This window comes from Bacillus marinisedimentorum (assembly GCF_001644195.2).
In the GTDB taxonomy this organism is placed as follows: domain Bacteria; phylum Bacillota; class Bacilli; order Bacillales; family Bacillaceae_O; genus Bacillus_BL; species Bacillus_BL marinisedimentorum.
Genome location: NZ_LWBL02000003.1, coordinates 1 through 48,143 on the forward strand (window position 1 = coordinate 1; position 48,143 = coordinate 48,143).

40 protein-coding genes and 1 pseudogene are annotated in these 48,143 nt (G+C 43.7%); 31 read left to right on the forward strand and 10 right to left on the reverse strand.

Going from position 1 to position 48,143, the window contains the following annotated elements; all coding sequences use genetic code 11:
• Positions 1–314 precede the first annotated feature (314 nt).
• From abc-f to A4U59_RS00220, 5 genes are all read left to right on the forward strand, one after another.
• Positions 315–1,916: a ribosomal protection-like ABC-F family protein gene (abc-f, locus tag A4U59_RS00205; protein WP_070119291.1), complete on the forward strand. Its 1,602-nt coding sequence runs from the start codon at positions 315–317 to the stop codon at positions 1,914–1,916.
• A 256-nt stretch (positions 1,917–2,172) separates the two neighbouring features.
• A complete protein-coding gene (locus A4U59_RS00210) occupies positions 2,173–5,025 on the forward strand; it encodes a 2-oxoglutarate dehydrogenase E1 component (RefSeq protein ID WP_070119292.1) in 2,853 nt (950 codons plus the stop codon).
• Positions 5,026–5,039: 14 nt separating this feature from the next.
• On the forward strand, positions 5,040–6,314 hold the full coding sequence (gene odhB, locus A4U59_RS00215) for a 2-oxoglutarate dehydrogenase complex dihydrolipoyllysine-residue succinyltransferase (RefSeq protein WP_070119293.1): 1,275 nt from the start codon (positions 5,040–5,042) through the stop codon (positions 6,312–6,314).
• 190 nt (positions 6,315–6,504) lie between these two features.
• A complete protein-coding gene (locus tag A4U59_RS21175) occupies positions 6,505–6,654 on the forward strand; it encodes a hypothetical protein (RefSeq protein WP_157888099.1) in 150 nt (49 codons plus the stop codon).
• Positions 6,655–6,876: 222 nt separating this feature from the next.
• Complete coding sequence (locus A4U59_RS00220) at positions 6,877–7,785, forward strand: nuclease-related domain-containing protein (RefSeq protein WP_070119294.1); 909 nt, start codon at positions 6,877–6,879, stop codon at positions 7,783–7,785.
• A gap of 578 nt (positions 7,786–8,363) precedes the next feature.
• On the opposite strand, the gene A4U59_RS00225 is transcribed toward A4U59_RS00220, so the two are convergent.
• Positions 8,364–9,980, reverse strand: a complete 1,617-nt coding sequence (locus A4U59_RS00225; protein WP_070119295.1) for an ABC-F family ATP-binding cassette domain-containing protein — start codon at positions 9,978–9,980, stop codon at positions 8,364–8,366.
• 319 nt (positions 9,981–10,299) lie between these two features.
• On the opposite strand from A4U59_RS00225, the gene A4U59_RS00230 reads away from it, so the two are divergent.
• The 3 genes from A4U59_RS00230 to A4U59_RS00240 all read left to right on the forward strand — a co-directional run bounded on the left by A4U59_RS00230 (position 10,300) and on the right by A4U59_RS00240 (position 12,190).
• On the forward strand, positions 10,300–10,500 hold the full coding sequence (locus tag A4U59_RS00230) for a cold-shock protein (RefSeq protein ID WP_211274884.1): 201 nt from the start codon (positions 10,300–10,302) through the stop codon (positions 10,498–10,500).
• A 154-nt stretch (positions 10,501–10,654) separates the two neighbouring features.
• Complete coding sequence (locus A4U59_RS00235; RefSeq protein ID WP_070119296.1) at positions 10,655–11,182, forward strand: superoxide dismutase family protein; 528 nt, start codon at positions 10,655–10,657, stop codon at positions 11,180–11,182.
• Positions 11,183–11,323: 141 nt separating this feature from the next.
• Positions 11,324–12,190, forward strand: coding sequence for a CvfB family protein (locus A4U59_RS00240; RefSeq protein ID WP_070119297.1), 867 nt, complete (start codon positions 11,324–11,326; stop codon positions 12,188–12,190).
• Positions 12,191–12,233: 43 nt separating this feature from the next.
• Here A4U59_RS00240 and A4U59_RS00245 read toward each other — a convergent pair whose 3' ends face one another.
• The gene (locus A4U59_RS00245; protein WP_070119298.1) at positions 12,234–13,145 is read right to left on the reverse strand and encodes a DMT family transporter; all 912 of its coding nucleotides are present in this window, start codon (positions 13,143–13,145) and stop codon (positions 12,234–12,236) included.
• Between the two features lie 148 nt (positions 13,146–13,293).
• Between A4U59_RS00245 and A4U59_RS00250 the strand changes: the two genes are divergently transcribed.
• The 4 genes from A4U59_RS00250 to A4U59_RS00265 all read left to right on the forward strand — a co-directional run bounded on the left by A4U59_RS00250 (position 13,294) and on the right by A4U59_RS00265 (position 17,470).
• On the forward strand, positions 13,294–15,462 hold the full coding sequence (locus A4U59_RS00250; RefSeq protein ID WP_070119299.1) for a PAS domain-containing protein: 2,169 nt from the start codon (positions 13,294–13,296) through the stop codon (positions 15,460–15,462).
• Positions 15,463–15,774: 312 nt separating this feature from the next.
• Complete coding sequence (locus A4U59_RS00255; RefSeq protein WP_070119300.1) at positions 15,775–16,239, forward strand: divergent PAP2 family protein; 465 nt, start codon at positions 15,775–15,777, stop codon at positions 16,237–16,239.
• 45 nt (positions 16,240–16,284) lie between these two features.
• On the forward strand, positions 16,285–17,121 hold the full coding sequence (locus A4U59_RS00260; protein ID WP_070119301.1) for a deoxyribonuclease IV: 837 nt from the start codon (positions 16,285–16,287) through the stop codon (positions 17,119–17,121).
• 70 nt (positions 17,122–17,191) lie between these two features.
• On the forward strand, positions 17,192–17,470 hold the full coding sequence (locus A4U59_RS00265; RefSeq protein WP_070119302.1) for a hypothetical protein: 279 nt from the start codon (positions 17,192–17,194) through the stop codon (positions 17,468–17,470).
• Between the two features lie 54 nt (positions 17,471–17,524).
• On the opposite strand, the pseudogene A4U59_RS00270 reads toward A4U59_RS00265, so the two are convergent.
• The 3 genes and pseudogenes from A4U59_RS00270 to A4U59_RS00280 all read right to left on the reverse strand — a co-directional run.
• A pseudogene (locus A4U59_RS00270) lies at positions 17,525–17,806 on the reverse strand (ectoine synthase); the annotation flags it as partial.
• A gap of 216 nt (positions 17,807–18,022) precedes the next feature.
• Positions 18,023–18,742, reverse strand: coding sequence for a SurA N-terminal domain-containing protein (locus tag A4U59_RS00275; protein ID WP_070119304.1), 720 nt, complete (start codon positions 18,740–18,742; stop codon positions 18,023–18,025).
• 246 nt (positions 18,743–18,988) lie between these two features.
• Positions 18,989–19,642: an MtnX-like HAD-IB family phosphatase gene (locus A4U59_RS00280; protein ID WP_070119305.1), complete on the reverse strand. Its 654-nt coding sequence runs from the start codon at positions 19,640–19,642 to the stop codon at positions 18,989–18,991.
• A 533-nt stretch (positions 19,643–20,175) separates the two neighbouring features.
• Here A4U59_RS00280 and A4U59_RS00285 point away from each other — a divergent pair.
• The 5 genes from A4U59_RS00285 to A4U59_RS00305 all read left to right on the forward strand — a co-directional run bounded on the left by A4U59_RS00285 (position 20,176) and on the right by A4U59_RS00305 (position 24,974).
• Positions 20,176–20,793, forward strand: a complete 618-nt coding sequence (locus A4U59_RS00285; protein WP_070119306.1) for a hypothetical protein — start codon at positions 20,176–20,178, stop codon at positions 20,791–20,793.
• Positions 20,794–21,537: 744 nt separating this feature from the next.
• Positions 21,538–22,365, forward strand: a complete 828-nt coding sequence (locus A4U59_RS00290; RefSeq protein WP_070119328.1) for an electron transfer flavoprotein subunit beta/FixA family protein — start codon at positions 21,538–21,540, stop codon at positions 22,363–22,365.
• Positions 22,365–23,390 (forward strand): electron transfer flavoprotein subunit alpha/FixB family protein, encoded by a 1,026-nt coding sequence (locus tag A4U59_RS00295; RefSeq protein ID WP_070119307.1) that lies wholly within the window; start codon positions 22,365–22,367, stop codon positions 23,388–23,390. The genes A4U59_RS00290 and A4U59_RS00295 overlap by 1 nt, the downstream gene beginning before the upstream one ends.
• The gene (locus A4U59_RS00300; protein WP_070119308.1) at positions 23,383–24,678 is read left to right on the forward strand and encodes an FAD-dependent oxidoreductase; all 1,296 of its coding nucleotides are present in this window, start codon (positions 23,383–23,385) and stop codon (positions 24,676–24,678) included. Before A4U59_RS00295 ends, A4U59_RS00300 begins: the two co-directional genes overlap by 8 nt.
• The gene (locus A4U59_RS00305) at positions 24,678–24,974 is read left to right on the forward strand and encodes a ferredoxin family protein (RefSeq protein WP_070119309.1); all 297 of its coding nucleotides are present in this window, start codon (positions 24,678–24,680) and stop codon (positions 24,972–24,974) included. Before A4U59_RS00300 ends, A4U59_RS00305 begins: the two co-directional genes overlap by 1 nt.
• 134 nt (positions 24,975–25,108) lie before the next feature.
• On the opposite strand, the gene A4U59_RS00310 is transcribed toward A4U59_RS00305, so the two are convergent.
• Entirely contained in the window at positions 25,109–26,785 is a 1,677-nt protein-coding gene (locus A4U59_RS00310) for a SulP family inorganic anion transporter (RefSeq protein ID WP_070119310.1), read from the reverse strand.
• A 305-nt stretch (positions 26,786–27,090) separates the two neighbouring features.
• On the reverse strand, positions 27,091–28,002 hold the full coding sequence (locus tag A4U59_RS00315; protein ID WP_070119311.1) for a LysR family transcriptional regulator: 912 nt from the start codon (positions 28,000–28,002) through the stop codon (positions 27,091–27,093).
• 276 nt (positions 28,003–28,278) lie between these two features.
• Here A4U59_RS00315 and A4U59_RS00320 point away from each other — a divergent pair, with 276 nt between their 5' ends.
• From A4U59_RS00320 to A4U59_RS00355, 8 genes are all read left to right on the forward strand, one after another.
• Positions 28,279–30,459, forward strand: a complete 2,181-nt coding sequence (locus A4U59_RS00320) for a malate synthase G (protein WP_070119312.1) — start codon at positions 28,279–28,281, stop codon at positions 30,457–30,459.
• 137 nt (positions 30,460–30,596) lie between these two features.
• The gene (gene speD, locus A4U59_RS00325; protein WP_070119329.1) at positions 30,597–31,436 is read left to right on the forward strand and encodes an adenosylmethionine decarboxylase; all 840 of its coding nucleotides are present in this window, start codon (positions 30,597–30,599) and stop codon (positions 31,434–31,436) included.
• Positions 31,437–31,623: 187 nt separating this feature from the next.
• Positions 31,624–32,457 (forward strand): trypsin-like peptidase domain-containing protein, encoded by an 834-nt coding sequence (locus tag A4U59_RS00330; protein ID WP_070119313.1) that lies wholly within the window; start codon positions 31,624–31,626, stop codon positions 32,455–32,457.
• A 472-nt stretch (positions 32,458–32,929) separates the two neighbouring features.
• Positions 32,930–33,265, forward strand: a complete 336-nt coding sequence (locus A4U59_RS00335) for a PadR family transcriptional regulator (protein WP_070119314.1) — start codon at positions 32,930–32,932, stop codon at positions 33,263–33,265.
• 2 nt (positions 33,266–33,267) lie between these two features.
• A complete protein-coding gene (locus A4U59_RS00340) occupies positions 33,268–34,137 on the forward strand; it encodes a permease prefix domain 1-containing protein (protein WP_070119315.1) in 870 nt (289 codons plus the stop codon).
• Positions 34,138–34,617: 480 nt separating this feature from the next.
• Positions 34,618–35,640 carry a processed acidic surface protein gene (locus A4U59_RS00345; RefSeq protein WP_070119316.1) on the forward strand — a complete coding sequence of 341 codons (1,023 nt, stop codon included), beginning with the start codon at positions 34,618–34,620 and terminating at the stop codon, positions 35,638–35,640.
• Positions 35,641–35,711: 71 nt separating this feature from the next.
• On the forward strand, positions 35,712–36,299 hold the full coding sequence (locus A4U59_RS00350; protein ID WP_083270562.1) for a class D sortase: 588 nt from the start codon (positions 35,712–35,714) through the stop codon (positions 36,297–36,299).
• Positions 36,300–36,434: 135 nt separating this feature from the next.
• Positions 36,435–36,830 (forward strand): hypothetical protein, encoded by a 396-nt coding sequence (locus tag A4U59_RS00355; RefSeq protein ID WP_070119318.1) that lies wholly within the window; start codon positions 36,435–36,437, stop codon positions 36,828–36,830.
• 244 nt (positions 36,831–37,074) lie between these two features.
• On the opposite strand, the gene A4U59_RS00360 is transcribed toward A4U59_RS00355, so the two are convergent.
• The 3 genes from A4U59_RS00360 to A4U59_RS00370 form a co-directional block, all read right to left on the reverse strand.
• Positions 37,075–37,848 (reverse strand): TerC family protein, encoded by a 774-nt coding sequence (locus A4U59_RS00360; RefSeq protein ID WP_070119319.1) that lies wholly within the window; start codon positions 37,846–37,848, stop codon positions 37,075–37,077.
• A gap of 658 nt (positions 37,849–38,506) precedes the next feature.
• Positions 38,507–38,932, reverse strand: a complete 426-nt coding sequence (locus A4U59_RS00365) for a universal stress protein (RefSeq protein WP_070119320.1) — start codon at positions 38,930–38,932, stop codon at positions 38,507–38,509.
• 595 nt (positions 38,933–39,527) lie between these two features.
• On the reverse strand, positions 39,528–40,355 hold the full coding sequence (locus A4U59_RS00370) for an STAS domain-containing protein (protein WP_070119321.1): 828 nt from the start codon (positions 40,353–40,355) through the stop codon (positions 39,528–39,530).
• Positions 40,356–40,626: 271 nt separating this feature from the next.
• On the opposite strand from A4U59_RS00370, the gene A4U59_RS00375 reads away from it, so the two are divergent.
• The 6 genes from A4U59_RS00375 to A4U59_RS00400 form a co-directional block, all read left to right on the forward strand.
• Positions 40,627–41,841, forward strand: coding sequence for a pyridoxal phosphate-dependent aminotransferase (locus tag A4U59_RS00375; RefSeq protein WP_070119322.1), 1,215 nt, complete (start codon positions 40,627–40,629; stop codon positions 41,839–41,841).
• Positions 41,842–42,213: 372 nt separating this feature from the next.
• On the forward strand, positions 42,214–43,074 hold the full coding sequence (locus A4U59_RS00380) for an NAD-dependent epimerase/dehydratase family protein (protein ID WP_070119323.1): 861 nt from the start codon (positions 42,214–42,216) through the stop codon (positions 43,072–43,074).
• Positions 43,075–43,403: 329 nt separating this feature from the next.
• Positions 43,404–45,173: a Rieske (2Fe-2S) protein gene (locus A4U59_RS00385; protein WP_070119324.1), complete on the forward strand. Its 1,770-nt coding sequence runs from the start codon at positions 43,404–43,406 to the stop codon at positions 45,171–45,173.
• A gap of 99 nt (positions 45,174–45,272) precedes the next feature.
• Positions 45,273–46,121, forward strand: coding sequence for an aldo/keto reductase (locus A4U59_RS00390; RefSeq protein ID WP_070119325.1), 849 nt, complete (start codon positions 45,273–45,275; stop codon positions 46,119–46,121).
• A 410-nt stretch (positions 46,122–46,531) separates the two neighbouring features.
• Complete coding sequence (locus A4U59_RS00395; protein WP_070119326.1) at positions 46,532–47,374, forward strand: ABC transporter ATP-binding protein; 843 nt, start codon at positions 46,532–46,534, stop codon at positions 47,372–47,374.
• A 33-nt stretch (positions 47,375–47,407) separates the two neighbouring features.
• On the forward strand, positions 47,408–48,143 hold a 736-nt coding region (locus A4U59_RS00400), incomplete at its 3' end, for an ABC transporter permease (protein ID WP_169823877.1).

The window sequence follows — 48,143 nt, forward strand, 5'->3', positions numbered from 1 at the left end:
AGGGCTCTCCGCATTTCAGTATTGCAAGCGGTTGCAGGGGTTGGTATACTTTAGGTAGATGAATAGGAAAGGGATGAATGTTTGAGCAATGAAGTACTAATTCTGTCTAGAAACTTTTTTCAATTTGAAACGAAAAAAGCATTTCAGATAGGATTAGTCTGTCCTTTTCAGGGACAGCAATTGCTCATAGAGGAAAAGAATGGTTCAGCATGCTCTTTTGGAACTGAATTAAGTTCAACAGGATGTGCTGCACTTTTTTACTTTATCCCTTTATGGACACGGTCCTCTCTGGAATGTATCAGGGAGGTTTTTTTATGCTTATCATGCAGGCCAAACACATCAACTATACAATTGGCGACAGGAACCTGCTGAATGTCGCGGAACTATCTGTCTTTCACGGTGAAAAAATCGGTCTTGTCGGCAGAAACGGGGCAGGAAAGACTACCCTGCTGAATATTCTATCAGGCAGTGAGGAAGCAGAGGGGGTTCATCTCGGCACATTCGGAAAGCTCGCATATGTAGAGCAGCTTTCTAATGGCAGTGAAATGGAAGAATGGGAAAAATTGAGCGGCGGAGAGAGAACAAAAGCAAAAATCCAGGAAGCTATAGGTGAAAAACCGGATCTCCTCCTTCTGGATGAACCGGCAAATAACCTTGATTGGAAAGCGATAGAAGAGCTTGAAGAAATGGTGAAAAAGTTTGACGGGGCTGTAATCATTGTTTCGCATGACAGGTCTCTGCTTGATTCCCTCTGTACGAAAATTTGGGAAGTGGAAAACGGCAGTTTGCGTACGTACAAAGGGAATTATTCCAGTTACAGAGCACAAAAAGAGCTTGAGCGAAAAGAACAGGAGTCCCGGTATGCAAAATATGTCCGGGAAAAGAAAAACCTGACGGAAATCCAGAAAAACAAAGAGCAGCAAGCCAAAGGGATGGATAAACCGCCATCACGGATGGGGAGATCGGAATGGACCTTGTATAAAAATAAAGCGGCGGGGAAGCGGAAGAAAATTGAACGGGTATCAAAAACACTGCAGGCACGGATTGAGCGTCTGGAAGAAAACAAGCCTGAACAGCCAGTTGACCTGGATGAGATGAAACTCGAAATGGAATTGGCCACTCCGGTTAACAGAAAAAACATTATAGAAGGGAAAGACCTGGTGAAAATGATTGGGAGCCGTATTTTATATACGATCCCTTCATTTAAATTAAGGACCGGTTCAAAAACAGCACTGATCGGTGACAACGGATCAGGTAAAACTACTTTTTTTGATCAGATATGTAAACAAGAAGGACTCGACATAGCGGATGCTGTGAAAATTGGCTATTTCCAGCAGGAGATAGAAAAACTGCCCCGGGAGCTGACGATACTCGAGGCTGTTAAAAAAACCAGCATTCATCCTGAACATATCGTAAGAACGATTCTTGCCAGACTGAGGTTTTTCCGGGAAGATGTCCATAAGAAAATAGAAGTGCTGAGCGGCGGGGAACGGTCAAAAGTTGCAATCGCAAGGCTGGCGGCCGGTGATTTTAACCTGTTGCTGCTCGATGAACCGACAAACCACCTTGATGCCGATGCGATTGAAGCACTTGAAGAACTGCTGATTCAATATCCAGGTACAGTTTTTTATATCTCCCATGACCGCTATTTCATTGAAAAGACAGCAACAAACCTGTATTTTCTTCAACAGGGTGAACTGACCGGTTTTGCAGGAGGCCTGAAGGAATGGAAACAAACGCAGCAAAGACGCCCGGCGGTTTCTTATGATGAACAGGAATATTTAAGGCTCGACAATAAAAAAGCAGAGCTGATCAGCAAGCTGAGCATGCCTGAACCCGGCGTTGACATAATCGCGCTCGAAGAACAGTATACCGAGGTTGTTAAGAAATTGAACAAATTAAAAGATGCCAAATAATGATTCCTCTGCCGTAATGGCAGGGGTTTTTGATTTGCTGAAATGAAATCAAGGATTGAACTGGTGCCGGCTGAGAATTTTATTCAAGAAAGCGGCTGTTTTGGTTACACTACACACAAGACATCCCTGATGCACTTTAGTTTACATAGGAACCGAAAGGGTATTACCATATTGATGAGCGTTAATTTGTTCACAAATCTTTCATTTTTAAGAAGCATTCGGCATATACAACCAACTTGATAGGAGGGAAATGCAAATGAGCCCCAACAGGAGCCGCACCAATCAGATATGGGAGCAATTTTTCGGCCCGAATCTTGGCTACGCGTATGAACTGTATGAGTCTTTCCAGGAAGATTCCGACTCAGTCGATCCGTCAGTAAAATCTTTTTTTGAAAAATGGGGACCACCCCCGTATGAAACAGAATATGAAACAAAGACAGTAAGTGAAGGCAATAAGGCACCCGCTGCAGCTGACTTGCATAAAGTGGCATCTGCAATGAAACTGATTGAAAACATCCGGACACACGGCCATCAGGCTGCGGATGTATACCCGCTTGGTGATGACAGAATAAACAACGAAACAGCCCACCTTACACCGGAACGATACGGCCTTAGTGAGGATGATTTGAAAGCGCTCCCGGCTGATGTTATCTGGGAACACGCCACACCTTCCACTAAAAACGGCCTCGAAGCGGTCAATAAACTTAAAGAGCTATATACACGGTCAATCGCTTTTCAATTCAGCCATGTCTATGATGAAGAAGAACGTGAATGGCTGAAGGAAATGGTTGAAAAAGAGAATACATATCCGGTTTTGACAGACGAGGATAAAAAGGAACTGCTTTTCAGGCTTCAGGAAGTGGAAGGGTTTGAGCAATTCCTGCATAAGACGTTTGTTGGACAGAAACGATTTTCAATTGAGGGCCTTGATATGCTTGTTCCCGTCCTCGATGGATTTGTGAAGAGCGGTTGTGAAGACGGAATTGAAAACATCATGATCGGAATGGCACACCGCGGCCGTCTAAATGTACTTGCCCATGTGCTTGGAAAGCCGTATGAATTGATACTATCCGAATTCAGAGAATCACCAAACAAAGATCTTGTACCATCGGAGGGGTCGACCGGCATTAATTATGGCTGGACAGGGGACGTGAAATACCATCTAGGTGCCAAACGGCAGATAAAAGATGGAGAGGCTGATGATACGGTCCAGACAAAAGTAATACTTGCAAACAATCCAAGCCACCTGGAATTCGTTAATCCTGTAGTGAACGGTTTTGCAAGGGCCGCTCAAGATGACCGGACACAAACGGGGTATCCTGCTCAGCACCTGAATAAAGCAGTCAGCATCCTCATTCATGGCGATGCAGCCTTTGCCGGTGAAGGCATTGTTGCGGAAACCTTGAATATGAGCCGCCTTCAAGGATACGAAACAGGCGGGACCATTCATATTATCGCCAATAACCTGATCGGTTTTACGACAGAGCGTTCCGAAGCGCGTTCAACAAGCTATGCGAGCGATCTGGCGAAAGGATATGAAATTCCGATCATCCGGGTCAATGCCGATGATCCGGAAGCATGCATGGCCGCCGTTCATCTTGCCCATGAATACCGGAACCTTTTCAAAAAAGATATCTTAATTGACCTTGTCGGCTACAGGAAGTATGGCCATAATGAGATGGATGATCCTTCTGTGACGCAGCCTGAAATGTATGACCGGGTGAAAAACCATTCTTCTGTTGCGACCCTTTACGGTGAAAAGCTCACAGGCGATGGAACCGTACCAAAGGATGAAATTGAAAAGCAATCAAAGGATTTTTTCCAAAAACTATCGGATATTTATGAAAACCTGGAACCAACAGATGAGGAAAAAGCATTGCAAAACAAGGTGCCTGAATCGGTAGCTGAAGGAATCCCGGCGATAAAAACAGCCGTTCCTATGGAACGTCTGGAAAACCTGAATGCCGCCATGCTCGATTTTCCCGAAGGCTTCAATGTGTATCCTAAATTAAAGCGGATTTTAAAACGAAGGGAAAATGCCCTGGGAGACGGGAACAAAGTTGATTGGGCCCATGCAGAAGCACTGGCATTCGGCAGTATCATCAGCGAGGGCAAACCAATCCGGATCACCGGCCAGGACAGTGAAAGAGGTACGTTTGCCCATCGTCATCTTGTTTTGCATGACTATAAAACAAACGAAACCTATTCGCCGCTGCATGTCATTCCACAGGCGGATGCTTCCTTTGCCATTCATAACAGCCCGCTTTCCGAAGCAGGCGTTCTCGGTTTTGAATACGGGTACAGCGTCCAGGCGCAGGAAGCTCTGGTCCTGTGGGAAGCCCAGTATGGCGACTTCGTTAATGCCGCCCAGGTCATTATTGACCAGTTCATATCTGCAGGAAGGGCCAAATGGGGACAAAAATCAAGCCTTGTCATGCTCCTGCCGCATGGTTATGAAGGACAGGGGCCTGAGCATTCAAGTGCCAGACCGGAAAGATTCCTTACGCTTGCTGCTGAAAACAACTGGACAGTCGCCAACTTAACATCAGCTGCCCAGTATTTCCATATTTTACGGAGGCAGGCAGCCATTACGGAAAAGGATGAAGCGCGTCCGCTTATTATCATGACGCCCAAAAGCTTGCTGAGAAACCCGTATACTGCCTCAGAAGCCCGTGAATTAACGGATGGGGAGTTCCGATACGTCCTGGAACAGGAAGAAACGGGCCATTCTGCCGAAAAAGTGGAGCGCCTTGTGCTCGGCACCGGCAAGGTCATGGTCGATATCGCTGATCATATTGACAAAAGCGACAGTGACTTTGACTCTATCCATGTTGTACGAGTTGAACAAATTTATCCTTTCCCTAAAAAGGAAATCGCTGAAATCATAAGCCGGTTCCCTAATCTGAAGGAAGTTGCATGGGTTCAGGAAGAACCGAAAAACATGGGTTCATGGCATTTTGTCGATTCAAGGCTCGCCCGGCTGGCGCCTGAAGGGGCGGAACTGCTATATATCGGAAGGCCAAACCGGTCAAGTCCGGCTGTCGGTGAACCGAAAATCCATAAACAAGAGCAGGAGAACATCATTTCACAGGCACTAAAAGAAATGTAAGGGAGGAATGGAACGTGGTTGACATTAAAGTACCAGAATTAGCAGAATCCGTTACAGAAGGAACAATTGTCGACTGGCTTAAAAAAGAAGGTGAAGCCGTCAGTAAAGGGGAGCCGCTTGTTGAAATCGAAACGGATAAAATCAATCTGGAAATCAACAGCGACTATACCGGAATCCTGAAAGAGTTTTTAAAACAGCCTGGAGATACGATCGAGGTGGGCGAAGTCATTGCCCGTCTTGATGAAAATGCAGATGCCTCCGAAGCGCAGGCCGAAGAGCCGTCTCAAAAGGAAGAGAAACAGGAAGCCCCTGAGCAGAAACAGGAAAAACAGCCGGAACCGGCTCCTGCTAAAGCTGAAAAAGAAGAAACACAGCAGAAAGATGATGAAAACGAACCGATCGCTTCCCCGGCTGCACGTAAAAAGGCACGCGAACTCGGCATCGATTTACGGACGGTGAAAACACGCGATCCACTCGGCCGCATCCGCCCTGAAGATGTACAGGCAGCAGCTTCAGAACCGGAAAAACCTGCCCGCAAACAGCCGGAACCAGCAGGCAGCGGTGATCAAGAAGAATCCGGTAAACCGGTCGAACGCCAAAAAATGTCGCGCCGCCGCCAGACCATCGCCAAACGGCTGATGGAAGCCCAGCAAAACTCAGCAATGCTGACAACATTCAACGAAATTGACATGTCAGCAGTCATGGAGTTGAGAAAACGGAGGAAACAATCCTTCCTGGATAAACACGATGTCAGACTCGGCTTCATGTCTTTCTTCACGAAAGCGGTCGTCGGCGCGTTGAAACAATTCCCGCTCCTGAACGCTGAAATCCAGGACGATGAAATCCTGATTAAGAAATTTTACGATATTGGCATTGCCGTTGCTGCAAAGGAAGGGCTTGTCGTACCGGTTATCCGCGATGCAGACCGCAAATCGTTCGCCGAAATTGAACGTGATATCGGAGAGCTCGCTGAAAAAGCGCAGTCCAATAAGCTCAGCCTTTCCGAACTTCAAGGCGGCTCCTTCTCGATCACCAACGGAGGCGTGTTCGGATCCCTGTTCTCGACACCAATTTTGAATACACCACAAGTTGGGATTCTCGGTATGCATACGATCCAGAAACGGCCGGTTGTCGTCAATGATGAAACAGACGAAGTCGAAGTCAGGCCGATGATGTATATAGCCCTGTCCTATGACCACCGTATTGTTGATGGAAGTGAAGCGGTTCAGTTCCTCGGTGCAATCAAGGCGATGATTGAAGATCCGGAAAACCTTTTGCTTGAAGGATAATGCTGTAGGAGCCCTGTCGTGGAGGCAGGGCTTTTTTTCTGTTATTTTTTCAGAAAAGGATCCTCTATCACTTGTAATGGAGAAAAACTGAAAAGGTACTGCGAAGGGGATGATCAATGGAACGAGTATTGCAAGCTCTGGAGCACAGCGGACACGCTGCCAGAAAAGATATGCTCCATAGGCTGGGGGGATGGAAAGTACAAAAGGTGAAGAGTTCATGCAGCTATATGCCCTGGCATGCTGTCACTGCATGTTTCTGACAGAAGGGATGAACGGTGAACAGGTCGCCTGCAATGGAAAGCGAGAAATTGCCGGAGAGGAGAGTGCAGGGTATTTGTGAGGGTAGGAGCAGTATGGGTGGAAGTAAATCAGAATAATAAAGGTAAGGGCGTCTCTGGCATTTTCAGGACGGGGAGTTTGTTTATTTACATAAAGAACAGATCACAAACAAAATAATGAATCAGGTTTTTTTATAAATTTTGCTAAATTAATTACACCTTCTCTTTATTTATGTGACTGTAGATAACTGAAGAGTAAAATTAGATGGGAAGGAGGAGATCTTGTGATTGTGAAACCTCGAAATGAGCCCGATGAGTTGTTGCGCTTAAGATACCTGGATAAAAGAGCGCATTTAACTCCCAGGGAGCAAAAATATTTGTTAAATCTTGAAAAAGGCCTTGAAGGAGAAGAGCAATTTGACAGGTGGGCACAAGAAGTAACAGAGTGTTTGATTTTAAATGACCTGGTACTGGAACTGAACAACACTGTTGCTCAAATAGATTCACTATTTATATTAAACAATACAATTTTTCTTTTTGAAGTTAAAAACTATGAAGGTGATTTTTATATTCAAGAGGATAGATGGTACACGATATCTAACTCGGAAATCAAGAATCCTATCCATCAACTGAAAAGGGCCGAATCCCTTCTTAAACTGATTCTTCACGAATTGGGTTACACCTTCTCCCTCAAGAGCTACATCATCTTCATAAATCCGAACTTCCATCTTTATCAGGCCCCACTTAATCTCCCAGTAATTTTTCCTGGACAGCTTAAACGCACCATCATAGAATTCAATGAGAAATCAAAGAAAACTACTATAAAACATACAAAATTATCGGAGAAGTTATTGTCCTTGCATTTGAAAAGTCCAACTTATAAGCAGATATCAGACTATAGCGATAAAACAATAGCAACTGGATTGATGTGTATGTCCTGCAATGCTTTCTTTACACAAAAAGATGTATCCAGAAAATTTATAAAATGCAGCGTTTGTGGCAGAAAAGAAAAGTTAGACAAGGCTATTTTAAGGACGGTGAGGGAATTTGAAGTTCTGTTTCCTGACTGTAAATTAACTACTAAAACGATCCATGAATGGTGTGGAACTATCACTTCAACCAGGCCTATACGGCGAGTTCTGAATTCTAACTATAAAATGATTAGACAGAGTAATGGTACCTTTTATGTATAGGGTGTGTAGTACGGCGTCCTGTTTCCCGTGCCTATAACCAGAGTGAAGCTAACAATATAGGCACGGGATCCTGTTTCCCGTGCCTATAATCAGGTTGAAGCTAACAATATAGGCATGGGATCCTGTTTCCCGTGCCTATAACCAGAGTGAAGCTAACAATATAGGCACGGAATCTTGTTTCCCGTGCCTATAATCAGGGTGAAGCTAACAATATAGGCATGGGATCCTGTTTCCCGTGCCTATAATCAGGATGAAGCTAACAATATAGGCATGGGATCCTGTTTCCCGTGCCTATAATCAGGATGAAGCTAACAATATAGGCATGGGATCCTGTTTCCCGTGCCTATAATCAGGGTGAAGCTAACAATATAGGCACGCACCGCGTTTCCCGTGCCTATTCACAGATTGAAACTAACAATATAGGCACTAACACGCGTTCTCCGTCCCTATAACCAGCGTAAAGTCAACATTACAGTCATTTAAACCACCACCAACCCCATCCTCAGGGTATTACAACACCCATCCCAACCGAAAAAACCCCGCCACAACCCGGCGGGGCCAAACAAACACTCCAAAACCTAACTCATCTGCGCATACCTTGCCCGAACATCCGGATCCTCCAGATACTCATCATAAGTCATTTCCTTATCAATCAGCCCATCAGGAGTCAGTTCGATGATCCTGTTGGCAATTGTCTGGATGAACTGGTGATCGTGGGATGAAAAGATGAGCGAGCCTTTAAATTTCTCAAGGCCGTTATTCAACGCTGTGATTGATTCGAGATCAAGGTGGTTCGTCGGTTCATCAAACATCAGGACATTTGCATTGCTCAGCATCATTTTTGACAGCATGCAGCGGACTTTTTCGCCGCCTGAAAGGACGCTTGCTTTTTTCAGAGCTTCTTCGCCGGAAAACAGCATTCTGCCGAGGAAGCCGCGCAGGAATGTCTCGCTGTCGTCTTCCGGTGAGAATTGGCGGAGCCAGTCCACAAGAGTCATGTCATTGCCTTCAAAGTAGGATGAATTGTCTTTTGGGAAATACGCCTGGGAAGTGGTGATGCCCCATTTGTAAGTCCCTTCATCCGGTTCCATTTCGCCGGCGAGAATTTTAAAGAGTGTCGTTTTGGCAATTTCATTGCTGCCGACGAGCGCGATTTTATCGTCTTTGTTCATGATGAAGCTTACGTTATTCAACACTTTTTCACCGTTCACCGTTTTGCTGAGGCCTTCGACGCGGAGCAGGTCGTTGCCGATTTCCCGTTCCGGTTTGAAGGCGATATACGGGTAGCGTCGGGATGACGGCTGGATGTCATCGAGCGTGATTTTTTCAAGCAGCTTTTTCCGGGATGTCGCCTGTTTCGATTTTGAGGCATTCGCACTGAACCTTGCGACGAAGGCTTGCAGTTCCTTGATCTTTTCTTCTTTTTTCTTATTTTGTTCCTGGGCCATTTTCAATGCAAGCTGGCTTGATTCATACCAGAAGTCGTAGTTTCCAACGTAGATTTGAATTTTGCCGAAGTCAAGGTCTGCGATATGGGTACATACCTTATTTAAGAAATGGCGGTCATGGGAAACAACGATGACGGTGTTTTCGAAGTTGATCAGGAATTCTTCCAGCCACTGGATTGCCTGGATGTCGAGATGGTTTGTCGGCTCATCAAGCAGGAGCACATCAGGGTTGCCGAATAAAGCCTGGGCAAGAAGGACCTTGACTTTTTCAGCGCCTGTCAATTCAGCCATCTTTTTTGTATGAAGTTTTTCCCCGATTCCAAGTCCCTTGAGGAGTACCGCCGCATCTGACTCAGCTTCCCAGCCATTCAACTCGGCGAATTCGCCTTCAAGTTCGGCTGCCTTCATCCCGTCTGCTTCTGAGAAGTCAGCTTTCATGTAAATTTCGTTTTTTTCCTGCATGATCTTGAAAAGGCGCTCGTGGCCCATGATAACGACTTTAATGACTTCTTCATCCTCGTATTCGAAGTGGTTCTGTTTCAGGACGGCAAGACGTTCGCCGGGCGAAAGATGGACGTCGCCGGCCTGCGGTTCGATTTCACCTGAAAGGATTTTCAAAAAAGTCGACTTGCCGGCGCCGTTCGCACCGATAAGTCCATAACAGTTACCAGGGGTGAATTTTATATTTACATCTTCAAACAGCTTGCGGTCACCATATCGCAAGCTGACGTTTTGTGCCATTAACATATGTTTAGCATCCTCCAATTTAAGCAATCTGATTGAAATTATAACATTATTTCAGAGAAAGGGCGAGAAAACGGCCGAATTCCAGCCGATTTTTGACATTTTCACTTCAATGAGTTAAAGTATATATAATATGATTGTTTCGTTTTAATATGAAATACCTGTTATAATTGCCCGATTGAAGAATAGGCTGTATAATTGAAGCTCTTATATACGAGTTTTATATGGCAGCATGGCGAGGGCGGCAGAGAAGCCCGGCGCATCCGCAGGAATTCAGGCGGACGGACTGGCTTTTTCATCCGATTTCACAGGAGGAATGCAAATGGCATTTAACAAGCGTCAGGAAGAAGAAATTAAGATGGAAGAAGTTAAAATATGGGAGTGCACCTCCGATGATTGCAACATCTGGCTCCGCGACAATTTCAAAAGTGAAGAAACACCGGTTTGCCCTGTTTGCAACAGTAAGATGGAATCGACAATAAAAGAACTGAGAGTCATTCATAACTCCAGTTCAAAATGGTAATGAATTCAATAATATAGTGAAGTTAGAACGCCGCAGGACAGTCTGCGGCGTTTTTGCATGGATCCAGCCCTGCAGGAAGGTAGGCAAATTCACCATTCTGGACTGATGCACATAGGATATGAGGAGATGACAGCTGAAAGGGGAGGAAGTATTCGTGGGATACGTTTACCATCCAGGTGCTTACGGGTATTATGCCTATCCACCTTACCGGAACGAGCCGGTAAGCGCTTATGCCAGGATTAAAGGCGGCCCGCTTGCTGAAGGATTAGAGGGGTATGTCCTTTTTACTGAAAGTCCAAATGGAACAGAGGTCGCTGTTGAAGTGACGGGCCTTCCTGAATACAAGCCTGGAACAGAAACCAGCGCACCGGTCGGGCCGCACGGGTTCCATATTCATGAAAAAGGATCTTGTAAAATTGGTGACCCGGCTGATCCGTTCCAGGCAGCAGGCGGCCACTGGAACCCCGATAACCAGCCGCACGGCAATCATACCGGTGACTTTCCGGTTCTGTTTTCAAACAACGGGTATGCGCGAATGGCATTTTTCACGAACAAATTCAGGGTGAGGGATATTATCGGCAAAGCGGTAATTATCCACCAGAGTCCTGATGACTACCGGTCACAGCCTGCAGGTGATGCCGGAAAACGGCTGGCATGCGGTGCAATACAACCAATGCAATAGCAGACGTCTGCAAAAACTCGCTGGATCAGCGAGTTTTTCGTTTAACAATAGTGAGCGGGGCAACAATATATATACAATGTCATTTAAAAATGATAGATTAAAATTTAGCGGAAATTTTTTCATATAGACAGGAGGAACATGATGGACGCCAATCAGTTGGAAGCAGGCACAGTTGTTTCATTAAAAGTGGAGCGTGAGGCGCCTTATGGATATTTTTTGACGAACGGGGAGGAGGATGTGCTTCTGCATGAATCCCAGATGGAAGAAGAGCTTGAGCTGGGGGATGAGGTAGAGGTCTTCCTTTACCAGGACAAGCAGTATCGTCTTTCTGCGACGATGACACTTCCTGCAGTCAGGCAGGGAGTTTACGGGTGGGCTGATGTTGTGGAAGTGAAGCCGCGCCTTGGTGCATTTGTCGATATCGGTATCAGCAAAGATATCCTCGTTTCGCTTGATGACCTGCCGGCGATAATGGAACTCTGGCCAGAACCGGAAGACCGTCTGTTTGTGACCCTTAAAACTGATAAAAAAGGAAGGCTATTCGCCGCACCGGCGACTGAAGGCGTGATCGAGGACATGATTGTACCGGCTGGTGAAGAACTGTACAATAAAAATATTTTGGGAAGAGTGTACAGGCTGCTGAAAGTCGGGAGTTTCCTCATCACAGAGGAGGGATACCGCTGCTTTGTTCATGAAACAGAGCGTGAACAGGAGCCGAGGCTTGGCCAGCTTGTTGAAGTCCGGGTCATTGAGGTGAAGGAAGACGGGACACTCAATGCCTCCATGCTTCCGCGGAAGCAGGATAAAATGGGGAATGATGCGGAGGCTATTTTAGCCTATATGGAAACACGGAACGGGGCTATGCCCTACTGGGATAAAAGTTATCCTGAGGATATCAAGGAACGGTTCGGAATGAGCAAGGCGGCATTTAAGCGCGCGCTGGGAAAACTGATGAAAGAAGATATGGTTTATCAGGAAGAAGGCTGGACGTACAGGAAGAAAGAGTAAACAAAAGCCCGGGACTCCCCGGGCTTTCGTGCGTATTGCGAAACTAAACAGAACCCGGATTATTGCCGGATGACAGCGGCTGTTTCCTTTTCACATTAATAAGTACGACGGAGAGGATTATGCTTAGAATCCCGATGATCTGCCAACTGCCGAGCCTGTCCCCGAAGACGAATACCCCAATAAGAACGGCAATAGCCGGTTCCACAGCTGTAAGAATGGACGCTTTGCTCGCTTCTACTTTCCCCAGGCCGTATGTATAAAAAATGTAAGCGAGAACGGTGGGGATTAATCCGAGTCCTGCTACGTAAAAGAGTACATGGGGGTCGAGCAACAGCGTTTTTTGGTCTTCCAGGCCGCTTGTGAACAGCAATGCCATGGATGCCAGAATAAAGGTATAAAGGGTGATTGTGTAAGAAGAGTACGATCTGCTCAGCACTTTGCCGAAAATGCTGTACAGAGCATAAAAAAATCCGGAAGCGAGCCCGATCCAAAACCCCGCGGCTGATATCGAAAAATCCAGGGCGGGAAATACACCGACAGTGCTTGCACATCCGAACAGCGTCAACAGCAGTGCCGCTGTTTTTATGGGACTCAGGGGCTCTTTGAAAAACATTCTGGCCATGATTGTAACAAAGGCAGGGCCGGTATATAAGAGGGCAGCAGCGAGCGATAGTGAAATTTCTCCAATCGCTGTAAAGTATGCCCAGTTGAAAAGGACGATGCTTACGATTCCTGTCCCGAAAAAGTAAGGGAGATCGATAAGTTTTATTTTTAAAAGGGCAGGGTTCTTAGCCCCGATATAAATGAGCAGTAAAAGCGATGCTGATACCGCCCGCAGTGCCACGGCCTGGAGAGGAGAAAAGCCGAACTCGTAAAGGGCATCGATGAATAAGCCGATGATGCCCCATAAAGCCGCTCCCAGAACGATCAACAGGTAAGCCGCTCGCTGATTCATTTGTAATCACTCCTATAAACCATATACAAAAAAATATCAATAAATATTTTCGTGAAAATGTGAAAAATTTATGACTTTCCCGCCGGCCGACTATCTATTATAATTATAGTGTAAACGTCTGTACACTGGAGAGGAAGAGAAAACTTATATGGAAATAGTTACGTTGTCATATAATCCGGTATTGATAATGGTCGCAGTATTGTTATCAATTATAGCGGTATATACAGCGCTCGATTTGTTCACGCTTTTGAAAAGTTCTGAGAGGAATAAACGATTTCTGTTTTTAGGCGGAACTTTTTCGATGGGAATCGGAATCTGGATTTTGCATTTTATCGGAATGCTTTCAGCCGAATACAAGGGCGGAGTCAAGTATGAGTTTACGATAACTGTCCTGTCGATGATTATCGGCATCTTTTTCAGCGGTGCGGCCTTCATGATGATCACCGGCAAAAGAATGAGGCTGTCCAACCTCGTTTCAGGGACATTCTTTTTAACCATGGCTGTCATGTCGATCCATATGCTCGGCATGTATTCCATCAATCTTGAAATACAGTATAACTGGCTGTTGATGGCATTTGCATTAATAGTCACTTTCGGATTGTTTTTATTTTCACTATGGGTCTTGTTTTATTCGAACATAGCTTCAAAGTCTAATAGACTCTGGGTGAAGCCGCTCAGTGCCCTCCTCATGACGGGGGCTGTCGTTCAGGGGCATTTTCTTTTCATGCGTGCGGCCACGTTTTTACGCCCTGAAAATCTGGTTACGCAGCAGCTTCATTCCCAGGAATCGATCATCATTTATCTTGTCGTTTTCGTCGGTATCCTCATCGTTGCCGGCTTGCTTGGATCCAGCGCGATACTGAACAGCCGTTTGGCCGAAAGTGATACCGACCTTGAGGATATTAAGTCGGCTCTTGATGTTTCCGCGATTGTCGCAATCACAAATCCACAGGGTGCAATCACGTATGTGAATGACAAGTTTTGTGAAATCTCGAAATATGAAGAGCATGAACTGATCGGGCAGGATCATTCCATCTTGAATTCAGGTTACCATTCCAAAGAATTTTTTAAAGATTTGTGGAAAACGATCGGGCAGGGTGAGATCTGGAAAGGTGAAATCCGGAATAAAGCGAAAGATGGTTCACATTACTGGGTTGATACAACGATTGTTCCTTTCCTTAATAAAAAAGGAAGGCCATATCAATATGTTGCCATCCGGAATGATATCACCCAGCGCAAATTCGCTGAAGAGAGTGTCCGCAATACGTTAAAAGATATAAAGGATATAAAGTTTGCTCTTGATCAGTCATCGATTATCGCCTTCACGGATGAAAAAGGAATCATAACGAACGTGAATGATAAGTTCTGTGAAATCTCGAGATACAGCCGTGATGAGTTGATCGGCGAAGATCACCGCATTCTCAATTCGGGGTATCACAGCAAAGAGTTTTTCCAAGAGCTTTGGAGAACGATCGGGCATGGTGAAGTATGGAAGGGCGACATCCGGAATAAAGCGAAAGATGGTTCATATTATTGGGTTCATACGACAATCATTCCGTTTCTTAATGATAGTGGGAAACCGTATCAATACCTGGCAATCCGCACTGACATAACGGACCAGAAGAAGCAGGAAGAACTGCTGCACAGGCAGGATAAGCTTGCCGCTGTCGGCCAGCTGGCTGCCGGGGTGGCCCATGAAATCCGGAATCCGCTCACTTCGATGAGAGGCTACGCTGAGTTCCTCCAGATGGAAGAGATGAACGCAGAAAAACGTGAATTCCTCAATATCATTTTGGAGGAAATCGAACGAGTCAATGATATTGTTGAAGAATTCATGGTTATGGCCAAACCGAAAGCAAGCACACTGAAGAACCGTAACATCGTTCCAATATTAAAAAGTGTAGTTTCTTTGATGAGATTTGAAGCGAGAAAGAAAAATGTGAAGCTTCATTTCAATTTCGAGGACGAAATCATCCAGGTTGAATGTGATGAGAACCGCCTTAAGCAAGTCTTTGTCAATCTCGTCAAAAATGGGATCGAAGCTATGCCTGGCGGAGGCGAAATTTTCGTCAAAATCGCGGTCAAAGAAGAGGATGTTGAAATTTCGATACAGGATACAGGCGTCGGTATTCCTCCCGAGAAGCTAAAAAAAATCGGGGAGCCGTTCTTCACGACAAAGGAAAGCGGAAACGGCCTTGGCCTGATGGTCAGCTTCAAAATTATCGAAAGCCATAACGGAAAGGTTTATGTTGAAAGTGAACTGAATAAGGGCACTACATTCAACATTGTGCTGCCTAAAACGAAAAAACCGGCCTAACAACAAGCCTGGCATCAGCCAGGCTTGTTGTTTTTCTTTTTGGGCCTGTTAAGAGTAAACGGAGCAAGCATCCCCATTAATAAAAACCAAGCTTTTGTTAAAAATAAGATAACAGCCGGGATTGTTTGTGAGGTTCCGTTTGAAACAAATTGCTGATGACTGGATGTTTACGATAGGTTATTTTATGGATAATACATATATAATTATTGGTTGCGGACAGACGGCAGACAATCGGATTCTTTCCGGTTTCCAGATAGCTTCTCGTCATCGCGGCTGGATAAAATTGTGAACAGGTCAGGAGAGGATGACAGGATGAATAAATCGATCGTTACAGCTCTGGCAGCAATTGGACTTGCCCAGTTCATAAAAGTTCCGATCCAGAGGGCGAAAAGAGGAGAATGGGATTGGAAAACGGCTTTTGAATCAGGCGGTATGCCCAGTTCCCATTCAGCGGGTGTCACATCTCTGGCCACCTATATCGCACTGAAGCGGGGTGTGCCGACAATAGATTTTGCGTTATCAACGGTTTTTGGCTTGATTGTCATGTATGATGCACAGGGAATCAGAAGACAGACGGGTGAAATCACATTGAAAGTGAACGAGCTCGATGAAGAAGTGGAAAAACTGCAGGGTGAACACAATCCTGTGATGCATCAAATAAAGGAAGAACGTCTGAAAGAGATGCTCGGCCATCAGCCGGAAGAGGTTTTGGGCGGGGCGTTATTCGGAATGATTATCGGTGCTACAGGCTACTCGCTCAGCAAAAATAAAAACTGATAAAAACGTCAGGCAGATTGTGAAAGTGCGCGAGGGGGAAGGACGTTGCGTTTTGGAAGCCATGTAAGTATACAAAAAGGGTACTATCATGCTGCATTGACAGCATACAAGATGGATGCCGGGGCATTTCAATACTTTCCTAAAAACCCCCGCAGCTTGAAAGTAAAGGATTTTGACCGGCAAGATGCTTTAAGGTGCTCGGAATTCTCCAGGGAACACGGACTGCAATCGATCGCACATACCCCTTATCCCGTAAGCTTGATTCCAGCACCCGAAAAAGAAAATGAGATAATGTCCTCCATATTAAATGACCTTGAGATCGCAGAAGCATGCGGGTCACTGGGGATTGTTGCCCACTTTGGTGCTTATCGGGATCCTGATCCCCTCGAAGCTTATAAAAGGATGATTGCGTTTTTGGATGATATACTTGCCGAATGGGAAGGAAATGCACTTTTACTGATAGAAAATAACGCGGGTAAAAGCGGTGCAATCGGGACGACAATGGAAGAACACGTACAAATCCGGAAGCTGTGTGATTTTTCAGAAAAAATAGGCTTTTGCCTGGATACTTGCCATGCCTTCGCCAGTGGGATTTGGACAGGCGATAATTGGGGGGATGTTGAACAAACGGGGCTTGAACTCGATTATTTTCAACACCTTAAGGCGATCCACCTGAATAACTCCGTTTATGCTTCAGGATCTATGAAGGACCGGCACGCAAACATCTTTTCCGGACAATTGACATCACGGCAGTTTGAAGAGCTGCTCTGTTCACCTTATTTACAGGAACTGCCGATGATATTAGAAACACCTACATCTGCAGACTATTCCCACAAACAGGAGATTATCGATCTCAGGAACCTGGTTAGTAAGCACTGTTAGGGGAAGCTGCATCAGTGAAATACGAAATGATCGCCTGTATAATAAATAGAGTGTAGAGGGGGGCGAGATCGTGGATTATATTGTTTCACAATCATACCTTCAAAGGCGGCGTGAAATAAAGTGGAACCAGCAGCAAACGGTGGAAACTCATCACCAGCTGGAACTTTACCAGGACAGAATCGAAACTGCTGCGGGCCAGTTTTATATTCATGATGTATTCGATGTGTCCTGCCGGTTCATTACAGAAGGTTTCGGATTTCTTTATCTGCATACAAACCGGGGCGTTTTTCCATATCAAGTGGAGTCCTACCCCGGTGAATTTATTGATGCTTATAAACGTTTGAAATGACTCTAAATCCGTCATATGGCAGGTTATTTATTTGGTGACGAGAGGGTACACACCGTTTTCATTGTGTTCATCAAGAGCATAAAGGATGCCGGATTTCAGCTTATATACTTTCCCGTCTTTCACCGTCTCAATTTCGCCGTTCCCCTCGATGCAGTATACCGCTTCACGATGGTTCTGGTACCATATATGTGTTTTTGTACCCGCCTTAATGTTCGTATCGTTCACCGAAAACCCCATTCCATCTTTATTGAAAAGGATCCTTCTGCTTATCCATGTGCCCCCGTCCACTTTATTTTCAGTGCCGACTTCATCTGTGTTCAAATCGATATCCTTCATTCAATGACCCCTGTTTTATATAGAAGTTAACTTGAATAAGTACACCAATATGTAGAAGAACCCTAAAACAATGCGTTCTATTACATGAAGTAACAGAAGCTTTTAAAAATACAGAATCTGCTTTATCATCCTGCAGGTAAGCCTAAAACAATGCCTGGACATAAGATTGAATGAAAAAAGCCGTGCCCTTCATATCGGCACGGCTTTTCATCCTGGCTAAATTTTGATATCGACTTCGCCTTTTTTACGAAGCTTATCTACAAGCTTTGTTGTTTGTTCATCCTGTTTCTGCTGGACGAGCTGCGTTTTCAAAGAGTCTTTCACTTCTTCGAAAGGAGGCAAATCTTCCTGTTGACTGGCTTGCTCGTCATAAACCTTCTTCGCTTCTTCGTCAGTCACTGTCACTTCTTCAGTATTTTCACTGATGTACTTCTGAATTTTCATTTCATCAGCGACCTGCTTCTTTAGTTCCTTTTCTGTCATGTCGTACTTTTCAAGCGTCTTCTCATAATTGTCGCCAAGGTTTGCCTTGATATCTTCCATTGATTGATTTACTTTCTTTTCATCCGCTTCAATGCCAGCCTCATTTGCGGCTTGGATAAGCAGCGTGGAATCGACCAGCTGATTCAGTGCCTGTTTTTCCACTTGCTTGAACATGTCGCTGTTTTCCTTTTTATCGAGCTCGATGCCCTGCTGCTCATAGGCGAGGGCTACTTGTTCGACACGGCCGTCAAGTTCTTCTTGTTTTATCTTTTCGCCGTTTACGACGGCGACAGTAGCATCTTTATCCCGCTTAGCTGTTTCACCCTTTTCTCCTGATTGCTCCTCAGCCGTTTCGTTTTCCTTTTTCTTGGCTTCTTCATCTCCAGAGCAAGCAGTAAATACAAAAGCGGTTAAAACGCTTAGCAGTAATATTGAAATCTTACGTAACTTCAAATGTATTTCTCCCTTCAAACTTGTATGCAATTCCATCACATCATAACAGGACACGGCTTATAATACAACCTGAAACAGCCAGATGCCCGTTTGTGGAGCTGGATGGTGAGAAAGGAGACCAAATGATAATTACATCAGCTGATCCTTTTAACTTGTTAATTACGAAAATTACAGATAGGGGACATTTTACAGAAACGCGCACCTGTGACAGGAAGTGGCCTTTCGGGCTCGCAAGGCATCTGTAATTTATCCGGCGATCATCCCTTCCTTTATCAAATAATCTTCAACTTCTTTGAAATCATCCACAGCCACAAACGGAACATCCTTTTCCCGGAGGAGGCCCTGAAGCCCTTCTTTCGCAAATGTCAAATCTGTATGGACTGCTGGATGGGAATCAGGCTCGCTGTCCCCGATGAAAAAGATGGTGTCATATTCCTCTTTGAGCTTTTTGATCACAACTGATTTATCAATCCCATACCGTTCAGAATAATACCAATCATTCTCATCAATGTTAAGGTGAACGCTGTTATCATGAAAATAACCTTCGTTCGAAAAGACCTTCACATTCCTGATGCCGTATTCCTTTAAAATATGATGGATGTAATAGTCCGTTCCGGCACTTAAAATATAAAAGTCGCCTCCGTTTTCCTGGACTTTTTCTATAAATGAAGGGACATGCTCATCAATAGGCATTGCCGCGATATCCTTTTTGATTTGTTCTTCGTTCTGACCGATGGATGAAAAGACGTTCCGCAAGAAGTCAATATCCTTCATTTCACCGCTTTTCCATTTTTGAAAAAGCCCCCGGCCTTCCGGATAATACTTTTCAATGACCAGCATATAAAAATCCTTTTTTGAAATCGTGCCGTCAAAATCGGATACAAACGCCCATTTTTTCATTGCTGATTTCCTCCTCTTTTTATATGTAATCGTTCTTCGTATTCAATTACCGCTGCAGTACGCAGTGAATGCTGCCCGGATGAATACTGCCAGTATAGTGTATTTCCCAAAACAGCGATACCGTATGCGCTGTTTTAAACACAAGTCCTTTTATTGTTAATAAATTAAGGCTCTGTTAAACGCGGAAAGCAAAGAGGTGCGATTCAAGAGTAATCGTCCTTGTAAATGGGCTCTGGTCCAAATAAAGATGCGGAACCGATAGACTCGTCCTTGAAAAACAGAAAACAGATCTTCTGCTAACGCCGCTGTACATTCTGTTTCCGGCCTCACATCCAGATGAAATTAACCCGGGCATTCGTGCCAGAAAAAACAGAAGTTTTTGTACCCTGATCAATTAGTTCAGCTAAACGTTATAAAACGCCCTTTGCAGGAAAGCATATAAAAGAACAGGAATGTGGATAATAATGGAATGAAACTTAATCAACAATGGAGAAAACACTAACCATAGCAATCAAGAAAGGATGGGATTAGGCATGAGTATGGAATGGTTTGACAGAATCAGCGGGGAATTGCAGGATCATCTGGCATCCATCTGCGCGGAATATGGAGAGGAAGGGATAATGGCGATCGAAAAGGGATCCAGGCATCCGCGCATTGAGTTTTATACAGAGGTCGGTGAAGAACATGATACTTTCTGTGTCCTTCATTTTGATCCGCTTAATGAGGAGTTTTACATTGAGACATATGATATAGAGCTCGGCCTCATCTCAAGAACAATTCTAGAAGATTTGGAAGACATCATAGAAGCGGTGCATGAAAGTTTCCACATGTACGTGAATGGAGAAGGCGATTTTCTTGGTGACGAATTTGAAGGCGTGTATGAGGAAATCGATATTGAAGTTGACTGGGAAACCCCCGAAATGACAGCTTACATCGATGAAGAAGAGGAAGTTGAAATCACTTATAAGTTCGGAGTGGTATCAGAAACAGGCGACGGCATCCTCCAGCGCGTGAATCGAGTCGTTTCTGCTGATAACGAACTGATCACGGATGAATTCAACTTTGTCTTCAGCAAGGAAGAAGCAGGCACGATCATTTCATTGATCGCAAGCCATATGGATTCGATGAAGGGATTTGAAGAAAACCGCTGAATGAAAAGACCCCTCCAGTAAAGAAGGTAGTTCTGGTAATATGGAGAAAATGCAAAAAAGCAAGTGAAATAACTTACTAAACACAGAATGTTCAGCACCATTAAATAAAGTACAAGCAGCAAACAAAAAACAAATAAAGGCTGGGACAAAAGTATTTTAGTCAAAGAAAAATCCGGACTATGTTGCGAAGCTCTAAATAGAACTTGGCATTAGTCCGGAATTTTTTACTTTTTTGGCATTCTTAACATGAATTAATCATCTATAGAGTTGGGCAGTTTAGGTAAGTCCCAGCCTCACACTGGCCAATGTTTAGAGTATTGATCAGGAAACTGCTCCTCTGTTCTTCGGCTAAAGTCTCGCCAATCGGCGAGTTTTTTTACTGTTAAGGAATTTATAAGCGTTGTGGATAAAAAGCCAGGAGGGAAATCGTCCAGCTCCAGGCGCCAGCAATTATCGTCATAAGCGGGCGCCTTGCGCTTTTGTTCATCCACTCCAGGCGCCAGCGGCTATCGTCATAAGCGGTGATCCCCTCCGGGAGGAAAGAGCACCTCCCTGCGGGAACCTCCGCTTATGCGTACGCCGCTAAGCGGGCGCCTTGCGCTTTTGTTCTGTTCCTGGTTCGTTGGGAGGCTGTTTTTCACTCTCTCCATGGAAAAAACCGTATTTAATCAGCATGTCCTAAATATAATGAAGTATCAGGCTGATAAAAGAAGGCTTATTTTCAATGCCAAGGGAGAGGTGGAAATGCTGCATATTGTCGCCTGCATCAAGCAGGTACCAGATACGAAAGTCATTAAAATGAACCCGAAGACAAATACAATGGACCGGTCCAGTGCGCCTGCCATACTAAATCCTTATGATGCACATGCCGTCGAAGAAGGGGTGAGGCTGAGGGAGAAATACGGCGGCACGGTTTCCGTACTGACGATGGGACCGCCGCCGGCAGTGAAAGCGATTAAAAAGTGCATTGAAATTGGTGCGGATGAAGGATATATGATTTCTGACCGGGCATTTGCAGGAGCAGATACGCTTGCCACGAGTTATGCACTGACAAAGGCAATTGAAAAAATTAATTCTATCAGGAAAATCGACTTGATCATATGCGGAAAAATGACGATTGACGGTGACACGGGCCAGGTGGGGCCGGGGATTGCGCGAAGGCTTGATATTCCGCCGCTCACTTCGGTTAAGAAAGTGGACAAGATCGATGCCTCTGCCAAAATAATCAGTGTCCACCGAAAGATTGAAGATGGGTATGAAGTTGTTCAGTCGCCGCTGCCCTGCCTTTTGACAGTGGAAAAAGAGATCAACGACATTCCGTACTCCCCTTTTCCGAATATGCTCAAAGCAGCCCGTTATAAGCCGCATATCTGGTCTGTCAATGATCTTGGGGAGATCGACCGGAAACAGCTCGGTTTGAAAGGTTCTCCTACCATTGTGGCGAAGGTTTGGCCGCCGGAAAAGCCAAAAGGCGGAACATTTTTCGAAGGATCGGCACACGAACAGGCAGAACAGCTGGCTTCTCTTGTTCTTGAGAGAAAAGAATTGTTTTCTGACGAGGGGGGAACCTGATGGATTTACAGGATTATAAAGGAGTTCTCGTGTTCCTGGAGGCGAAAGAGGGGAGCATTGTTCCAGTATCTCTCGAGCTGTTGGGAGCCGGAAGGAAACTTGCGGAAAAACGTGGAGCGGAACTTGCCGGTGTACTGATCGGAGATGGTGTAAAGCCGCTTGCAAAAGCAGCCTTCGAATACGGTGCGGATATCGTTTACCTTTATGATGATCCGATATTTGAACATTACCGGACCGAATCATTCATGGAGGCATTACTGCATTGCAGCCGGAAGCATAAGCCGGAAATTATTTTATACGGCGCAACTTCAACCGGAAAGGACCTCGCCAGTGCGGTCGCCACTGACTTGCCGACAGGGCTGACAGCTGATACGACCCAGCTTGACGTTGAGGAAGATACGGGACTCCTGCTTGCCAGCCGGCCAGCCTTCGGGGGCAATATTATGGCTACCATTCTTTGCAAGAAATACCGGCCGCAAATGGCGACCGTGCGCCCGAAGGTCATGAAGGCCCTTGACCCCGAGCAGGGACGGACCGGAAAGTTGGTGGAAGAAACGGTTTCAATCCGGGAGGAGGAAATTCGTACAAAAGTACTTGAAATCGTACGGGAAACGACAAAGAAAGTAAGGATTGATGAAGCGGATATCATTGTTGCCGGCGGAAAGGGGCTCGGAAGCAAAGAAGGCTTTCAGATTGTCCACAAACTTGCTGAAGTACTCGACGGCGCAGTCGGGGCCAGCCGTGATGTCGTGGAGGCAGGATGGATCGGCCATCCGCACCAGGTCGGTCAAACCGGCGTGACGGTCACACCAAAAATCTACTTTGCAATTGGTATATCAGGAGCGATCCAGCACCTTGTCGGCATGCAGAACTCCGGACTGATCATTGCCATAAACAGTGACCGTGATGCACCAATTTTCCAGGCCTGCCATTATGGAATAGCTGGTGACGCTTTTGAAATCGTCCCGCTGTTAATTAAAGCATTCAAGGAAGCACTGGGCAGGAGGGAGGAAACACATGCCTGAGAAGTTTGATTGTATCGTAGTCGGAGCAGGACCTGCCGGAATTGCATGCGCATATGACCTTGCCAGCGGAGGTGCCGATGTGCTCCTCATCGAACGGGGAGAATACCCTGGTTCGAAAAATGTGATGGGCGGCGTTCTTTACCGAAAGATGATGGATGATATTGTTCCGGGGTTTTACAAGGAAGCGCCGCTCGAACGTCCTGTAACCGAACAGCGTTTCATGATGCTGGACAAAGAATCGGCGCTCACGTTTGGTTACAAAGGAATGGAATGGGCCCGGGAGCCGTATAACAATTTTACCGTTCTGAGGGCAAAGTTTGACCAGTGGTTTGCCGATAAAGCAGTCGAACAGGGAGCTGTCCTTGTCAATGAAACGGTTGTACTGGAGTGCATTGTTGAAAACGGCAAAGTAATCGGCGTCCGCACTGACCGGCCGGACGGGGAAGTGTTCGCAGATGTTGTCGTGCTGGCTGACGGCGTGAACTCACTGCTCGCAAAATCACTCGGTTTCCATCAGGAATACAGGCCCGACGAAGTTGCGCTTGCAACGATGGAAATTTTGAAACTGGATAAGAAAATAATCGAAGACCGTTTCAACCTGGAAGAAAACCAGGGAACGACGATAGAGATTTTTGGGGACGCAACCAAAGGAATACTCGGCACCGGTTTCCTTTATACAAATAAAAACACATTAAGTATCGGAGTCGGAACACTTCTATCCGGATTAATTAAACATAAAATAAGACCGTACGAATTGCTCGAATACGTCAAAAACCATCCGATGATCAGGCCATATATTCAGGGGAGTGAACCACAGGAGTACCTGGCTCATCTCATTCCGGAAGGCGGCTTTAAATCGATGGGGAAAATCGTAGGAGATGGTGTGATCGTAATCGGCGATGCTTCACAGCTTGTGAATGCCATCCACAGGGAAGGCTCGAATCTCGCCATGACATCTGGCCGATTTGCGGCAGAGACGGTACTGCTTGCTATGGAGGCCGGCGATTTTACTGAAAGGACGTTGGAATTCTACAAGTTCAAGCTTATGGATAGTTTTGTCGGCGATGACATGAAGAAATACAAGGATGCCACTCACCATTTCGATAAGTTCCCCCAGTATTTTGATCAATACATTCCAATGATGAACAGGGCGGCAAGCCAGATGTTTACTGTCGACGGTTCATCAAAATGGGAAAAACAGAAAAAAATCTGGCGGGATATGGGTTCGGCGAAAGACAAACTCAGTTTGGCCCGTGACGCATTAAGGGCCTGGAAGGTGATGAAATAATGAGTGAACAGAAAAAAGGGCAGTCCATCGAAGAAAAACAGTATCTTGTTCGCTTCAATGCCGATACAAAATCGCATCTTCGCGTTACGGATCCTGACATCTGCCTGACGAAATGCCCCGATAAAATTTGCACCATTTTTTGCCCTGCAGAAATTTATAAATGGGAAGACATTCGAATGCACATTGGATATGAAGGATGCCATGAATGTGGCAGCTGCCGCATCGGCTGCCCGCACCAGAATATCGAATGGGAATATCCGAAGGGCGGACACGGCATCATTTTCAGACTCGGGTAACATCCCCTGATCAAGACGTAAAAGTAAAGCCGGTTATAACATACTTCTTCATAGATACGGAAGGCAATAATTTGTTTTCCGAAAAATAAAACCCTTTTTGAGTTCTGTCTCAAAAAGGGTTTTATCGTTACCGTTTAAGCTGTTTTGGACTTCTCAATTTCTTCCATGGCGTGCTCTATGGATGGATAATGGAAAACATCCTGGAATTTCTGGCTCAATCCGGATTTATGGATCAAATCGCGGACAGGCCCTTTGACGCCTGCCACCATCAGCTCGATATCACCTTTTGTACAATTCTCCATCAATTCCTCCAAAGCGTGGAGTGCGACAGCATCAATTGAGTTGACGGCTGAGAAGTCCAGGACAATCCATTTCAGTTCCTGTCTTTCCTGCATTTTTGCACAAAGTTTGTCTTCAAGGAAAGACATGTTAGCGAAGTACAGGGAAGCATCAATCCTGAATATCAGTACCTGCGGATCGGTATCCGCTTCAGGGACACGCTCAATGTTCCGATAAACGTTTTCAGATTTCACATATCCCAGTTCGGCAACATGAGGGTATGCACTTCTCCAGATAAAGACAGCAAGGGAGAATCCGGCACCAATCAAGATCCCCTGTTCAATCCCGAGCAGCAATGTGCCGAGGAAGGTGATGACCCATGTCAACCCGTCGATTTTTCTGATATGGAATAAGATGCGGGCTTCCTTGAAATCAATTAATCCATATACCGCCACCATAATGATGGCAGCGAGCACCGCGTTCGGCAAAAAGTAAAAGAGCGGTGTGAAGAATAACAGGGTGAGCATGATCAACACTGCCGTTATAATGGAAGCAAGCGGTGTTTTTGCTCCTGCCTGATAGTTGACGGCAGAACGTGAAAATCCGCCTGTAACCGGATATCCCGAGAAAATGGAAGCTCCAATGTTTGCGAGGCCCAATCCGGAAAGCTCCTGGTTTGAACTGATTTTGTATTTCTCCTTTGTTGCAATCGCTTTAGCCATCGCAATGGATTCCATGAATCCGACAAACGATATGGTAAGTGCGATTGGCAGCAATGCGAGAACCGCATCAATGCTGAACATCGGCAAGCTTAGTGCAGGAAGTCCTCCGGGCACGGTTCCGACAATGCTGACACCCGCATTCTCATTAAGGTTTAATCCGAAAACGATCAGCGTACTTAAAACAACTACAACAAGCGGTCCCGGAACTTTTGGGACCATCTTTTTGATTGCGATAAGAATTATGATACTCCCCACGCCGATGGCAAAGGTCGTTGGATTGATCAAAGTTATTTTCTGAATCACTTCGAATAGAAGTTTGGCGACATTTTTGCCGGATTCAAGTTTCACCCCGAGCAAATGCTTCAGCTGGCTTAAACCAATAATGATAGCGGCCGCTGAGGTAAACCCGCTGATGACGGCATGCGATAAGAAGTTGACGATAAATCCAAGCCGAAGAACCCCCAATAACAGCTGAATGACCCCAACCATCAATGCCAGTAAAAACACAAGCGAAACGTATTCATCGGACCCAGGTTCAGCAAGAACACTGACCCCCGTGAATACAAGGAGTGAAACCATGGCAACGGGTCCGACTGCCAGCTGCCTCGAACTACCAAATAAAGCATAAATGATAAGAGGGATGGTGGATGCATAAAGACCGATTACCGGCGGAAGACCGGCAAGCATCGCGTATGCCATCCCCTGGGGAATCAGCATGATGGCGACGATCAGGCCAGCGGTGAAATCGCTCCCGAGATTGGCCCGGTCATAATCGCGGATCCATTTTGCTGCAGGTAAAAAATTGTTCATAAGTATCTCCTTTCAAAGAATATTCATGGATTAGGACTGTAAACATGCAGATAAGCAGATGAAAGTTCAGCTACCCATTTTAGGATGACCTTAAAAATCCCAGTCTATCCGGCCGAGGGTGCTTTTACTTGCATGACAAAATCCCTTTTGAATTTATTATATACTCATAGGGGTAATATTGAAAAGGATAAAGTGTTATTTGCAAAAGTTTTTCCTGATATTCCGTTTTTATTCGAATTGTGATGAGGAATTTTGGTTTTAAGCGTGCACGTTCAAAAAAACCAGGGTATTTTTCTGCTTTTCATTCATCTTAAAGGCATTTTTACCCCCCGGGGGGATAAAGATTCCTTGGATACGGAGATGAACTCCCGGACTGCGAATGGAAGATACTTATTCTTCTTCCAGACCATCGCAAGTTCCAAATTGACAGTCGGCTGATAAAACGGGATTGCTGTGATATTGGCACTGTGTATTTTTTTGCAAATTTGCGCAGGGAGTAATGCGACACCAAGCTTTCCTTCCACCATCTCGATCATGAAATCTTTTTGCGAGCTTTCGCACACAATGTTCGGATAAAAATGGTTTCTGGAACATTCCTCCATAATCCGGTCATGAAGCGAAAAGTCTTTCCGGTATAAAATGAACCTTTCCTGTTTCAACTCGCCGAATTCAACAGTCTTTTTTGATGCCAGCGTGTGGCTGTTATGGACAATGAGCATGAGCGGGTCGTTAAGAAGTTCAATGATTTCAAAACTGTCTTGCTGAACGGGAACATTGCAGACGAGACCGACATCAAGCGAGCCGTCATCAACTCCTTTTTTGATCTTGTTCGTTCCAACTTCAATGAGTGTGATATCCACTAACGGATGCGCTTCTTTAAAGCGGCTGATGAAGGTTGAAAAGAAAGCCGCTCCGATGATCGGCGGAATGCCGATTCTGACTTCACCTTTTTTCAGTTCCATAATATCCGTCAGTTCGGATGTCATGTTCTTAAATGCATCCAAGACATTTTTGGCATTCACAAGAACGGCTTTACCGGCATCTGTCAGTTCCAGCTTCCTTGATGACCGGTAAAATAATGGAACGCCAAGTTCATCTTCCAGCTGCTTGATCGCTTTGCTGATCGAGGGCTGAGTGACATGTAGACTTGCAGCTGCTTTCGTGAAGTTAAGCTGCCTGGCAACTTCGGCGAAATATTCGAGATGGCGTATTTCCATGTGATCATCCTCCTGTATTCATATCGGCCCCACTAAAGGCCTTTTGCTTTGCAAATGGAGAGAAAAGATTATAATAGGGACAGGCCTAACTATTTGAAATGTCTGAATACTTTCATTCTACCATAACTTAAACGAATAATAAGCATTCGAAATATTCATTTCAGTATAGGTTGGTTTTTTTATACAATAAAAAGTAAGAAAATTCGTTAAAAACAGAGTAAGTGCACTAGAGGCTAATCAACGTGCATTGAATAATGAAAGGGAGGAAATTTACAGATGAGCGAATACGTTAAAAAAGGAAATTTACAGGTGGATTCTGTTCTTTTTGAATTCATCGAATCAAAGGCCCTTCCGGGTAGCGGCGTTGACAGCAGTCAATTCTGGGCCGACTTTGAAACACTTATCAACGACCTGAAGCCTGAAAATAAAGCATTGCTTGAGAAGCGTGATGAAATCCAGCAAAAGCTTGATGAATGGTACCGAAACAATCCGAACGATTACGACTTCGGTAAATACAAAGCGTTTTTGGAAGATATCGGTTATCTGGAAGAAGAAACAGCTGATTTCAAGGTATCGACAAAAGGGGTCGATGACGAAATTGCAGTACAGGCGGGACCGCAGCTTGTTGTGCCGGTCGATAATGCCCGCTATGCGCTCAACGCGGCAAATGCACGCTGGGGAAGCCTTTATGACGCACTTTATGGAACTGATGCAATCAGTGAAGAAGACGGCGCGGAAGTTGGTTCCAGCTATAATCCAATCCGGGGCGAAAAAGTCATTGCGTTTGCGAAAAATTTCCTGGATGAGAAGGCGCCGCTTGCCGAAGGATCTCATAAAGACGCGGAAAAATATGCTGTGGCTGACGGAAAACTTTTTGTTACGCTTGAAGGCGGCAAAACGGCCGGATTGAAATACGAATCCCAATTTGCCGGTTACCAGGGCGATGAAGAAAGCCCGCAGGCAGTATTGCTGCACAACAATGGACTCCATTTCGAAATACAGATCGATCCAAACTCACCAATCGGCAAAACCGATAAAGCCGGCGTAAAAGATGTGTTAATGGAAGCCGCAACTTCAACCATTATGGACTGCGAAGATTCGGTTGCAGCAGTTGATGCTGAAGACAAGACACTCGTATACTCCAACTTGCTTGGATTATTCAAAGGCGATCTTTCTGTCACGTTTTCAAAAGGCCTTCAGGAAGTGAAGCGTTCTCTGAATCCTGACAGGGAATATAAAGCGCCTGCCGGGGAAGAAGTGAAGCTGAAAGGCCGCTCACTCATGTTTGTCCGCAACGTCGGCCATTTGATGACAACAGATGCGATTCTGGATAAGAACGGCGAAGAAGTTCCGGAAGGCATTATGGACGGAGTCGTCACAGCGCTCGTTGCCAAGCATGACCTGTTGAAAGACGATAACTTCAAAAACTCGCTTAAAGGTTCCATTTATATCGTAAAGCCAAAGATGCACGGTTCAAAAGAGGTCGCATTTGCCAATAAGCTGTTCAACCGGATTGAAGATATGCTCGGCCTTGAGCGCCATACAATCAAAATCGGTGTCATGGACGAGGAAAGACGGACGACTTTGAACTTAAAGAATGCAATCCGCGAGGTGAAAGACCGGATCGTCTTCATCAATACAGGATTCCTTGACCGGACAGGTGATGAAATCCACACTTCCATGGAAGCGGGACCGATGATCCGCAAAAACAGCATGAAATCTTCAACTTGGCTTCAGGCATATGAACAGTCAAATGTCCGTGTAGGGCTTAAAGCAGGCCTCCAGGGCCATGCCCAGATCGGTAAAGGAATGTGGGCTATGCCTGATTTGATGAGTGCTATGCTGGAGCAAAAAGGCGGCCAGCTTAAAGCAGGCGCGAATACTGCATGGGTGCCATCGCCGACTGCAGCGACACTTCACGCCCTTCATTACCATGATATCAATGTGACAGTCGCACAAAATGAACTGAAAGCGGAAAAAGGCAGCTTGCGTGATGAGATTCTGCAGGTTCCGCTTGAAGAGAATCCGAATTGGAGCGCAGATGAAATTCAGGAAGAACTGGACAACAACGCACAGGGTATCCTCGGCTATGTCGTCCGCTGGGTTGAAATGGGCATCGGCTGCTCGAAAGTTCCGGATATCAACAATGTCGCTCTGATGGAAGACCGTGCTACATTGCGCATCTCCAGCCAGCATATCGCCAACTGGCTGCACCACGGGATCTGCACGGAAGAACAAGTAATGGAAACGTTAAAACGGATGGCTAAAGTGGTCGATGAACAGAATGCAGGCGATTCTGCGTACCGGCCAATGGCTGATAACTATGATGATTCAGTCGCATTCCAGGCTGCAAGTGACCTTGTCTTTAAAGGTGTTGAACAGCCGAGCGGCTATACGGAGCCGATCCTTCACAGCCGCCGCCGTGAAGCGAAGAGTAAAATTCCAGCTCAAAAATAAAGAGTAAAAGGGCCGCTTTCATTATAAGAGCGGCCCTTTTACTGTTCAGTGGCTTCCGTTCGTTTTTTTCCCGGCCAAGATGGGTAATGTATAACTGTATACGTAACCAGAAATTAAAATGTAAGGGGCAATACATGATGAAACTGACTCCAGAACAGCGCATCACTTTACACGGATTCAACAACCTCACAAAGTCTTTGAGCTTTAATATGTATGACATCTGCTATACGAAGACAAAGGAAGAACGTGAGGCGTATATAAAGTACATAGATGAGCAATACAATGCGGACAGGCTGACGAAGATTTTAAAGAACGTGACTGATATCATCGGCGCCCATGTCCTGAATGTCGCCAAACAGGACTATGTACCGGAAGGGGCCAGTGTCACCATCCTTGTATCGGAGGGACCTGTCGTGGAAGTGCCGGATGAGGCATATGAAGAAACACCCGGACCGCTTCCTGATTCTGTCGTGCTGCAGCTCGACAAAAGCCATATCACTGTCCATACGTATCCGGAATACCATCCACAGGAAGGAATCAGTACATTCAGGGCTGATATCGATGTATCAACATGCGGTGAAATTTCCCCGCTGAAAGCACTGAACTATCTGATTCATTCCTTCGATACAGACATCTTGACGATGGATTACCGGGTACGCGGATTCACGCGGGATGTCAACGGTGAGAAACTATTCATTGACCACGATATCAACTCGATCCAGAATTACATTCCCGATGAAGTGAAAAGCGATTATGATATGATCGATGTCAATGTATATCAAGAAAATATTTTCCACACGAAATGCCGTCTGAAGGACTTTGACTTGAACAACTACCTGTTCGGTTATACGAAGGATGAGCTTGAAGAAGAGGAGCAGGATAAAATAACCCAACTCCTCGAACACGAAATGGATGAAATTTTTTATGGGAAAAATATGCTGATGAACTTAGAAAATAAAGAGGGAGAGTCGGAATAAAGGACAGCGGCCCAATGACCGGGCCGCTATTTTAATGTAACGTTAAATTAAAGTATAATCACTTCAAAACCGACAGCGGAATTTCTGCTAACCTCAACCCTGTCATGCAGCATCAGCTTTCAAAACCCGTTTTCTTTCGTTTTATGATACGCTGTAACAAAGAACTGATATAAAGGGTGCCAATTATATGGATGAACAGGAAAAAGAGAAATATAAAGAGCATTTGGATGACCTTAAAGAAAATGACTCTGATTTATACGAAGAACTTGAAAATCCCGGAGACTACTTATACGGAAGAAATCCGGAAAAGGATGAAAAAAAAGATGTGACAGGCATTTTTATCAAGGCAGGAGTCCTTCTCATTGCACTGTTTATGGTACTCACCACAGCAGGGACCCTGTTGAGATATTTCAATCTCCCGTCAATCGAATTCCTGCAAAAATCAGAGCAGCTTTCCCGAAATGAACAAATCCAGCAATATAAAGAAGCGGTTGTGACCATTGAAGCGGGAGGCAGCAAAGGAACAGGCTTCAACGTAAGTGAGGATGGACTCGTCATTACGAACCACCATGTTGTTGATAACATGAAGAAGGTTGGCGTTTATTTTCCAAACGGATTTTCACAAGAGGCCACTGTGGTTAAGACTCTGCCGGAACTTGATATAGCATTTTTACAAATAGATGCCGGCAATGATCTGCCTTTTATTGAGGTATCAGAGAACAAAGCATGGGAGGAGGGTGAACCCATTACGTTCATCGGAAATCCGCTCATGCATCATCAGATTGCGAACGATGGTGTGATTATCGGCGCAATGGAAAGTTCCAACCTTGCAAAAGAAGTAATGATGCTTGATGCACCTGTTTATAAAGGCAACAGCGGCAGCCCGGTCATCAATGATGAGGGCAAGGTCGTTTCTGTAATTTATGCAACAACGATGAGAGATGTTGACGGAGAGCGGAAGAATGTCGGACTTGCCGTGCCTGCAGAACACTTTATAGATATACTGCATCGCAGGAAGTAATAGTAATAAGCTTGAGAGGATTTACTAACAGGTTCGGTTATTGGGGAGAAAACATTAAATAGCAGTCTCATCGGGGACACAATTCACATAGGAATTGGTGTCCCCCTTTTTGTCGTCATATCAATACTTTTGCAGATTTTATACTCTAATTCGCACATCAATACGCAGACAAATTGGAAACACCATTTAAATTTATGCGGAGTTGTTAAAACGTGTGCTAAAACGGTTGAGAATTGGATATGCCAATTGTATGACTAATTTTTGACAAAAGACCAATAAGAATGAAGTTCATTAAACCCAAAAATCAAAATGCAGAAAAGGTAAATTGGCTCATATCGGGACGGGCAATAAATATTTTATCTCAGTTAAATCATCCTGTAAAAAATAGGATGATTTTCGTTTTATTTTTTTAGAAATAATACCTTGCATTATAAAGTAATATATTTTATAACTGAATAAGGAGGTGGAAAAGTTGGAAATTAATAAAGAAGTTTTAAAAGGTCACATTGATACCATAATTTTATCGTTATTACATAAGCGGGATATGTACGGATATGAATTAGCGAAATTGGTTCGTGAAAAAAGCGAAGAACAATTTGAACTAAAAGAAGGTACGCTTTATCTATCTTTAAAACGATTGGAGAAAAATGAATGGATTGAATCCTATTGGGGAGACGAACAAGGTCCAGGCGGAAGAAGAAAATATTATAGACTTACACCATTAGGTGAAGAAGGTCTTGAAGAAAAGCGTAAGGAATGGCAATTTGTAAAGAGAATTATTGATACATTTATTGAAGGGGGAGAATAACTTTGAAACAAATTGATAAATATGTAAATTCTATTTATAAAGATGTTGCGGGAGACAAACAAGAAATAGAAGATTTAAGGCAAGAAATGCGTTCCCATTTACTTGAAGCTGTAGAAGAATTAAAGGCGAAAGGGAAAACGGAAGAAGAAGCTATCCGTATTGCAATTGAAAATTTCGGTGGCAAAAACCAAATAGTAAAGGGATTGGCTGAATTCTTCAAAGTACAGAAGAAATTTACTAATTATGTATTATCGTTTGCACTTATCTTTTTAGTGGTAGGCATTTTCTTTCTTATATCATCGATTTCAGAAGTAAAAGAACACAATGAGATGGTAAATCAACTTGAAATAGTCGAAGAAGAAAAAGAGATTATAATGAATGAAGTATTTGATAAACTTGATGCTTCCAACGACATTACCGAACAAGAAACAGAACGATTATTTGAAGTCTTTAATAATTATCAAGAAAAATTAAGTTTATTGGCTGTATTTCCTCGTAATAAACTAGAAGGATGGGTAAAAGAAAATGTGAATGTTATCGAAGAACCTAGCACTCAATTTCCGATAGAATATTCAAAAGCACTTGTCGTGATTGGAGAAAATGGAGTGGTAGAAAATAAAGAAGAAATTGTGCCAAGCAAATATGATTTGGGAACTGTAATAATGGCAAATGAAAAATGGATTGTTCAATATGAATATAAAGCCTCGTATGAATCAACAATTGAAAAGCACCATCAACTAAAACATTATGGTCCAAGCATTTGGAGTTTTTATCAGTTACCAATTTTGTTCTTTGCTTTATTTATCGCTCTTGGTATTGTTTGGCTGTTCTTAAAAAAGCAAAACAGACAGTTAAAAACTGTAATGAATTAAAGTGTAAATATAAAAATTGAAGACTAAAAATAGCAACTGACTAATTCAGTTGCTATTTTTAATGCTATTTTAGTCAAAATGTGTGTTAAAGCCAATGCGAATTGGTTTATAAATGGGAGTTTTCCCCATCAACCGAACCCGTTAAACATTTACTCAGACTTTTTTTGTTTATTTTAAAGGGAACGGATGGAAATGATTAATTTAAGCACTACCGTCTTGCATTAGATTTTCTTCCCTGTGATACGTCTATGATTAAGGAAATGTTTATCTTCTTCAATTGATCATAAACCTTGTCGGGCTGAATAGTGACAAGATAATTCTGTTTTGTGGCAAATATCGACAGCGAAAGAAATGCCGCAGAACAGCAACTAAATATATTTTCATGAAAATTGTAAAAACAGTAAAAAATTCCTCTATCAGGAAAAGGTTTTTTGAATTATACTGATCTAGATTTTATACCACACAGATGGAGGAAAAAGAATGAAGCGTTTCGTTTCGCTGCTGTTGGCTGCCGCTCTTTGCTTTGGTGTTTTGCCTGGTTCTGTATTTGCACTGGAAGTAAACGATCCGGAATTTGATCAATTTTTACAGGATATCGGCTGGGGAAAGCAAGAGTACCTGGATTACCTGGAAAGTAAAGAGTGGTTTCTGGAAGATTTCGAGACAGTTGATGAACTTGGTACTCCGTTAACCGAAAAATCGGTTCAGCAGGTCCTTGCCGATTATCAGATAAGCAGGGAAGAGTTGAATTCATTGCTTGCTGAGTACGGTGATATAGAAGCAGAACAGGACGTACTGGATGGAACGTGGATTATTTTTGAGGAAGAGTTGGACGAGTCCGTAAACTTTTATTTGAATGGACTGGAAGGCATTCTGAATGACGAAGACATAGCTGAACTGTCCGGTATTTTTGCTGAGTTTGATTTGACAGAAGATGAACTGGAAAATCTGTTCAACCATCTTCAAACTCTCAATCTGGAAGACCCTTCCCTGGAACAAGAGCTTCTGGATATCAGTGAACGCCTGATGGCTTTTGAAGAGTTTGAAACGGCAGATGAATTGTCCGCAGAACAAATTGCCGAGCTTATGGATGCATTTAATCGTTTGCTTGATATATTTGAAATGGATGCAGTGTTTTATCTGGTAAAGGATGGCCAAAAACAATCTGTTTCATTACAGACATTAATTTCTAAGGACCCTGACGGCGGATATGATCTATTGATCGTATTATATAATAAACACGGTCAGTTTCTGGCAGATATCCTTTTTACAGCTGAAATGTTCGGCTCCGACCTGATTACAGAAACCGGAAAGGATATTCAGCAGGCAGAAAAAATTGTAACAGAAACTAAGGATTCCCCTAAATCCGAGGCTCCTAAGACGGCAAAAGGAGCCAAACTGCCGAAAACGGCAGGCGGTTACTTGTTGAATGCAGCGATTGGGATCACCTTGCTGGCGGCTGGCAGTGTCGTATTCCGTAAAGTGAAGGCCGTTAAAATGTAATGAGGATGGAGAAATCCAATACAAAAGGAATCAAGAGAAGGCGACTATTTTTGCTTTCCCTTGCTATAGTGATGATCATTTCAGGAATATGGTTCACCGGAACGAATGGCTATAAGTTTTTAAAAGGGTATTTTCTTTATAAAACTGGTGTGATGTATACCGAAGATAAACCAGTGAAAAGCGAAATAGATACCGGTTCTGAAAAAGCAGCATCGCCGAGTATTCAAAATGTTCCATTATATGAGAACCGGCCCCAAAAAGGCGACCATGTAGGGGAACTGTTCATACCGAAACTGGAAGCAAGACTGCCGATTTATCACGGAACAGATGAGGACGAGCTTGAAAAGGGAGTCGGACACTTTGCTGACAGTGTTTTGCCCGGTGAGAAGGATAATTCTGTTTTATCCGGGCATCGGGATACCGTATTCCGCAGTCTAGGGAAAGTAGGCAAGGGAGATTTGCTCATTGCCAGAACATCCGCCGGTGAATTCACCTATAAAGTGCGGCAGGTCCGTATCGTCGATGAGGATGACCGGACCGTGATCGTACCGAAACCGAAAGCGACCCTTACTGTATCCACTTGTTATCCATTTGATTTTATCGGTTCAGCTCCAGAACGTTATATCCTTGTAGCCGACTTGATCAGAAAGCAGCCGTGAAATGGGCTGCTTTTTTTCATGTGAATTAAAGCTCTTGTCCAAACAAACGGTTTTTCGGTTGACAATATACCTATTGGGGTATATACTCGTTATTGTTAACCCATAGGGGTATATTAAAGGGAGGTCATATATATAATGAAGAATCGTTTAGTCAAGGTCATTGTTGCGTTTACACTGGTGTTGTCTCTGATTGCAGCTGGAGGAATGACTCAGAAAGCAAGCGCTGAAACAACAGCTGCCGACGTGCTTGTGACTGTCGGCCAGATGGGTGCCGATTCTTATTCTCAGACAATTGACGGTGTGCTGTATACAGTGGATTCCATCGGTTTCATGGCTGACCGCATTCTTTGGACAGAGGAACAAATCGGAATCATGGCCGATCGGATTGTATACGTAACTGAGTTCTCACAGGATAACTCAATCAAGGTTATTTACATGGCTACAGCACTCTGGCCGACTGGAACTGAAAACGGCGGCTACACTTATGAGGTAGCATTGATGCCGGTTGCAGCACTTCCAGCAGGCTGGTAAAAATATTAAATATAGGGAATTGGCAACAGGATGGACAAGCGTTCATCCTGTCTTTTATTAGTGAAACGTTTCTTCAAAAGGGTCTTAATAGGAAGACAGATTAACTGTACACCATAAATAGTTCATTGTGTTTGCAAAACGAGTTTATAGCATTGATTGGATTGTCTCTTGCTGTCATTTTGAGTACACTTTCCAAAACATAAATAATCATCTAACCAAAATAGGCTCGGATTTCATTCGAGCCTTAGCTATTGTTCTCCTGCGTTGACGATTTTCCAGGTGCAAACCATCCCAGTAACGCAATGGCAACAAGAGTTCCATAGAACGTAAGTGTCCAGGCTGTACTGTGAGGGAAATCGTGATCTAGCACGCCGATATCATCATGGGCAAGTGTGATGACTGCCAGCTTAACACCAACCCATGCGACAATGGCATAAGCGGTTGTTTCCAAAGCCGGACGTTTTTCAAGAAGCTGCACAAACCAGGTTGCAGCATATTTTATTAAGATAAGGCCGGCAATGCCGCCTAGCACAACAACTGTAAATTGCCCGCCGTCCATACCGCCGAAATCTCCAAGTGGGGAATCCGGAAGACCGAGTGCAAGGGCAACAGCTGCAAGAATAGAATCGATCGCAAACGCAAGGTCTGCTAAAGCAATTTTACCCACTGTCGGCCAAAAAGCCATTCCGGCAGCTTCTTCTTCTGTATCTTCATGGATATTTTCATTATCTTTACCAAACTTGGCCTTAATGACATGTTTTAGACCGAGGTACAGAAGATAAGCTGCTCCAATAGCCTGGATCTGCCAGACGTTGGCGATGAAAGAAATAGCAAAAAGGGCCACAAAGCGGAAAGCAAAAGCTAAAAAGATTCCATATTTAATCGCCCTGTTCTTTTCCTCCTCGGGCAAGTGTTTGGCAATTACAGCCAGCACAAGCGCATTGTCAGCTGACAATAAACCTTCCAGCCCAATTAAAATCAATAATGTCCATCCATACTCCAACCAGATTGAATCCATTAGAAGTCTCCTCTCACTCTTTTTCAACTTTTTCTAAAAATAATTCAGACACACGCTATTCATTAATGCGTTTACCCTATATACCTTTCTGTAAATCAATATAACGGCTTCAATGATTATCTTTCCATAATTTTTTTATCTGATTCACTGAGACTCTTTCGTGGTGTTGGGAAAGAAGAACGATTAGATGATGGAATTTGAACTGAATCTTTCACGGAATTTGTAAAGGTTTCGGTATCTTGTTCATCAAACTCCTGCAGCCTTCAGCTCGATATTCCCCTTGTACAATTATCTTACTCGTTTATCTGCAGGTGATGGGATGGCAGCGAGCACAATGACCTTTCCTGCTCAGCTTTCCGGCATGTCCCATGTGTGTGATCATCTCGATATATATGATGATTTTTGAATTGAGTTTGAAGCTGATATAGTTTTAAAAAGGAAAATGTTAAGAGGATAAAGGGAGGCTTCAAGCGGAATGCGGTTCTGAAGTCTCCCGTTTGTCTAGTAGAAGAAGCAACCCAGTGATTTTGTATATGTGAAAAGAGGAGAAATAGATGGTTGTGATCCTGATATTTGGAATGCCTTAAAAAGGTCATTTGAATAGAATTAAAGTGGCTTGTTTCTGCATTCATTGCACAGCGTTTCAGCGCAAAAAACCTTATGGAACAATTGTCACAGGACATGGCGCATCATGAACAACACGATAACTTACACTGCCTAACACCGTACTCTTAATTGCGCCTAGCCCCCTGTTACCCATCACAATCATCATTGCATTTATTTCCTTCGCTTCTTTGCAAATTTCAATGCCTGGATCACCGGTCCTTACTTTTTTGCTGATTTTGATATGATCAGTATCTTCTGATTCGGATAATATTGTGTTAAGGGCTTGATTACTCAGTTCATTCTGGTATTCACGAATCTGCTGTTCACTGCAAAAGCGCCTCATATTAGGTGTGTGGTAGGTTGGCTGAACATTAAGTGCGACGACCTCTGCGTCCTGCCCTTTTGCCATAGTGAGCGCAAATTTAAATGCCTTTTTTGAATGTTCGGAGCCATCTACAGGTACTAGTAATTTGTTCATTGCATTTTCACTTCCTTTGTATTAAGTAAATTTGGAATTGCAAGTATTTCTATTTTAATTATATAAGATAGAAGTGTCCTGGGTTGTTGTTTGAAAGGGATATTTTATGACACTGTTTCTCTGTTTTTCAAGATGAGCCATTAACGAAGATGGCGGCTTTGCTGCCAGTCTGCAACAAAAATCCTCTATATTAATAGGTTTAAAATAGGGCATCTCAGCAAGTAACGGGAGGGCTCATACAACAATGTTCTTTAAATTTCCCTGTTAAATGGTAACGGTCTCCTTAGAGGGCTATGGACTGTTTGTATTTTAAGGAAGAAATGAAGGTTATAGTGATAAAGAAGCATCAGATACTATGTTTTAAACGGGATGTGTGTAGAGGCTCCTGAAGAAAAGTGCAATTTTTAAGAAAAATTGAATGCCGTTATACCAGGTGTCCGGAGAAGGGGGGAAGGATTAATTTAACGCTTGGAAGTTGTTTTTTAAGACATCTGCAGAATAGTACGGGCGGGGTGGAATTTGCGGTTTTCAATTTAAAGGCATTTCCTAAATCAAGGAAACGCCTTTAAATGCAATATATTCCGCACAAAGAAGATTAATCGTTAAGAATAAAGTATTCTCTTAATGCCTGTTGCAACGTACCTAATGTTTTGATTTCGCCATTAATGCCGAGTTCCGTTACTTTCCAAACAACTTCTTTCCTTAATCCGGTTATGACCGTGTTACATCCCATCAGTGATGCGCCATTGATGATTTGGATCAATCGGTAAATATTATTGCGATTAATATCTGCGACCCCGGATAAGTCCATAATCAATGTTTGGATATGCTTTTCGCTAATTTCTTTTAGCATTTTATCCTCAAGGATTCCGGTTCGCTGCTCATCAATTGCCCCGATTAACGGGAGGATGCTTACAGAAGGGGTTATCGGGATAATTGGCACGGAAAGATTTTCAACCAGTTCTCTTTGAGCCTTTATAAGCGAATCTTTGTAAGTTGTATAACTAATGAAAAAGGAATTCAAAAAATAGTCGACCCGATTGTTCATTTGTTTTTCGATTTCAAAGAAATTAATACTTTTTTTATCCCTTTTAAATTCGGTGTATTTTTCAAAAAAGAGCCATAATGTCCGGCGGATGGCCTGAACCCACTCCAACTTAAAAGAGACAGCAAGAGAATGTGCTGACCAGGCAATCCCTTCTTGTTCCGCAAACGCATGCAGTTCTTCATCATTCTCTTCGATAATGTAAACAACCAGTTCATTGGCGTTATTAACAAGATCGATATTACCCACTCTTAATATTTCATCAATCTTGTCTTTTACGTTGACAGCTTCTTTTAGCAGCATCTCTTTGAAGATCTGACTATTTGCTTCGAAAAACTCTTTGAATTGAAATGAATCTTCATATGTAAACGTTTGCAACTGCTCCTCCTCCTGACTTTATAAAGTATTCACTATCATTATAGGATAAACATAGATTTTATGCAGGTTATTGCACTGATTTCTATATTTTGGTGTGATTTCAACAGACTTATTCAACCAACGGGGCATGAAGGCAGAGGGAAGGCATCTGACAAAAGGGGGGATATAGATAAGGAGGAAACCCCTTCCTGCTTATCGAAGTAACAAAATAAGGAAGTTGAAAAAGGATTTGAAAAGTAAAACAAATCATTTAATAAAGGAAGGGCTTATAATGGATCTGCTGTATGAAAAGTTTATAAAACTTGGTGCTGAACATGCACCCGGCCAGGAAGCGCGCCAGAACACGGATGAAATCAAGTTGCGCGGTGAAAAAATCCCCGGTGCACCGGTTGATTTCTCACATGGTGATGTAGATGCGTTTGAGCCGATTCCCGGCAGTTTGGACGTCTTCAATGAAGGGGTGCACCTCGGCGGCAAGCAGGCTTATACGGAATACCGGGGAAGCAAAGACATCCGTGAGGATACTGCCCGAAAGCTTTCTGATTTCACGGGCACAACGATTGAAGGGGACCGGAATCTTATTATCACTCCAGGAACACAGGGTGCACTATTTTTGGCCATGGGATCAACCGTTGCAAGGGGAGATAAGGTAGCCATTGTTGCACCAGATTATTTTGCCAATCGAAAACTCGTTGAATTTTTTGAAGGTGAAGTTGTCTATATCAAGATGGATTATTTTAATGCCCCCACCGGTACAGGTCTCGATTTAACACATCTGGAAGAGGCTTTTAAAGCTGGCGTCAAACTCTTCTTGTTCTCCAATCCCAATAACCCGACCGGTGTCATCTATTCTCCGGAAGAAGTGAGGGAAATTGCGAACCTTGCTCGACGCTATGACGTAACTGTCATCGCTGATGAACTGTATTCCCGCCAGATTTTTGAGGGACAGACTTATACCCATTTATGTGCACAGGAAATGATCAACCCTGAAAACATCATTACCATCATTGGCCCATCCAAAACGGAGTCATTAAGCGGCTATCGGTTAGGGGTGGCATTCGGCTCCGCCAGGATAATTGAACGGATGGAAAAACTGCAGGCCATTGTGTCACTCCGGGCAGGCGGCTATAGCCAGGCTGTATTGAAATCCTGGTTTTCCGAGCCTGAAGGGTGGATGGCGGAACGGATCGCACAACACCAGGCCATCCGTGATGATTTGGTTGGCAGGCTTCGCTTTGCCGAAGGCTTTCAAGTGAGAGCGACGGAGGGAGGCAGTTATCTCTTTCCGAGAGTCCCGGACCTGGATGTTCCCATACAAGAATTCGTGAAAATTCTTCGCTTGCAAGCCAATGTCATTGTAACGCCTGGTACAGAGTTCGGCCCGGAATTCACTGACAGCTTCCGGATCAATTTTTCACAGGACCATGCAGCTGCTGCAGCGGCAATTGAACGTGTCATTAAGATGGCTGATTTGTACCGGCAATGAGTGTGTTTGGGAAAGTGGTCATTTGATACTGAATTTATCTTTAGAAAACCGGAAATCACAGGGAATGGATGCCAAGTCGAAGCAGGTGTCGCATCATTTTACAAGGTAATTAACCAACTATTTGATGCGTTAAATACCTTCAAACACCTATTGTTAAGTATAGGGGAATTGTGCCCGATCTCCAACGCATTAAAGCATCAGGGACCAGGCACACCGTCTCTTCAGTTACGGATTTCTGACGATCATGGCACAAAGCTGCCAGGAGTTTTAAAAACTGGTTATATGTAATAAATCAAATAAAGTATTAGAAAGATACCACTGAGGTCACCACTATTTCATTTTGATGGCCTTCATTTAAGGGAGGTACTACATATGAAAACAGCATTAGTCTTTGGCGGCACACGTTTTTTTGGAGTCGATCTCGTCAATTCTTTGTTAGAAAAAGGGATAATGGTTACGATTGCGACTAGACAACAGTCTTCAGATCCTTTTGGTGATACAGTCGAACGATTAAAACTGGACCGCTTTGATGAAGATTCTGTTAGACAGGCAGTTGAAGGCAAACAATGGGATGCCGCTTTTGACCAAATCTGTTATTCCTCTGAAGATGCAAAGATTACCGTTGATGCTTTAGAAGGAAAAGTGAAGCGGTACATTTTCACCTCGACTCTATCAGTCTACGATGAAGGAGAAGATCTGTCTGAAGAACAGTTTGATCCTTATACATACAAATTGAAAATGGTGAACCGGCAAGATGTTTCCTATAAAGAGGGCAAAAGGCAAGCGGAAGCATACTTCTATCAGAAAGCATCATTCCCGGTAACCGCTGTCCGGATCCCAATTGTGATGGGAGAAGAGGACTATACGGGCCGCTTACTGCATTATATTCATCAGGTTAAAGAAGGAAAACCTATCTATTTACCTAATCCAAACGCTGAAATGGTATTTATCCATCAACAGGAAGCAGGTGACTTTCTTGCCTGGATAGCTGATACAGACTTCACTGGCCCAATCAATGCGAGTGCAACGGGGAAAATTTCCTTAAAAGCCTTGATCGAGTTGATTGGTGAGGAAGTTGGAAAAGAGATTCACGTTACAACTGATGATGAACACGAGTCTCCTTATGGCATCAAAAACTCCTGGTTTTTATCTAATGAAAAGGCTGCAAATCTTGGCTATTCCTTTACCAAATTAGAGGATTGGTTACCGAAATTAGTTTCAGAGCTATCTTAAAGAACACTTAAATATACAAACATTGTTTCTTATGCATCTAACGAAACGGGAGTGCGGTATAAGTAAGGCTCTTTAAACCGGGGTGTTGATTTCCGCTGCAGGGGCTCGCTTTCCGCGGGGCGAGCGCTGAGCCTCCTCGTCGCTGGCGCTCCTGCGGGGTCTCAGCTGTCCCGCTATTCCCGCAGGAGTCGAGCCCCTTCCGCTCCAATCAACTAGCACATGAATAGATGTCCCGTTTTATTTTTCAACCGTTGTTTTGTATAAAAATAAGCAATCCTTTTCCGTTTTCATTTGAATGAAGAGAACCCTTTTTGAGGAGGTATCATCTTATGAGTGAAAAAGTATATATTTGCCCGGAAAAACAGTTGAAGGATGAAGGAGTCAAGGTGGTAAAAGGGGGGAAGCACGCAATTGCCGTTTTCTATCATGAAAACAGCATTTATGCGGTGGATAACCGTTGTCCCCATCTTGGATTCCCATTACATATGGGGAGCAGTTGTGATGGCATTCTTACGTGCCACTGGCATCATGCCCGGTTTGACCTGAAAAGCGGCGGAACATTAGATCCTTGGGCAGACGACGTACCTACATATCCAGTCGAAGTAACGGATGGGGAAGTATGGATCATCCCTGAGCCCATCGACAAGCAAACGTTAGCCAAACTGAAACAGAGACTGAGGGATGGCCTGGAGCAAAACATTCGCCTTGTCATCGCGAAAGCAGTGGTTGGTTTAGTGGAGGCGGAAGCAGATCCCAACGAAATTGCAAATATCGGTATAGAATTTGGTACGAAACACCGCAGTAATGGCTGGGGCTCCGGCCTGACAATTTTAACCGCAATGAGCAATATTCTGCCGCATCTCGATAAAACCGGAAAAATCCTTGCTTTATACCATGGATTGGTCCATGTCGCAAGGGAAAGCGCGGGAATGGGAACAAGATTTTTACTGGATCCTTTACCGGTAAATAAGGAAAAGGAACAACCGGAAATTTCCCAGCTGGCAAAATGGTATAGGAATAGCGTTGAAGTCCGCGATGTCCAGGGGGCAGAGAGGGTCCTGCTGACGGCCATAAAACTGGGGGCAACGGCAGAACAGCTGTCCGACATGATGATGACCGCAGTCACGGATCATTTTTACATGAATATCGGCCACACATTAGATTTTCATAATAAAGCATTTGAAATGCTTTCAAAGCTGCAAGGCGAAAACAGTGAGTATATTCTCACATCCCTATTGCCATCGTTAAGTAATGCCAGCCGCAGTGAGGAATCGCAAAGCTGGCAGGCACCTGTCAATTTAGTGGAACCGCTGCAAAAAGCCTTCAGCAAACTTGAGAACATGGAAATCAGTGAGGAAGATGAAAACGATTCATCAAGCGGCTCAGTTGATGAGGAGCAGTTAGTGGAGCAATTGTTAAGTGATGATCCTGTCAAAACGGCAGAGTTGTTAATGGAAGCTTTACAACTGGGGAAATCACCTGCCCGCCTTGCCCAATTAGTGACACTGGCGGCAGCAGAAAGGGTGGCCCGTTTCCATGTGCAAAACGAATTCAGGGATTGGGATACAGTACTCCATACGTTCACTCACGCTCATGCCGTTCACCAGGCTTTACGGAGATCAACCACTCCCGAACTCACCCGGGCTGTATTTCACGGTGCCATGAGTATCTATTTGGACCGTTTTCTTAACATTCCTTCGGCCCGAATGCCTGCAGCCGATGAATCCTCACAGCAGCCGAATGACCCTCAAGCATTCCTGGATCTATTGGATAAACAGCAGCAGACGGACGAGGCGGCGAAATGGACAGTGAATTACCTGGCCGGCGGAGGAGACTTGAATGAATTATTCAACGTTCTCGGTCATGCCTTGCTCAGGGAAAACGCTGAATTTCATACCTTCCAAATGTACGAAGGGGCTATCATCGAGCATCAGATATGGCAAGAAGAGGATTCCGAGATGTCAGAGCGGGCGCGGAAAACGATGCTTGTTGCCGTAAGCCGTTACTTAGCGGCCCACGCACCGACCTCAAGGGAAACGTCCCATACGGCTAAAATTGCCATCAGACTGCAGCGCGGTGAAAAATTGTTTGAAGAATAAAGAGACTGTTCACGGAGATTTCAGCGGCCGGTAAACAGAGTTTCTGGCCGCTGATAAAAGCGCCATATTATCTATAAAATTTCTGGTGAGGAGTGAAGAATGGATAAAGTAAAAATAGCAGGAAGGTCAGTTTTTCCCATAGGATTAGGCACGTACAAGATGGGAGACAAAGCAGATCAATTCGAACAAGAAGCAGAAGCAATAAGAGTTGGCCTGGATCAAGGCGTTCAAGTCATTGATACGGCTGAAATGTACGGTGACGGAAATTCAGAGCGATTAGTTGCTCATGCGATTAAGCCATATAACCGAGAAGATCTATTTCTAATATCAAAAGTTCTTCCTTCAAATGCATCAAAAAAGCAATTACCGATTAGTTTAGAAAACAGCTTAAAACGATTAAATGCCGATTATGTAGATCTATACTTACTCCATTGGAAAGGCAATATTCCGATAGAAGAAACGATTGAAGTCCTGGAGAAAGTAAAAAGCCAAGGGAAGATCAAGTCATGGGGTGTTTCCAATTTAGATGTTGATGACCTGGAAAAAATAATGAAACTGCCTGATGGAATCAATTGTGCCGCAAATCAAGTGCGTTATAACTTGGGAGACCGTGGGATTGAATTTGATTTAGTTCCTATAATGAACAAACTTGAAATGCCCTTAATCGCCTATTCTCCAGTTGCAAGGGGTGACCGCTTCGGCAAGAACCTGACAAAGGATATTACATTAAAGAAAATTGCGGAAAAACATCAAGCCGATCTTTTTCAGATTTTATTGGCATGGTCTATCCGAAATGGACAAACCATCGCTATACCGCAATCCAGTAATCCAGATCATGTGATTGATAATGTGCAAGCGGCTGAGATTCAGTTAACGCAGCAAGATTTGGATCAAATAGATTTAATCTTTCCAGAGCCCAGCTCGAAACAGCCGCTTGCTTTGTGGTAAAAAGAGAATGTGGATATGGCTTTGTGGCACCCAGGAAAAAGTATACAGGTGGATTGTTTATGTATTTGAGATTACTAAAAGCCTGATTTCTCAGTAATTTATTGAGGAATTTGGCTTTTTTTATGGCTTAAGAAGTAGATGTGAAAATTTTCGGCAGGAGAGAGGGGATAAGAAAAAGAGCGCAAGTGCTCAGGAATTACGTAGTTTTCCTTTAAAGACGATTTTATATCCATTGAATCCTAAAAAGTTCTGGATATGGATAGTACCCATAAAGCCAGCCATCTATTTGGAATTTTATGATATTATAGAATTGTTGAGCAAGTCTGGCATTATTTAACAAACAAGTCCTCTCTTTTAGGGGCACTGTGAAAAGAAGACTATACATAAAATTGCTGGAAAGGATTTCATAAATGTCATTTTTAAAAGTGAAAAATGTAAACAAAAAATTAAAAGGAAAAACGATTTTATCGGATATAAGTTTTAGCGGCGACAGAGGGCAAGTGATCGGATTGGTGGGGCCGAATGGAGCAGGGAAGAGTACACTATTAAAGATTATTGCTAATCTAATAAAGCCGGATGAAGGGGAAATACACCTTGAAAATGGAAGTCTTGGTTACTTGATCGAAGAACCCCCGCTGTATCCATACTTAACTGCAAGGGAACATTTAGAGATATGTTTAAAGTTACAAGACAAGCCAGTCAATCCCGATCTGGTTGAAGCGACCGCAGAATCCCTGGGCATCACATCTTTCCTGGATAAGAAAACAAAAAAGTATTCAATGGGAATGAAGCAAAGGGTAGGGATTGCCAGTGCACTCATACATGATCCCGATATTATTATTTTGGATGAACCAACCAATTCACTTGACATCAAAGGGATTGACCAAATAAAAAGAGTTATCTTGCAACAAAAGGAAAAGGGAAAGCTGGTCATTGTGTCCAGTCACTTATTAAAGGAAATTCAAGCTATTAGTGACCATTTCATATTACTTGAGCAAGGAAAAGTAATCAGGAACATGGAACTTGATTCACCCAACAATAACGTTTATAAAATCCAAGTGGAAAAAACAGCCAAATCCCTTAAAACGTTGTCGGCAGTCTCGATAGAGGAAGCTGAAGGTTTTATAACACTGGAAACCGATAATAAATCACTTCAAAATGTTCTTCGCCTCTTGCTTGAAAATAATTTAGAAATTCAAGATATTGAGAAAAAGAATACTGCACTTGAAAGGTACTTCATAAATGTCAACTAAAGGGGAAATTAATGCATGTTTTCTGTCATCAACATGGAGTTAGGTAAACTTATAAAATCAAGGCTATATGTACCAACACTGGTCAGTTTGTTTATCTTTGTTATTGTAGCAATGGTCGTTATGTACTATAAAAGGTCAACTGATACAGACCTCTTTACCCTCATCTATAGCATTTTTGCATTTAACTCGGATATTTTTTTTCCTGTAGTCGCAATAGCTTTTTTTAGCTCGGTTGTGACGAAAGAGTATCAGAATAAAACGATTAAGCTGTTAGTCGGATCTCCTATACCACGCAGTAACATTATATTGGGGAAGTTCTTTTCTGCTACTCTTTCATTTCTTCTTTTATTTTTTACAGTAATCCTCACTTCTTTTGCAGTGGCTTTATTGTTATCTCCAGAACAAGTAACCTATATCAATTTTAAGGATATAGGGGTTGCTAATATTTTTTTACGAACGGTAATCGCTATGATTAGCACCGCTGTTTTTTTGGTTTCGTTTGGGGGATTTGGCTATTTGCTTGCACTATGGACAAAAAACCAGGCAGTGACTATGCTAATCTCGATCGGTGTACTGCTTTTTTATGTCATCGTTCCGATTCCAGAATGGTTTAAAGAATACTCTTTCATTGGAAAAGGAAGCATGTTTTATACTGCTGTAACTTTGTTGGAAATTCCATACTTAGACATCATTAAAGTAATCCTTATTTGTTTGCTATATCTTCTTGTTTTCTTAATTTCATCGGTAATGTATTTTCAGAGACTCCAAA

Coding starts and splice junctions, on each gene's coding strand:
- A4U59_RS00345 (WP_070119316.1), top strand. CDS start 34,618: ATGAAGCGTTTCGTTTCGCTGCTGTTGGCTGCCGCTCTTTGCTTTGGT.
- A4U59_RS00255 (WP_070119300.1), top strand. CDS start 15,775: ATGAATAAATCGATCGTTACAGCTCTGGCAGCAATTGGACTTGCCCAG.
- A4U59_RS00225 (WP_070119295.1), bottom strand. CDS start 9,980: ATGTTAATGGCACAAAACGTCAGCTTGCGATATGGTGACCGCAAGCTG.
- A4U59_RS00250 (WP_070119299.1), top strand. CDS start 13,294: ATGGAAATAGTTACGTTGTCATATAATCCGGTATTGATAATGGTCGCA.
- A4U59_RS00315 (WP_070119311.1), bottom strand. CDS start 28,002: ATGGAAATACGCCATCTCGAATATTTCGCCGAAGTTGCCAGGCAGCTT.
- A4U59_RS00390 (WP_070119325.1), top strand. CDS start 45,273: ATGGATAAAGTAAAAATAGCAGGAAGGTCAGTTTTTCCCATAGGATTA.
- A4U59_RS00295 (WP_070119307.1), top strand. CDS start 22,365: ATGGATTTACAGGATTATAAAGGAGTTCTCGTGTTCCTGGAGGCGAAA.
- A4U59_RS00285 (WP_070119306.1), top strand. CDS start 20,176: ATGAGTATGGAATGGTTTGACAGAATCAGCGGGGAATTGCAGGATCAT.
- A4U59_RS00375 (WP_070119322.1), top strand. CDS start 40,627: ATGGATCTGCTGTATGAAAAGTTTATAAAACTTGGTGCTGAACATGCA.
- A4U59_RS00210 (WP_070119292.1), top strand. CDS start 2,173: ATGAGCCCCAACAGGAGCCGCACCAATCAGATATGGGAGCAATTTTTC.
- A4U59_RS00310 (WP_070119310.1), bottom strand. CDS start 26,785: ATGAACAATTTTTTACCTGCAGCAAAATGGATCCGCGATTATGACCGG.
- A4U59_RS00230 (WP_211274884.1), top strand. CDS start 10,300: ATGGCATTTAACAAGCGTCAGGAAGAAGAAATTAAGATGGAAGAAGTT.
- A4U59_RS00320 (WP_070119312.1), top strand. CDS start 28,279: ATGAGCGAATACGTTAAAAAAGGAAATTTACAGGTGGATTCTGTTCTT.
- A4U59_RS00355 (WP_070119318.1), top strand. CDS start 36,435: ATGAAGAATCGTTTAGTCAAGGTCATTGTTGCGTTTACACTGGTGTTG.
- A4U59_RS00330 (WP_070119313.1), top strand. CDS start 31,624: ATGGATGAACAGGAAAAAGAGAAATATAAAGAGCATTTGGATGACCTT.
- A4U59_RS00300 (WP_070119308.1), top strand. CDS start 23,383: ATGCCTGAGAAGTTTGATTGTATCGTAGTCGGAGCAGGACCTGCCGGA.
- A4U59_RS00305 (WP_070119309.1), top strand. CDS start 24,678: ATGAGTGAACAGAAAAAAGGGCAGTCCATCGAAGAAAAACAGTATCTT.
- A4U59_RS00350 (WP_083270562.1), top strand. CDS start 35,712: ATGATCATTTCAGGAATATGGTTCACCGGAACGAATGGCTATAAGTTT.
- A4U59_RS00240 (WP_070119297.1), top strand. CDS start 11,324: ATGGACGCCAATCAGTTGGAAGCAGGCACAGTTGTTTCATTAAAAGTG.
- A4U59_RS00380 (WP_070119323.1), top strand. CDS start 42,214: ATGAAAACAGCATTAGTCTTTGGCGGCACACGTTTTTTTGGAGTCGAT.
- A4U59_RS00365 (WP_070119320.1), bottom strand. CDS start 38,932: ATGAACAAATTACTAGTACCTGTAGATGGCTCCGAACATTCAAAAAAG.
- A4U59_RS21175 (WP_157888099.1), top strand. CDS start 6,505: ATGGAAAGTACAAAAGGTGAAGAGTTCATGCAGCTATATGCCCTGGCA.
- abc-f (WP_070119291.1), top strand. CDS start 315: ATGCTTATCATGCAGGCCAAACACATCAACTATACAATTGGCGACAGG.
- speD (WP_070119329.1), top strand. CDS start 30,597: ATGAAACTGACTCCAGAACAGCGCATCACTTTACACGGATTCAACAAC.
- A4U59_RS00360 (WP_070119319.1), bottom strand. CDS start 37,848: ATGGATTCAATCTGGTTGGAGTATGGATGGACATTATTGATTTTAATT.
- A4U59_RS00395 (WP_070119326.1), top strand. CDS start 46,532: ATGTCATTTTTAAAAGTGAAAAATGTAAACAAAAAATTAAAAGGAAAA.
- A4U59_RS00245 (WP_070119298.1), bottom strand. CDS start 13,145: ATGAATCAGCGAGCGGCTTACCTGTTGATCGTTCTGGGAGCGGCTTTA.
- A4U59_RS00280 (WP_070119305.1), bottom strand. CDS start 19,642: ATGAAAAAATGGGCGTTTGTATCCGATTTTGACGGCACGATTTCAAAA.
- A4U59_RS00290 (WP_070119328.1), top strand. CDS start 21,538: ATGCTGCATATTGTCGCCTGCATCAAGCAGGTACCAGATACGAAAGTC.
- A4U59_RS00385 (WP_070119324.1), top strand. CDS start 43,404: ATGAGTGAAAAAGTATATATTTGCCCGGAAAAACAGTTGAAGGATGAA.